The following is a 57,671-nucleotide window of genomic DNA, read 5'->3' as shown; positions in this document are numbered from 1 at the left end:
ACCGGAAACCGAGACCGGCGATCATCGCGATGCCGAGCACGATCATCACCACGCCGCCCACGGTGGTCACCGTCGTCCGGTAGCGCGTGAGCAGTGAGCCGATCGCGCCCACGCCCGCGCCGAGCGGCACGAGCACCACCAGCATGCCGAGGTAGAAGACGGCGGTCCGCCGCACCAGCAGGCCGGAACGGTCGAAGGAGTAGGCGAAGAACGAGGGCAGCAGCATCGCCGAGCAGGGGCTCACCAGGGCGAGCACGCCGCCGAGCAGGGCGCCGAGCAATCCGACGTCGATCATCCGAGCTCCGCGTCGATGATCGAGGTGAAGACCGAGGCCGGTTGCGCCCCGACGACCGGCTTGTCGTTGATCATGAACAGCGGCGTGGAGGTCGCACCGCTCGCCGCCGCCATCTGGAAGTCGGTCTGCACGGCAGGGAGAAGGCCGTCGCCGGTGAAGTCCGCGCGGAACTTCGCCAGGTCGGGAACGCCGGCCTCCTTGGCGTGGCCGACGAGCACATCGGTGGTCAGATCGGGGTGGCCCCGCTCCGGGGCGGCCCCGAAGACGGCGTGCGTGAACTCCCAGAACCGGCCCTGCTCCGCGGCGGCGCGGCCGGCCTTGGCCGCGTTGATCGACTGCTCGCCGAAGATCGGCAGGTCGCGCCACTCGATCCGCATCCTGCCCGGGCGGACGTACCGCTCGATGAGCTGCGGCTCGGTGTCGCGACTGAACTTCGCGCAGAACGGGCAGCGGAAGTCCGAGAAGATCACCATCACCACAGGGGCGTCGAGCGGGCCCATGGCCAGGGGATCGTTCTCCTGCAGCCGGGCGAACTGGTTCGTCGCCGTGCGCGCCGTCGTGGGGGCGGCGCTGTCCGCGGCCTGCGCCCGGCCCCCGTCGCCCGACCGTCCGAAGGCCAGGTAGCCGGCGAGGACCGCGATCACCACCACCAGGATCGCTGCCAGTCCGATGTCCCTCCGGCGCTTCGCGCTCACCGCCATGATGCCCCTTCCCGTGAACTACTAAGTTGCATAGTAGCTTAATTACTAAGGCGATTAGTAGATGGGCTGCCGCCGGACCGCGTACCGCGAAAGGGGACTCCTTGCAATCCGACAGACTTCGTACGGTCCTCGACTGGGCCGTGCCCACCGGCGCCCGCCTGGTCTTCGGCGTCGTCTTCCTGCTGCAGGGCACGCAGAAGCTGTTCGGCTGGTGGAGCGGATCACCCACGGGCTCAGGACATCCCGAGCCCTTCTTGAATTGGCCCTACTGGTGGGCCGGGGTGATCGAGGTGGTTCTCGGTGTCACCCTGACGGTCGGCCTGTGGACCCGGATCTCCGCCGTGCTCGGCGCGGGGACCATGGCCTACGCCTACTTCTTCACCCACCTGCCGGTGCACTGGGAGCCGCTGCAGAACGGCGGCGACTACGCCGCGGTGTTCTGCTGGGCCTTCCTGCTCCTGGCGATCACGGCGTCCCGGGCCCGGTGGTCGGTCGACCGGCTCCTGGCTCGACGGCGCGCGTTTGCGCAGCCCGACGGTGCGCTGTCGGCTGCGGCCGAGTCGGCTTGACCGGGCCTGGAAACGGAGCGAGCCCCGATCCCTGGTGGGATCGGGGCTCGCCCGTGCGTGGTGTCAGTCCTCGTGCGGGGGCCGCTGCTGGTGGGGGCGCGCGCCCTCACCGGTCGGGCCCTGGCCCGGGCGCGGCCCCTGGGGGCCACCCGGCCCCTGCGGGCGCGGCGGGTACGGCTGACGTGGACCCTGCGGGCCGCCCGGCCGCTGCTGTCGCGGCATCGGGCCGCTGGGGCCGCTGGGGCCGCCGGGGCCGATCGGCCCGCTCGGGCGCGGCGCGCCCGGGCCCTGCGGGCGGCCGGGACCCTGCGGCCCGGGCGGCGGGCCCGGACGGCGCTGCTGCCCCGGGCCGGGCGCCTGGCCCTGCTGCGGGCCGCGTCCCGGCACCTGCTGCTGGTAGCTGCGCGGATCCTGCGGCGGGCGCTGTCCGGGGCCCGTCGGGCGGGGCGGCAGCTCCAGCCGGCCGGAGAAGCCGGGCGGCGGGCCGGGGCGACGCGGGCCGGGGCCGACCGGGGTGGGCCGGGCCGGGCGCACGTCGGGCAGGTTCGACGGCGGGTGCAGCCGGCCGTCCTCGGGCGTGGCGGCCTGCCGGGCGGGAACGGGAGCACCGGCACCGACCAGCTGCGGCGCGGCCTTGCCCGGGCCCGCCGTGGCGGCCTTGACCGACGACAGCGGGCGGCCGTCGCGGGTCTCGGCCGGCAGCGAGGTCTCGCCGAGGCCGATGGCCTCCTGGATCTTGCGCATCCAGACCGGGGCCCACCAGGAGTCGTCGCCGAGCAGCTTCATCACCGCGGGCACGAGCACCATGCGGACGACGGTCGCGTCGATGAGCAACGCGAACATCAGGCCGAAGGAGACGTACTTCAACATGACCAGGTCGGAGGTGGCGAAGGCCGCCGCGACGCAGGCCAGCAGGATCGCGGCCGCGGTGATGATGCGGCCGGTGTTCGCCGTGCCGGCGCGGATCGCCTGGTTCGTGGTGGCACCGCCCGCGCGTTCCTCGATCATGCGGGAGATCACGAAGACCTCGTAGTCCGTACTGAGACCGAAGACCACCGCGATCACCAGCACCAGCACGGGCGCCATCATCGGGCCACCCGTGAAGTTGAAGATGTCACCGCCGTGGCCGTCCACGAACATCCAGGTCAGGAAGCCCAGCGTCGAGCCCAGCGAGAGCAGCGACATCAGCACCGCCTTGATCGGCAGCGTGAGCGAGCCGAACGCCAGGAACATCATCAGCGTGGTGACCACGACGAGCAGCAGGAGCAGCAGCGGCAGCAGGCTGAGCATCGAGTCGATCGAGTCGTACTGCAGCACCGGCATGCCGCCGACCAGGAAGCCGACGCCCTTGCTGGGGTCCGCACCGTCCATCTTGATGGCGCGCAGGGCCTTGACGGCCTCGCCGACCGCTTCCGTGTCGTTGGGGTCCTGCATGCTGCCGTTCGACGTGCGGACCGCGACCTGCTGGCCGCGCACCTCGAGTTTGTCCGACGTGCCCTTGGCCGTGTCGACGGCCGCGGTCGCCGCGCTGAACTTCGGCGAATCCGGGTCCGACGGGTTCGCGCGGGTGAAGCCGGGAAGCTTGTTCGCCTCGTCCAGTACCTGCTTGATCTGCTCGTCGTTGGCGTTGGTGAAGACGATCTTGACCGGCTGGCCGGTGTTGTCCGGGAAGAGCTCCTGGAACTTGTCCTGGGTCTGCCGGGTCTCGTTGGTCGGCGGCAGGTAGGTCTGCGAGATACCGCCGAACTGCAGGCCGACGATCGGGATGCAGATGGCGAGCAGCAGCGTCACCACGCTGACGATGGCGGTCTTCGGCCGCTTCATCACCGCATCGGTGACCTTGCCCCACATGCCGGCCTCGATGTTGGCCTTGGTCTTCGCGCCGCCCGTCTTGACGGCGGCCCAGTGGATGACGCCGCCGATGAGCGGCAGCTTCCAGCGGTCGAAGACGGTGAGGAACCAGTGGAAGCTGAGCGAGAAGACCCGGGGGCCGAGCGCGCCGAGCATCGCGGGCAGCAGGGTCAGCGACAGGATCGCCGAGATGAACACGCCCAGCAGCGCGCCCGTGGCCATCGAGGTCAGCAGGCCCAGCGGCGAGATGTACAGACACGCCAGCGCGCCCACGATGAGCAGCGAGGACATGATGATCGTTCTGCCGGCCGTCATCACCGTGCGTCTGACGGCCGTGGGTGTGTCGTACCCCTCGTCCAATTCCTCGCGGAACCGGGACACCATGAACAGGCCGTAGTCGTGGGCGATGCCCAGGCCGATCAGCGAGATGATCGGGCCGACGAAGAGGTTGACGTCGGTGAAGTCGGCCATCACGGATGCGACCGCCATCGCCGCGCCGATGGTGAGCACACCGATGATCATCGGCAGCACCGCTGCCACGATGCCGCCGTAGACGAAGAACAGCACGATCGCGACCAGCGGCAGCGCGATGATCTCGGCCTTCTTCTGGTCCTTCTGGACGCCCTCGGTGACCTCGGAGGTCACCGGGATCAGGCCGCCGACCTTGGCCTCGAAGACCGGCTTGTTCGCCTCCGACTGCAGGATCTCGTTGAGCGGCTTCTGGATCTCCACCCAGTCCTTACCGCGCTGGGTGTCGTCCGCGGACTTCATCGGCAGGGTGAAAAAGCCCCAGGTGCCGCCGTCGGCGTCCGTGCGGGTGAACTTCTCGTAGAGCTGCTCGTTCGCCTGGGGCGCGCCCGGCGCGAACATCGTGTAGCTGAGCGAGCTCTCCTGCGGTTCCTTCTCGTTGACCGGGCTGAGCTTCGGGTCGTCGCCGGTCGCGAACTTCGCGAGGACGTCCTCGCGGGTCTGGGCGACCGCCTTCATGACGTCCGGATCGGAGACCTTCTTTCCGTCCGCGGGCTTGATCAGCACCAGGATGTCGGGCTGCATCTCGCGACCGTTGGCCTTATCGGTGACCTCGGCGGCGGCCACCGAGTCACTGGCCTCGTCGTAGAGGCCGTTGAGGCTGGTCTTGGCGCCGAGTCCGAGGAAGCCCCAGACGCCGGTCAAGGCGATCGACACGAAGAGGACCGCGATGATCGTGTATCGGAACGCGTACGTGAAGCGTCCTATCGCTGCGAACAAGCGAAAATTCCTTTCCGGTGGCCGGTTCTAGGGCTAGGCCCGGCTCGAAAGTAGCGAGGACAGGGGACGGAACGGCTGCAGCCACGCACCCTCGTCGGGCAGCGAATCGAGGCTCACCCGTGGCAGCGGCTCGCGGAACACCCCGGCGATGTCCTCGAGATCGACGAACTCCAGAGTAGGGGAAGCCAACGCCCAGGCGGCGTGCTCACGGAACCCGAGTACGGATACCGGAACCCCGCTCTCGGCGATCTCCTCCAGCGGCTCGCGGAAGGCCTGGCCGTCCGCGGACGCGACGAGCAGCCCACCGAGGCCCGGCGAGTACCGCCGCACGTCGATGTGATCGAGCATGTCGTCGTCGACGTCGCTGTCGTCGTCCACCTTGGGCTTGGCGAAGACCGCGTAGCCCACGTTGCGCAGGGCCTCGACCCAGGGCCGGACCACGTCGGCGGTGCCGGGCGCGATGTTGGTGAAGACGGTGGCCTCGGGCTCGAGCCGGGTGTCCGTGTCCGACTCCAGGGTGGCCGTGTACTCGAGCAGCCAGCGGCCCAGGGCGTCGAAACGCGGCCGGTGGGCGGCCGTCGGGCGGCCGCCCAGGATGGAGCCGAGCCCCATGTCGAGGTTCGGCGCGTCCCAGACGAGCAGGACGCGTCTGGCGGCCTCGGGCTGCGGGTCGGCGGGTGCGTCGATCGGCGTCACCGCACCTCTCCTTCCTCCACGCGTTCCCATACGAACTCGTGGATCTCGCGGCCCACCTGCGCGGCCTTGTCCTGGAACTTGGTCACGGGGCGGTCGACGGAGATCGGCAGCCCTGCGTCGGCGAGCCGCGGCGGCAGCACCACGGGCCGCAGCAACGGCTCCGAGGGTGCGGTCTCCGCAATCGCCTCTGCATAGTCTGCATGATCGGTGGCCACGTGCAGAATCCCTCCGACGCGCAGACGGTCCGCGATCAGCGAGAACATGCGCGGCTGGAGCAGCCGGCGCTTGTGGTGGCGGGCCTTGGGCCACGGGTCCGGGAAGTAGACGCGCACGCCCGTCAGCGTGCCCGGCGCGATCATGTCCTCGAGTACGGCGACCCCGTCGCCCCGCACGACCCGCACGTTCGTCAGCTCCGCGCGCTGCACCGCGCCCACCAGCTGGGCGATCCCGGGCAGGTACACCTCGACGGCGACGACGTCGTTCTCCGGCTCGGCCTGCGCCATCGCCCAGGTCGACGTGCCGGTGCCCGATCCGATCTCCACGATGAGCGGGGCCTTCCGGCCGAACCAGGCCTCCGCGTCCAGCGGGTGCGACGGTGCGGGGAAGGCGCCCTCCGGCGCACCGTCGGGAAGCGGGGAGGCGGGCGGGATGTCCCGGCCGAGGGTCTCCCAGCCGGTGTCCATCGCCAGTTGCTGGGCGGGGGTGAGGGAGGCGCGGCGGGAGCGGAAACTGGTCACGCGGGGGTACAGCCGACGGTGCTCGGCGCGGGGATCCTGGGACTGGGGCACGCTCTCCATCGTCCCAGCTTCCCGGTTGTGACTTAGCATTGGCCGCATGATCGTGCGTAACTCTCGCCACACGGTGCTCCGCCTCGCCTCCACGGTGGTGGCCCTGCTCGCCGTCGTCGGCCTCCTGGCCGCCTGCTCGAAGAGCGACGGGGAGAAGGTCAACGACGCGCCGCTGCCCGAGGCCAAGCCCCTGATCGACTCGTCGGCGAAGGCCGCCCGGGACCTGCACGACGTGCAGCTCGACCTCTCCGTCGAGGGCACCGTCCCCAACCTGCCCGTCAAGAGCGTCTCCGCGTACCTGACCAACGACCCCAAGGTCTCGGGGCAGGGCGACGCCGACGTCATCTTCAACGGCACCGCGGTCAAGGCCAAGTTCGTGGTGGTCGACGCGCACCTGTGGGCGCAGTTCGGCGCCGGGCAGTCCTACCAGGACATGGGTCTCGCCGCGGACATCTACGACGCCTCCGCGATCCTCGACCCGAACAAGGGCATCGCGAACCTCCTCGCGTCGGTGCGCGACCCCAAGGTCGAGGGGCGCGAGCAGATCGGCGGCACCGAGGCGATCCGCGTCTCCGGGATCATCCCGGGCGCCGCGCTCGCCGGCATCGTGCCCAAGGCCGAGCTCGGCGACCGCCCGCTGACCTTCTGGGTGCAGGAGGCCGCGCCGAACAACCTGGTGCGCGCGAACGTCGGTTTCGACACGGGCACGCTGACCGTCACCCTCTCCGACTGGGGCAAGAAGGTCACGCTGCTGGACCCGAAGACCGCCAAGTGACGCTCACCGCGCCCGCGGCGGCACCGAGCCCCGTGCGGGGGCGTGGTGTCGCCATCGGGGCCGCGGGGCTCGCGGTGCTCCTCGGCGCGCTCGACACCTACGTGGTGGTCTCGGTCCTCGAGGACATCATGCGCAGCGTCGACATCCCCATCAACCGGATCCAGCTCGCCACCCCGATCATCACCTGGTACCTGCTCGGCTACATCGCGGCCATGCCGCTGCTCGGGCGCCTGTCGGACCGGTTCGGCCGCCGCCTCGTGCTGCAGGCCAGCCTGGCGCTGTTCATCGTCGGCTCGGTGCTCACGGCACTCGCGCACACGGTGCCCGAGGTCCTGGTCGGCCGCGTCGTGCAGGGCGTCGCGAGCGGCGCCCTGCTGCCCGTGACGCTCGCGCTGGCCGCCGACCTCTGGTCCGCGCGCCGACGGGCCGCGGTGCTCGGCTGGGTGGGCGCGGCGCAGGAGCTGGGCAGCGTACTCGGCCCCGTCGTGGGCGTGGGCGTGGTGACGCTCGTGCACAACCACTTCTCCTCGGTGCCCCGCGACGACGCGTGGCGCGTCGTGTTCTGGATCAACGTGCCGCTCGCCCTCATCGCGATGCTGCTGCTGCAGTTCACCGTCCCCAAGCGCGCGGTGACCAAGCAGAAGGTCGACGTGGTCGGCGGGCTCCTGCTGGCCGTCGCCCTCGGGCTGTCGGTGATCGGCCTCTACAACCCCGAGCCCGACGGGACCGACGTCCTGCCGCCGAACGGGGCGTGGCTGCTGCTCGGCGCCGCCGTCGCCTTCGTGCTGTTCGCGGTGTGGGAGCGCTTCGCCCGCACCAAGCTGATCGACACCGAGGGCATGCGCGTGCGGCCCTTCCTCGCCGCCTGCGCCGCCTCGGTGTGCGCGGGCGCGGCGCTCATGGTCACCCTGGTCGACGTCGAGATCTACGCGCGCGCCGTGCTCGAACGCGACGGTGTCGCCGCGGTCCTGACCCTGGTGCGGTTCCTGCTGGCGCTGCCCGTCGGCGCGATCCTCGGCGGCTTCCTCGCCACCCGCATCGGCGACCGCGTGGTCTCCGTGGCCGGACTGCTCGTGGCCGCCGGGGGCTACGTCCTGATCTCGATGTGGCCGACCGACGTGCTCTCGGCCCACTACCTGGGCTTCCTGCCCGCGCTCGACACCTCGCTCGCCATCGCCGGCCTCGGCCTGGGTCTCGTGATCGGGCCGCTGTCCTCGGCGGCGCTGCGCGCGGTGCGGCTCTCGCAGGCGGGCATCGCCTCCGCCCTGCTCGTGGTCGCGCGCATGAGCGGCATGCTGATCGGCGTCGCGGCGCTGACCACCTTCGGCTTCTACCGTCTCACCACCATCCTGGACACGATGCCGGCGATCGCCCCGCAGGGCGACATCACGAAGACCATCGTCGCGATGGCCCGGCGCACCCAGGAGGCGTACGCGCTGATGTTCGGCGAGGTCTTCCTGGTGACGGCGGGCATCTGCCTGGTCGGCGCGGTGTTCGCCCTCTTCGTCGCGGGCCGCCGCGACGAATCGGAGCAATCGCCCACCGATGCCGAGGAGACGCTCGTACCCTCCCGGTAGGAGACCGGCGCGGGGGCGCCGGTCACGGAGCGGGGGGCTCTCATGGGGGATCTGTCCGTGCGCGACGGTGCGCCGCGGGTGCGGCTGCTCGGGCGCGGCGGGGTCGGCAGGACGACGCTCGCCGCATCACTGCGCGCCCGCTCGGTCGTGATCGCCGACGACGGCGACGACGCCGACGCGACGCTGTACTGCTTCGCCGGCGGCCTGCGCGGCACCGACCGGGCCGCGATCGAGACGCTCGCCGCCGCGGGCCCGACGGTCCTCGCGTGGACCAGGGCCGATGCCGCCGGCTCGTGGCGCGCCGCGGACGGCTACGCCGCGCGGCTGTCCGAGACGCTCGGCCGGCCCGTGACCGCGGTGATGGCGCTGCTCGATCACGTCGACCCGGGGGATCTGGCCGCGGTGCGCCGGATCGCGGAGTCCGGGCTCGCGCTGCCGGAATCGGCCCTCGACGCCGCGGCGGCGCTCGATGCGGACGCCCCGCTGCTGCGCCGGTTCGGCGGCTACGGCCTGGCGTGCGCGCTCGGGGCGCTGCGCGAGACCCCGTCGATGCCCGACGACGTACTGCTGGCCAGCCTGCGCGAGCTCAGCGGCGTCGATGCGCTGCTGCCCCCGCTCGCGGCGGCGCTGGAGGGCTACGAGGGCCGCCGCGAGGAGGAGTTCGACGGCGCGCTGCGGATCGTCGCGGCCACGGACTGCGCGCGCCGCGACGAGGCCGAGCAGCTCCTGCTGGACCGGCTGGGGCGGGCCTCGTGACCGCGCTGGTGGCCGGGCAGGACCCGGCGGGCGCCGCGGCCGTCGCGGCACGGCTGGGCGCCGCGGCCGCGGTGGTCGGCCCCGACGGCGCCCTGACCCCGCTGGGCGCGCACCCCGGCGAGCACGACGTGCTGGTCTACGTGCTCGACGCCTGCGTGCCCGCGGACACCGTCGACGAGGTCGCCCTCGGCCGCCTGCGCACGCGCCTGCCGACGGTGCTCGCCGCGACCGGCGCGGACGTCTACCCGGACGCCGAGGCCGTCCTCGCGGAGTCCGCCCGCCGCCTCGACGCCGAGGTGGTGAGCGTGCAGCCCGACTCGGGTGGCGGTATCGAGGCCCTGCGCGCGGCGCTGGAGCACCCGGCGTCGCCGAGCCCCGCGCGCCCCGCCCCGGCTCCGTCCCCGCCGCCCGGCCCCGCGCTGGAGCGCGCCGATCGCTCGGCCTATCTGCGCTCGACCGTCGCGCGGATGCGCGCCGCGCTGCTCGCCGCCTCGGCCGACGGCTTCCGGCGGCAGGAGGACGAGCCCGCCCCCGACGTGCGCGCCCGGCTGACCGAGGTGGTCGTCGGCCTCGAGCGCTCGCTGCACGAGCACCTTCGCGGCGCCTACCGCGGCACCTTCGCGGGCTGGCCCGACCCGCCGGAGCCGGCGGTGCCCGTACTGCCCCGCCCCGCCCCGCCGGAGGCGCCCGCGCACCGTCGGCGGCCCGAGGACCTGGCCGTGCTCATCCTGGGGGCGTCCGCCGGGCTCGGCATCGGCCGCGCCGTGGCCGCGCCGCTGGAGGCGCTCGGCGCGCTGCGCTGGCTGGCGCTGCCGATCAGCCTCGCCGTGGGCCTGGCCGCCGCGGTCTGGCTGCTGCGGGTGCGCCGCCGCTCCACCGCCCGCGCCGACCGCAGGAACTGGGCCGATGCGGCCGCCGCGAGCTTCCGGCAGCGGGTGGAGTTCGAACTGGCCGCCGCCCTCGTGGCCGCGGAGGCGGACGCGGCCCTGCGACTCGCGCGCGGACCGGGAACCGATCGGGAGGCTGGTGCGTCCAATGAGTATGGACCCTGAATTCGGGCTGTTCGGGGCGCCCGACGCGGAGGTGTTCGGGAGCGAGCTGTTCGACGGTGCCGTTCCCTCCGCCGCGCCCTCGCCCGGCGGGCTGTGGGTGCACGCCGAGGCGGGGTGGTTCGACGTGCACGCCCTCGACACCGACGGTGACGGGCTCGCGGACACGGGCACGCTCAGCGACGAGCACGGCACGGCGGTGTTCACCGACCTGGACGCCGACGGGGTGGCCGATGTCTACCACCGCGTGCGCAGCGACAACACCTTCGAGACGTGGCGTTTCGTCGACGGACGGTGGCGACTGCTGGATAGGGGCGACATTGCTTGACTCCTTTCGATAGGGTTGCGATCGCAAACCTGATTGAGGGGGGACCATGGCGAATCGGTTCACGAGGAAGCGTGCCGGTGTCGCGCTGACCCGCGCGCAGGCGCACGTCGTCGCCGCGCGCCGCGCCGAGGGCCCCGGCCCGCGGTGGACGATCAGCGAGTTCGTCGTGCTCGACGGGGACGTCGACGACGCCCTCCTGCGCCGCGCTGCCGAGCACGTCCTGGCCGCCGCCGAGCCCCTGCTGGTGCGCATCGATGAGCGCGCGCTGCGGCAGCGCGCCGATGCCGGTGCGGCCGTGACCGTCGAGCGGATCGACCTGCGGCACGCGAGCGACCCCGACGAGGCGGCGCGCACGCTCGCCGCGGACCGTCTGGCCGCGCCCCCGCGCGATCCCCGCGTGCGCCTGACCCTCGTGCGCACCTCCGACCGCCGCGTCCGGCTCCTGCTCGAGTGCGACCTGGTGGTCGCGGACGGGTACACCGCCGCGCGCGTGCGCTCCGCGATCGCGCGCGCGTACACGGCACTGGTCCAGGGCGACCCGCTGCCGGTCGCGCCGATCCGCCCGCTACGCGCCCTGCTGGAGGCCGAGGAGGCGTACCTCGCTTCGCCCGATCACGCCGTGGACGCCGCGTTCTGGAAGTCCACCGCCCTCCCCGGGCCGATGACGCTGCCGGGCGGCGCACCGTCGGGCCGCGCGGACGGCCAGGTGCGCGCGCCCCTGATCACCGTCCCCGCGGAGCGGTTCCGCGGCCTCGACGCGGAGGCCCGCACCGTGGGCGTGCGCAATTCGACCGTCGCCGTGGTCGCCGCGGCGCTGGTCACCGCGCGCCGGACCGGCGCCGAGCGGGTGCGGGTGGACCTGCCCGTCTCCGGGCGCATCGACGAGACCGGTCTCGACACCGACGGTGCCGCCGGGGTCGTGATCCCGGTGACCGTGGACCTGCGGCCGGGCGGGACCGTGCGGGAGTGCTTGCGCGGCACCGACTCCGCGATCCGCACGGCCTTCCTGCGCCAGCGCGGCCGCCCGCTCGACGGCGAGCACGGCGCGACCGGCGTCGTCGTCAACTACCTCGAGCCCGTCCCCGAGGACTTCGCCGGGATCCCCGGCGGCACCGAGGTCGTGGGCGCCGGCCCCGTGCGGCACCTGGGCTTCGTCGCGCTCGCCGCCGACGGCGCGCTGACCCTCGACGTCCGTGGCCGCGCGGGCGTGTTCGATGCCGACGCGATCGGCGCCCTCGCCGCGGACTGGGCGGACGCCCTCGCCGACGTCGTCGCCGATCCCGACGCCCCGCTCGAGCGCCTGCTCGGAACCGCGGCCGCGCCGGGCGCCGAGGCACCCGCGCCCCGGGTCTCGCGCGTCCTGCCCCCGCCGGCCGGGGAGACGCCGGCCGCTCCGGCCGGTTCCGAGCCGGTGGAGGCCGATGCCCCGCCGCCGGTCGCGGAGGTCGACGACGTGGCGCTGGTCGCGGAGCTGCTCGCCACGATCCTGGGGGTCGCGGAGGTCGATCCCGACGACTCGCTCTTCGACCTCGGCGGCACCTCCCTGGTCGCGGTCCGGGTCACCGATCGCCTCGCCGAGCTGCGCGGCGTCCAGGTGCCCGTGGTGGAGGTCTTCGACGACCCCACGCCCCGCGGCATCGCGGCGCTGCTGGCGGACGCCCCCGCCGTCGCCGCGCCACCCGCGCCGACGGCGGGGCCCGCCTCCGCTGCGCGGGCCGCCGGTCCCACCATGCCCGACGGTGCCGTGCTTCCCGCCCCGGACGGCGAGGAGGCCGACGTGGCGCAGGCACCGTCGATCCCCGCGCTGGGCGACGTCGCCGAGGCGCCCGCCTCCCACGCCCAGGCCGGACTCTTCCGCGACTTCCAGCTGGGCGGGCCGTCGCCCGTCTACAACATGCCGCTCGTGCTCGACTTCGACGAGGCCATCGACGCCGGCGCGATGGAGCGGGCCCTGCTCGACCTCGTCGAGCGGCACCGCGTGCTGCGCACCGTGCTGCGTTCGCGCGGCGACGACGTGGTGCAGGATCTCACCGTCCCGATGGACCCGGCCCGCCTGCTGGAGCGGGTCACCGTCACCGCGGCCGAGCGCGGCGAGGTCACCCGCACGTGCGCCCGGTACGCGTTCGACCTGGAGAACGAGCAACCCATCCGGGGTTGGCTGTTGGTGGAACGGCGCGCCCTGTCCCGGCCGCAGCGGCTGGTGCTGGTGATCCACCACACCGCCGGCGACGGCGGCTCGGTGGGGCCCCTGTTGCGCGATCTGGTCGCCGCGTACGCCGCGCGCCGCTCGGGCGCGGCACCCGAACTGCCCGCCCTCGCAGTGCAGTACGCCGATTACGCTGCCTGGCAGCGCGCCCGCCTGCGCGAGGTCGACGGGCCGGTCGCGGCGCACCGCGAGTACTGGCGCCGGACCCTGGACGGGGCCCCGGTCGAGACGGTGCTGCCGATCGACCGGCCGTACCCGCAGGAGAACGACTCCGCCGGCGACACCGTCGAATTCGCCTGGCCGGACGAGCTGACCGAACCGCTGCGCGGCCTCGCGCGCGAGTACGGCGCGAGCCTGTTCATGGTGCACTACGCCGCCCTCGCGGCCCTGCTGTCCAAGCTCGGCGCCGGCGACGACGTGGTGATCGGCACCGCCGCGTCCGGCCGCCCGCCGGCGTGCGACGACGTGGTCGGCATGTTCGTCAACCTGCTGCCCCTGCGCACGACGGTCGACTGGTCCGCCGAGTTCGGCCGCTACCTGCGCAGTACCCGTGCGACGGTGCTCGACGCGTACGCCCACCAGGACGTTCCGTTCGGCGAGATGGTGGCCGCCGCGCCCCGCGGCTCGGCGGCACGACACCCGATCTTCCAGGTGATCCTCGGCTGGAACGCCGACCCCGGCTGGGGTGAGCTGCGCGACGTGCTGGGCGCCCGCGTGGTGCCCACCGAGGCGGGCGCCTCCCGCGCCGATCTGCTCTTCAGCGTCACCGAGTCCGCGAGCGGGTTGCGCGGCGCGGTCGAGTTCCGCACCGACGTCTTCGACCGCGCGGGCATCGAGACCCTCGTCGCCCGCTGGCGCGCCGTGCTGACCCAGGTCGCGGCCGACCCGCGGACCGCCGTCGGCGCCGTCGACGTGCTGCTGGGCGACGAGCCCGCGCGGCTCGCGCAGTGGGGCGCACCGTCGGGTCCGGAGGGCCGCTCCACGGTGCCCGCGCTCGTCGACGAGTGGGTGCGGCGCAGCCCCGACGCGCTCGCCGTGATCGACGACGACGAATCGCTGACCTACCGCGACCTGGACGCCGCGGCGAACCGCTGGGCGCGGTTCCTGCGCGAGAAGGGCGTGCGGCACGGGGACGTCGTCGCGGTGACGGTGCCCCGCTCCGCGCGGCTGATCGCGGTGGAGCTGGCCGTGATGCGCGCCGGCGCGGCGTACCTGCCGATCGACGCGGCGTACCCGCCGGAGCGGATCGACTTCATCCTGCGCGACGCGGCGCCCCGCCTGGTGGTGGACGCCGCGACCCGGCCCGATCTGCGCGGCTACGACGACGCCCCGCTCACCGACGCCGAGCGCGGCGCGCCGCTGCGGGCCGAGGACGCGGCGTACGTCATCTACACCTCCGGCACCACGGGCACGCCGAAGGGCGTGGTGGTGCAGCACGCGGGCGCGATGGATCTGGCTGCGGCGATCGTCGCCCGCACCGGCGTCGGTGCGGGCGCGCAGGTGCTCTCGAACTTCTCCGTCGGCTTCGACATCTCCTTCTGGGACCTGCTCAGCGCGCTGGCGACCGGCGCGACGATGCGGGTCTCCGCGCAGACCCGGGTCGGCGACGAGCTCGCCGACTTCGTCGAGGCGTACGGCATCACGCACGCGCTGATCACGCCCTCGGTGCTGGCCTCGATCACCCCGGGGCGGATGCGCTGCTTGCAGGCGCTGACGGTGGGCGCCGAGCCGGTGACCACGCCGCTGATCGAGCAGTGGGCGCCGGGCAGGACGATGATCAACGCCTACGGGCCCACGGAGCTCACCGTCGCCGCGACGCTCGGCGAGCTGGAGGCGGGTCAGGACGCGGTCTCCATCGGCCGCCCCTTCGGGGGCGTGCGCGCGTACGTGCTCGACCCCGGGCTGCGCCGCGTCCCGCCGGGCGTGGTGGGGGAGCTGTACGTCGGCGGGCCGGGCGTGGCCCGCGGCTACGCCGGCCGGCCCGGCCTGACCGCCTCGCGGTTCGTCGCCGACCCGCTCACCGGCGACGGCGCGCGGATCTACCGCACGGGCGACCTGGTGCGCTGGCTGCCCGACGGGGCGCTCGAGTACGTCGGCCGCTCCGACGACCAGATCACGTTGCGCGGCTTCCGGATCGAACCGGGCGAGATCGAGGCCGCGCTCGCCGCCGTCGAGGGCGTGAGCGCCGCCGCCGTCGTGGTGCACGGCGACGGGGCCGTCCGGCGCCTCGTCGGGTACGTGACCGGCGCCGCCGACGAGGCCGCCGTCCGCGCGGCCGTCGCGCGCAGCCTGCCGGCGCACATGGTGCCCGCCCGGGTGGTGGTGCTCGACGCGCTGCCGCTCACCGCCAACGGCAAGGTCGACAAGGCGGCGCTGCCCGCGCCCGACCTGGGCGACGAGGCCCGCTACCGCGCGCCCGGGACCTCCGCGGAGGAGGCCCTCGCGGGGGTCTTCGCGGAGGTGCTCGGGGTGCCCGAGGTCGGCGTCGACGATTCCTTCTTCGAGCTCGGCGGCGACTCGATCAGCGCGATCCAGCTGGTCGGACGCGCCCGCGCGGCGGGCCTGAGCCTCACCGCGCACGACGTCTTCGCGCACCGCACCGTCGCGGGCCTCGCGGCGGTGGCCGGCGAGGTCGACCCCGCGGACGCCGTTCCCGACGACGGGCTCGGCCCGATCGCGCCGGTGCCGGTGGCCCGCTGGTTCGCCGAGCGTGGCGGTAGCGCCGACGGCTTCCACCAGTCGGTGCTGGTGCGCACCCCGTCGACCGTCACGACCACCACGCTGCACGCCCTGACCCAGGCCGTGCTGGACCGGCACGACGCGCTGCGCGCGGAGATCGCTACCGCGGACGACGGCACGGGGACGCTGACCGCCCGCCCTGCGGGCGCGATCGCGGCTGCCGATGTGGTGGAGCGCTTCGACGCCACCGTCCTCCCGCTCGACGCGGTGGCGGGCGCCGTCGCCGCCGAGCACCGCCGGATCACGGCCCTGCTGCGGCCCGGCGCACCGTCGCCGCTGCGGGTGGTGTGGTTCGACCTCGGCCCGGACCGGGACGGCGCGCTGCTCGTCGCGGCCCACCACTACGTGGTCGACGGCGTCTCATGGCGCATCCTCCTCACCGACCTCGCGACCGGCTGGCTCGCCGCCTCCACCGGGCGTCCCGTCGTCCTGGCCCCGGTGGGCAGCTCCTACCGCCGCTGGTCGACGGTGCTCGCGGACCGCGCGCGGCAGCTGGGCGCCGAGGACGTCGCGCACTGGCGGACGGTGCTCGAGGGCGCTCCGTCGCTGCTCGACGGTGCGCTCGATCCCGCCCGCGACACCCACGGGAGCGCGGGCGGCATCACGGCGACGCTGCCGGCCGAGGTGACCGGGCCGCTGCTCGGTTCCGTCCCGGAGGCCTTCCACGCGGGCGTGCAGGACGTGCTGCTCGCCGCGTTCGCCACCGCGGTCACCACGTGGGCGGCCGAGCGCGGCCGCGCCGACGACTCCGTCCTGGTCGAGGTGGAGGCCCACGGCCGCGACGAGGCTCTGGCACCCGGGCTCGACCTCGCGCGCACCGTCGGCTGGTTCACCGACGTGCATCCGGTGCGGCTGCGGCCGGGCACGGGCGATCCGTCCGCGGTGGTCAAACGGATCAAGGAGCAGCTGCGCGCCGTGCCCGACGGGGGCATCGGCTACGGGCTCGCCCGCTACGCGAACCCGGAGACCGCGGCCGGGCTCGCGGGGCTGCCCGCACCCGAGATCGGCTTCAACTACCTCGGCCGCACGGCGGGGACCGGCGAGCAGGACTGGGCGCCCGACCGGCGCTTCGGCGATCTGTCCCCGGCGCCCGACGCGCTCGCCCTGATGCACCCGCTGGAGGTGAACGCCGTCGCCCGCGACGGGGCCGACGGCCCGGAGCTGGTCGCGTCGTGGACCTGGGCGCGCGCACTGCTCGACGAGGAGTCGGTGCGCCGGCTCGGCGCGCTGTGGTTCGCGGCCCTGCAGGACGTGGTGCGGGCCGCGAGCAGCGGCGACGGCGGGCACACCCCGTCGGACTTCCCGCTGGTCGCGCTCACCGCGGCGCAGGTCGAGGGGCTCGACGGGCGCTATCCCGGCCTGCAGGACGTGCTGCCGCTGACCCTGCTGCAGCAGGGTTTCCGGTACCACGCCGAGGCCGCCGCGGACGACCCCTACGTGGTGCAGACGGTGATCGACTTCGAGGGCGCGCTCGACGAGGACCGCTTCGCCGGCGCCGTCGCCGCGCTCATGTCCCGCCGCGAGGCGTTGCGGGCGCGGTTCGTCGCCGACGGGCTCGACGCCCCGGTGCAGGTGATCGCGGCCCCCGGCCCGGTGCCGTTCCGCCGCGTCGACGTGCGCGCCGCCGACGACCCCGAGGCGGCCTTCGACGAGACCGCCGCCGCCGAACGCCGCCGGGGCTTCCGCCTCGACCGCGAACCGGGCGTGCGCTTCGTGCTCGTGCGGGTGGCCGAGCGTGAGTACCGGCTGGTGGTGACGAACCACCACATCCTGTGGGACGGCTGGTCGGCGCCGGTCATCTTCCGCGACCTGCTGGCCGGCTACGCCGGCATCGATCCGGGGGCGCCCAAGGCGGCCCTGCACGACTACTTCACCTGGCTGCGGGACCGGGACCGCGACGCCGCGCGCACCGCGTGGGCGGCCGAGCTCGACGGGCTGGACGAGCCGACGCTGCTCGCCCGGGCGCTGCCGCGCACCGCGGCCGGGGCGCCCGCGCGCACCGGGGCGGGCGACGACGGCGGACCGTCGGGGACGGGGCGCGACGAGGTGCGCGCGACGCTCCCCGAGAACCTCACCGCCGCCGTGACGCGGCTCGCGGGCACGCTCGGCACCACGCCGGGCGCGGTCCTGCAGGCCACCTGGGCGATCGCCCTCGGCGGCGCGACGGGCAGCGCGGACGTGGTCTTCGGCGGGGTGCAGTCGGGTCGACCCGCGCAGCTCGACGGCGTCGAGGACCTGGTGGGCCTGCTCATCACGACCTCGCCGGTGCGGGTGCGGCTGGACCCGCGCAGCACCGTCCGCGCGGTGGTGCAGGGCGTGCAGGAGCAGTACGTGCGCCTGCTCGATCACCAGCACCTCGGGCTGCCCGAGATCGCCCGCGCCGCCGGCCGGTCCGAGCTGTTCGACTCGCTGTTCGTGGTGGAGAACTATCCCTCGACGGCGGGCGCGAGCATCCCCGGCACGGACGTGCGGGTGGTCGACGTGCGGGGCGACGACGCCACCCACTACCCGCTGCACGTCGCCGCGGTCCCCGGCGAGAATCTGCACGTGCGCGCCGGTTTCCGCACCGAGGTGCTCGATCGGGCCACCGTCGAGGACCTGATCGACCGCTGGCGGCGCGTGCTGACGGCCGCGGTGACCCGGCCCGACGCGCGGCTCGCCGACGTGGACGGCACGGGCGAGACGGAGCGTCTGCTGGTGCGCCGCTGGGGCGGTGCCGTGGGCGGTGTTCCCGCCCGCACCCTCCCGGAGCTGTTCGGGCGCCGCGCCGCGGCCCGGCCGCGCTCGCGCGCCGTCGCCGGCGACGGCACCCCGCTCAGCTACGCCGAGCTGGATGCGCTGTCGAACCGGTGGGCACGCCGTTTCCTCGCCGCGGGCGTGGGCCCGGGCGACGTGGTGGCGGTGACGGCACCGCGATCGATCGGCTTCATCGCCGTCGTGCTCGGCGTCGCCAAGGCCGGCGCCGCGTTCCTGCCGATCGACGAGCGGACCCCGCGCGAGCGGATCGAGGTGATGTTCGCCGATGTGCGGCCCGCCCTGGAGGTGGACGCCGCGATGCTGCAGGCCGGCCCCGGCGAGGTCGGCGACGAGCCCGTCACCGACGCCGACCGTCGCCGCCCGCTGACCGCGGAGGACGCCGCCTACGTCATCTTCACCTCGGGCTCGACGGGCACGCCCAAGGGCGTCGCCGTCACTCACGCCGGGCTCGCCAACCTGGTGCGCACCTTCGACGAGCTCGACCTCGGCCCGGGCACCCGGATGCTGCACAACTCCTCCGTCGGCTTCGACGCCGCGGTGTGGGAGCTGCTGTGCGCCCTCGGCACCGGCGGCACCCTGGTGGTCTCCGCGCGCGTGCGCGTCGGTGCCGAGCTCGCCGATTTCGTCGAGAAGCACCGCGTCACCAACGCCGTCCTCACCCCGTCGGTCCTGGCCTCGGTACCGGCCGGGCGGATGCGGGGCCTGACCTCGCTGGTGATCGCCGCCGAGGCCGTGCCCCGCGCACTGATCGACCGGTGGGGGCCCGGCCGCCGACTGGTCAACGCCTACGGGCCCACCGAGGCGACCATCGCGGTCTCCACCGCGCGGATCCGGCCCGGCGAGAGCGGCCCGGTGCCCATCGGCCGGCCCCTGCGCGGCATGGCGGTCCGCGTGCTCGACGGTGCCCTGCGGCGCGTGGCCCCCGGCACCGTCGGCGAACTGTACGTCGCCGGCCCGGCGATCGCGCGCGGCTACGTCGGTCGCCCGGGCCTGACCGCCGCGCGGTTCGTCGCCGACCCCCACGGAGCGGCCGGCGCGCGCATGTACCGCACGGGCGACCTCGTGCGCTGGCTGCCCGACGGGCAGCTGGAGTACGTCGGCCGCACCGACGACCAGGTCAAGATCCGCGGCGTGCGGGTGGAGCTCGGCGAGGTGGAGGCGGCCCTGGCCGCGGTGCCCGGCGTACGCGCGGCCGTCGCGGCGGTGCACGACGCCCCGGGCGGTGCCCGCCTCGTCGGCTACGTCGCGGCTCCGGGCGCGTCGCCGGACGCGGTGACGGCGGCCGTCGCCCGGCGGCTGCCGTCCGCGATGCTCCCGTTCGTCGTCGTGCTCGACGCGCTGCCGCTGACCCCCAGCGGCAAGCTCGACCGCGCGGCCCTCCCGGAGCCGGTGTTCGCCGCCGCGGCCGGGTACCGCGCGCCGGAGACCGGCGAGGAGCGCGCCATGGTCGCGCTGTTCGAGTCGGTCCTCGAGGTCGAGAACGTGGGCCTGGACGACTCGTTCTTCGAGCTCGGCGGCGATTCGCTGTCGCTGATGCGGCTGGTCGACCGGGTGGACGTCGACTTCGGGGTGCGGGTGCCCATCGTCGGGCTGTTCGAGAGCGCCACCCCGGCGTCGGTGCTGGCCTCGCTGTCCGAGGCCGGCCGGCCCCGCCCCGTGGAGGTCCCCGTCGACGACGTGCGGTTCGCGCCGTCGGTGCCCGACGTCGTGCCGGCCGGCCACGAGGTGCTCATCACCGGCGCCACCGGTCTCCTCGGCGGGCACCTGATCCGGGCGGTGCTCGAGGCCGACCCGGCCGCGCGGGTGCGGGGCCTGGTGCGCGCCCGCGACGAGGCCGCGGGCCTCGCACGGATCCGCACGGCGATGCGCGGCTACGGCTCCTGGTCCGACGACTACGAGGGCCGGATCACCGCCCTCCCGGGCGACCTCGCCGAGCCCGCCCTGGGGATCGAGCCCGCCGTCTGGGACCGGGTGATCGAGCAGGTGGACGCCATCATCCACTGCGGCGCGCGGGTCAACCACGTCGAGCCCTACGCCCGGCTGCGCGCCGCCAACGTCGATTCCACGCGGTTCCTGCTGGAGCTGGCCTCGCGGCGGCCCGGGACGGTGTTCCAGTTCGTGTCCACCATCTCGGCCGCGGGTGCCTTCGAGGAGATCCCCGACGCCGGGTACACGCACTCGAAGTGGGTGGCCGAGCGGGTGGTGGAGCTCGCGACGGCGAGCGGCGTCCCGTCGACGATCCTGCGGCCCGGCCTGCTGACCGGTGCGCTGGACTCCGGCGCGACCAACACCGACGACGCCTTCTGGAACCTGGTCCGCTCGATCGCGACGGTCGGTGCGGCACCGTCGGAGCTGATGGAGCAGACGATCGAGATGACGCCCGTCGACCGCGCCGCCGAGGCGATGGTCGAGGTCCTGCGCAGCGGTGACGAGCCCCTGCGCACGCTGGAGGTGGGCAGCGGCTCGCGGGTGAGCTGGCGGGAGATCGTCGGGGCGCTGCGCCGCGCGGGCCACCCGGTCGAGGCCGTGCCGGGACACGTCTTCCTCGAGCGGCAGACGGAGGCCTTCCGCGACCGGCCGGAGGTGGCGGAGACGCTCGCCCGTGCCATCCTGCTCATCCGGGCCGGGCTCGAGCGCGAGACCGCCGGCGGCGAGGGCGGCGGGTGGACCCCGACGAGCGCCGCCGACGGCCGCATCGGGCAGGACGGTGACCGCGCCCCCGTCGGGGAGGCGGGGCTGGACGTCTACGTCGCCTACTTGGAGCGGATCGGCTTCCTGCCCCGTGCGGGGAGGTCGGCCGAGGTGTGATGTGAGATGTTGCACGTCACCCTCGGTTCTGTGACCTTGCTCGATGTGTGACACTGGTTCAAAGGTTCTTACGGCGACTTTCGGAGATGACACATGACGTCAGCCACCATTCCCGGTCTCGAGGGGGATTCGATCCCCACGAAGCACGCGCAGCTCATCGAGTGGGTGCGTGAGGTCGCCGAGCTCACGCAGCCCGATCGCGTGGTGTGGGCGGACGGGTCCGACGCGGAGTGGGACCGGCTGACCTCGGAGATGGTCGCCGCCGGCACGTTCACCAAGCTCAACGACGCGAAGAAGCCGAACTCCTTCCTCGCCCTCTCGGACCCGGCGGACGTGGCGCGCGTCGAGTCGCGCACCTACATCTGTTCGGAGACCAAGGAGGGCGCGGGCCCCACGAACAACTGGGTCCGTCCCGCCGAGATGCGCGCGACGATGACCGACCTCTACCGCGGCTCGATGCAGGGCCGCACCATGTACGTGGTGCCCTTCTGCATGGGCCCGCTGGGCGCCGACGATCCGAAGCTGGGCGTCGAGCTCACCGACAGCCCGTACGTCGTGGTCTCGATGAAGATCATGACCCGCATGGGCACCGCGGTGCTGGACAAGCTGGGCGACGAGGGCTTCTTCGTCAAGGCCATCCACTCCGTGGGCAAGCCGCTCGCGCCCGGCGAGGCCGACGTGCCGTGGCCCTGCAGCGAGACCAAGTACATCACCCACTTCCCCGAGACCCGCGAGATCTGGTCGTACGGCTCGGGTTACGGCGGCAACGCCCTGCTCGGCAAGAAGTGCTACGCGCTGCGCATCGCCTCGGCCATGGCGCACGACGAGGGCTGGCTCGCCGAGCACATGCTGATCCTCAAGCTGATCTCGCCGGAGGACAAGGTCTACTACATCGCGGCGGCGTTCCCGTCGGCCTGCGGTAAGACCAACCTCGCGATGATCCAGCCGACCCTGCCGGGCTGGCGCGCCGAGACCGTCGGCGACGACATCGCCTGGATGCGCTTCGGCAAGGACGGCCGCCTGTACGCGGTGAACCCCGAGTTCGGCTTCTTCGGCGTCGCCCCCGGCACGTCGATGGACTCGAACCCGAACGCGATGAAGACCATCGACGCCGGCAACACCATCTTCACCAACGTCGCCAAGACCGACGACGGCGACGTGTGGTGGGAGGGCATGTCCGCCGCCCCGCAGCACCTCACCGACTGGCGCGGCGACGACTGGGAGAGCTCCTCCGCCGAGAACGAGGACGGCGTCGTCACCGTCGCCGCGCACCCGAACTCGCGGTACACCACCCCGATGTCGCAGTGCCCGTCGATCGCCCCCGAGTGGGACGACCCGCAGGGCGTGCCGATCTCGGCCATCCTCTTCGGCGGTCGCCGCAAGACGACGGTGCCGCTGGTCACGCAGGCGCGCGACTGGAAGCACGGCGTCTTCATGGGCGCGACCGTCGGCTCGGAGCAGACCGCCGCCGCCGAGGGCAAGGTGGGCACCGTCCGCCGCGACCCGATGGCGATGCTGCCCTTCCTGGGCTACAACGTGGGCGACTACTTCGATCACTGGCTCAACATCGGCAAGCAGGCCGACGAGTCCAAGCTGCCCGAGGTGTTCTACGTCAACTGGTTCCGCCGCGGCGAGGACAAGCGCTTCCTGTGGCCCGGATTCGGCGAGAACAGCCGCGTGCTCAAGTGGATCGTCGATCGCATCGAGGGCAACGCGGTCGGCAAGGAGACCCCGGTCGGCATCGTCGCCACGCCGGAGGAGCTCGACCTCACCGGCCTGGACACCCCGATCGAGGACGTCGCCGAGGCGCTGGCCGTGAACGTCGACGAGTGGCGCAACGAGCTGCCGTCGATCGACGAGTGGTTCGAGTTCGTCGGCGACAAGCTGCCCACCGGCCTCAAGGACGAGCTGGACGCGCTCAAGCAGCGCCTGGGCTGATCATCTGACGCGACACGGCGGCCGCTCCCGGATTCCGGGGGCGGCCGCCGTCGTCGTCCCGGTCCGCGGCCGCGGGCCGGGGCGCGTCAGTCGGGCGGCGACCAGCGCTGGGCGCGCCGGAAGATCCGGTCGGTCGCCAGGTTCGGCGCCGCGCGCATGGCGAGATCGCGGCCGCTGACGACGGCGGGCGTCGGCCACTGCAGCGCCGCGCCCAGCAGGTACGCCTGCCGCGCGAGGGACTGGGTCCGCGGCCGGCGGGCCTTGTCGTAGGCGGCGAGTTTCGTCGGGATGTCGCGCGGATCGGGGTCGCGCGCCAGCGGGCGCAGCAGCGAGACCAGCACGGCAGCGTCCTCGAGGGCGAGGTTCGCGCCCTGCCCCAGGGTGGGCGGCATGGCGTGCGCGGCATCGCCCACCAGCGCCGCGCGGCCCCGGGCGTAGGTGCGCAGCGGGTGCGCGAGGCGCTCGATCGGCTGGTAGCCGATGCGCCGGGGATCGGTCGCGGCGAGGATCTCCGGGATCGGCCCGCGCCAGTCGCCGTAGCGCTCCACCAGCTCCTCGGGCTCGGGCGGGGTGTCGTCGGGGGAGGGGCGCACCGCGAACCAGTACACCCGCCCGTCGCGCAGGGCGCTGTACCCGAAGCGCTCGCCCCGGCCCAGGGTCTCGCCCGCGTCGGGCAGCTCGACGGGGGTGTCGGTGATCCCGCGCCAGGCGCCGTATCCGCAGTACGCGGCGCCCGGATCGCCGGCGTGGCTGCCGCGCACGCGGCTGCGGATGCCGTCGGCGCCGATCAGCACGTGCCAGTCCTCGAGGATCCCGCTCGGCCCCAGGTCCAGCGTCTCGCGGCTGAGCCCCTCGACCCGGATCCCGGGCCGGACGGTGTCGGGCGCGAGGCCCCGCAGCAGCGCCCGGTGCAGTTCGGTGCGGTCGACGACCCGCAGCGCGGCGACGGTGGCCGGGGAGACGGTCGCCAGCCGGGTGCCGTCGGGCCGCCAGGTGCCGTACGGCACGGACGGCGGACCGTCGGCGACGATCTCGCGCACCCGCTCCTCGAGACCGAGCGAACGGAGGGCGGCGAAACCGTTCGCGAACAGCGACAGGCCCGAGCCGCGGGGGAGGAAGCGGGCGGCCTGTTCGAGGACGATCACCTCGGCGCCGGCGCGCTGCAGTCCGGAGGCCGCGGCCAGGCCTCCGATCCCGGCGCCGACGACGGCGACGCGCAGCGAGTTCGACCTCCACATGCCTCCGACGCTAGTAGCCCGAGCGCGTCCTGTCATCGACTGTGGGCCGCGTGACATGCGGTGTTGTCACAGGGATGGGTTGAGTTTGGGATCGCACGCGAGCACCGGCTATCCTGAAACGTCCCTCAATCGTCGAACGAGGGCAAGAGCCCTCGAGGAGTGACCGTGGCCGTCGCCGACGACTGGGAATTGTGGTTCCCCAACGCTTACGAGATCGGCGCCGAATCGGTCCGGTCCTTCGCCCGCGCTACTCGCAACTGGCACGTGCCCTACGCGACCAGCCGCCAGATCCCCGCCGACGTGGCGGTCCCCGCCACGATGCTCGGCGCCCCCATGCTGCAGGCCGCGTCGGCCGTCGTGGGCAAGGCGATCCCCGGGTGCAACCTGGCCGCGATCATGCACGCCGGGCAGTCCTTCAGCTACCTGCACCCGCTGCACGTGGGCGACGTGCTCAGCCTCGGCGTGCGGCTCGCCTCGCACATCGTCAAGGCGGAGACCGACCTCATCGTCGTCGAGTGCATGGTCTACGCGAACGAGCGGCCCTGCCTGGGCGGGGAGATCTTCCTGGTGCACAGCCAGCGCGAGACGGGCATCGACTTCGAGGCCGCCGACCGGCTGGCCGACGAGGTGATGATGACCGGTACGGGCCCGTCGAACAGCGACGCCTACGCCGCGAACGTGGCCGCCTCGATCTAGGGCTACACCGCCGCCCCGAGCACCCCGTCGAGCGCCCGCGCCATGTCGGCCGCCTCGATCCGCATGAGCACGGATTCGTCGACGTCGGCCAGGTCGAGGCCGGAATCGGCGAGCCGCAGCTCGCGCTCCTCCTCCGCCGCCTCGATGACGTTGCGCACGAAGCGGCCGTTGCCGAGCCGGTCCAGCCGGTCGACGATGCCGGCGCAGGAGGCCTCCAGCACCTCCGCCGCCGCGCCCGTGAGCAGCGCGTCGCGGGAGCGGGCCATCGCGGCGCCGATCTCGGCGAGCTCGCCCGGGCTGTAGCCGGGGAACCGGATGCGGCGCGCGAACCGCGAGGCCAGGCCCTCGTTGGAACCGAGGAAGCGGTCGATCTCGGCGTCGTAGCCGGCGACGATCACCACGAGCCGGTCCCGGTCGTTCTCCATCCGGGCGAGCAGCGTGTCGATCGCCTCCTGCCCGAACGCGTCGCCGCCCGTCAGGCCCTCCTGCACCAGCGTGTAGGCCTCGTCGATGAACAGCACCCCGTCGAGCGCGGAATCGATCACCGCGCTGGTCTTCTGGGCGGTGGCGCCCAGGTACTGGCCCACCAGATCGCGCCGGGAGCACTCGACGACGGTGTCGGTCGCCAGCAGTCCCAGGCCGCGGTACATCCGCGCGACGATGCGCGCCACCGTCGTCTTGCCGGTGCCGGGCGGGCCGGTGAAGGCGAGGTGCAGGGAGCGGCTGCCGCTGCTGAGCCCGCGGTCGGCGCGCACCTTGGCCAGCTGCATCGTGGTCCGCAGGCGCGTGACCTGCTCCTTGACCTCCCGCAACCCCACCTGCCGCTCCAGTTCCTCGGCGGCCGCGGCGAGCAGGTCCTCGGCGGCGTCGGTCGTCTCCGCGGTGGAGTCGGGCGCGTCCGGCGCGTCGAGCACGAGGCGGTGGCTCGGGTCGCGCAGCGCCGCCTCGGCCGGCGGGTAGGACGGTGCCGCCCGTTCCAGCAGCTCGCGGGCGCGCTCCTCGTCGCCCTGTTCGCGCAGCACCAGCGCGTGGCAGTAGCGGGCGGCGGCGGCAGCGCCGGGCACCGGGCCCTCGGCCGCGCCGGTCAGCAGGCGCGTGGCCTCGGCGAAGCGGCCCAGCTGCGCGGCGGCCGATCCGGCGATGGTGGCGGCCGCGGCGGCGAGCACGGCGTCGTCCCAGCTCGCGTGCCCGTCGAGCGCGGTCAGGGCGTCCTGCCACCGTCGGGTGCGGGCGGCGGTGACGGCGCGCTGGTACCGCTCGACGGGGCACTGCGGCGCGGCGTCGAGGACGCGCTCGGCCTCCTCCGGCGCACCGTCGGCCAGCAGGCGGGCGGCGTAGGCGGCGTGCGCGGTGACGGGGTCGCGCAGCGGATGGTCGACGTACAGGCCGGTGGCGAAGACGGAGCTCAGCGCGCCCGGCGCGAGGCCGACGCGGCGCGCGACGGCGCCGATCGCGTCGGCGTGACGGTGCAGCGCGGCGAGCACCTCGGCGGTGTTCTCCCCGGCGGCGGCGCGGCCCATCCAGGCGTCGGCCATGGCCGGATCGGCGGCGGTGGCGGCCTCGAAGGCGCGCCGGGCCAGCGCGGTGTCGCGCGGCATCGCCTCGAACTCGCCGATCCCGATGCCGAGCGCGGCGACGCCGGCGCGGAAGGCCTGCAGGGCCTGCAACGCGGAAGTGGTCATTTCATCCCCCCGGACGACGAGGATCCCCCGATCCTCAGCGACCACCGTAGCGGCGCTCAGCGCGCGAGGAGGGCGATCTCGCGGATCTCGGCCAGATCGGGGCCGTACTCGGGCGACGACCAGAACCGCAGCCGCCACACGTCCTCGCCCTCGCCGGCGTGCCGGGCGGCGGCCTCCACCTCGTAGAAGCCGCGGGCCATGGGGAATTCGAGCACCGGGCCGGGGCCGTCGGGTCCGGGCGAGAACCATTCGACCGAGCCGGACGTGTCCACGCACAGCTGGGTGTGCAGCACCGTGTCCCACTCGCCGTCGTCGTCGGGACGGGCGTCCCAGTGCTCGAGCTCCACCGGCATCGCGGTCTGCGCGCGCGACGGTGACGCGAAGCCCGCCGTCGCACGGTTGGTCGCGGCGCCGTGCACCGTGACGGCGGCCAGCAGGTCGTCGGGGACGCGGTGCCCGAAGCAGCTGCCGAAGAACTTGCCGTCGCGCAGGTCGAGCACGCCCGCCAGTTGCGTGAGGATCCGAGGTTCGAGGCGCATCGGTCCATTCTGACCGATCCCGCCCGAACCCATCCGGGGTGTCCGTTTCGGCGACGGGGATCGCCCCGATGCCGCAGGTGGCGAGATTCTGGCATTCTCGACTGCATGACACAGACTCCGGCCGCTCCGGCAATCCCCGCGACGGTCGCCGCGCGCGCCGTCGAGGTCACGAAGGTCTACGGCGAGGGCGAGAGCGTGGTGCACGCGCTCGCCGGCGTCACCGTCGACTTCCGGGCGGGGGAGTTCACCGCGATCATGGGCCCGTCGGGCTCGGGCAAGTCCACGCTGATGCACTGCCTCGCGGGGCTCGACGCGGCCTCGGGCGGGTCGGTCCAGGTGGGCGGCACGGAGCTGACCTCGCTGAGCGACAAGGAGATCACGCAGCTGCGGCGCGACCGCATCGGCTTCGTCTTCCAGAGCTTCAACCTCGTGCCCACCCTCACGGCCATCGAGAACATCACGCTGCCGCTCGACATCGCCGGGCGCAAGCCCGATCAGCAGTGGCTCGACACCGTGGTCGACCGGCTGGGGCTGCGACCGCGGCTGGGCCACCGCCCCACGGAGCTCTCCGGCGGGCAGCAGCAGCGCGTGGCCTGCGCCCGCGCCCTGGTCGGGCGACCCGAGATCATCTTCGGCGACGAGCCCACGGGCAACCTCGATTCGCGCTCCGGTGCCGAGGTGCTCTCCATCCTGCGCGCCGCGGTGGACGACTACCACCAGACCGTCGTGATCGTCACGCACGATCCGCGCGCCGCCTCCTACGCCGACCGGGTGGTCTTCCTCGCCGACGGCCGCATCGTCGACGAGATGCGCCGCCCGACGGCGGAGCGGGTGCTGGAGAAGATGATCCACCTCGACGAGCTCGTCGCCCGCTGATGGCGAACCCGATGCGCCGGGTGGCGCTGCGGAACCTCTTGGCGCACAAGGGGCGCCTCGTCCTGACGGTGCTCTCCGTGCTGCTCGGCACCTCCTTCATCGCCGGCTCGATGGTCTTCACCGGCACGCTGTCGAAGGCCTTCGACGGGATCTCCGACAAGATCGCCGTCGGCGTGGACGCGCGGATCTCGCCCGAGAACGCCCAGGGGCAGGGCGGATTCGGTCCGTCGGGGCCGGGCGTGCCGCTCTCGGTGGCCGACCAGGTGCGGTCGGTGCCGGGCGTGCGCGTGGTGGTCCCCGCGATCACGGGCACCATCGCCCTGCGCGACGGCGACGGCGAGGTCGTCTCGCCCACCGGCGCGCCCCAGGTGGGCGGCGCGTACCTGCCGCCGGGCGAGAACCTCGACCCCGAGGGCCTGAAGATCACCGCCGGGCGGGCACCGTCGGGCCCGAACGAGATGGTGCTCAACGAATCCGCCTCTGAGCGGCTGAAGCTGCCGGTGGGCGCGAAGACCACCATCGTCGCGCCGCATTCGCCCGGGCCGGTGGACGTCACGGTGGTCGGCGTCTACACGGTCTCCACCGACTCCGGCGGCTACCTGGGTGCGCTGTTCGCGAAGGACGAGGCCCAGAAGCTCTTCGGCGACGGTGCCACCGCCCCGTACCTCGAGGTGGGCGCCGCGTCCGGTACGTCGCCGGAGCAACTGCGCACCGCCCTCGCCGAGCGGCTCCCGGACCTGAACGTGCAGACCGGCGACGAGGTCCGGCAGGAGTTCGAGGACACGATCAACCAGGGCCTGAGCTTCCTGAACTACTTCCTCGTCGCCTTCGGCCTGATCGGGCTGCTGGTGGGCGTCTTCATCATCTACAACACCTTCTCGATGCTCGTCGCGCAGCGGCTCTCCGAGCTCGCGCTGCTGCGCGCGATCGGCGCCGGCCGCGGCCAGGTGCGCAACTCGGTGGTGCTGGAGGCGCTCGTCGTGGGTGTGGTCGGCAGCGCGCTCGGCCTCGCCGTCGGCATCGGCCTCGCGGTGCTGCTGCGGGCCGGTGTCACGGCCGCGGGCGCGGGCTTCCCCGACGGGGGCCTCGCCGTCAGCCCGTCCGTGGTGATCACCGTGATGGTGGTGGGCACCGTGGTCACGGTGATCTCGGCGCTGATTCCCGCGGTGCGGGCCTCGCGCGTGCCGCCCGTCGCGGCCATGCGCGCGCAGGACGGCGGCTCGGCGCAGTCGGTGATGGTGCGCGGCGCGATCGGCGCGGGCCTGCTGTTGTGCTCCCTGGCGCTGCTCTTCGTGGCCACCACCGAGGTCGGCTCCACCGCGGCGATCGAGGTCGGCGTCGCCGGCTTCGGCCTCATCCTCGCGATCGTGATCGGCGGCCCGGCGCTGGTGGCGCCGCTGCTCGGCGGCATCGGCAAGGTCATCGCCGCGCCCTTCGGCCCGGCCGGCCGGCTGGGCCGCACCAACGTGATGCGCAACCCGCAGCGCACCACCGCCACGGCGTTCGCGCTGGTGATCGGTGTCGCGCTGGTCGGCGTCATCGGCACGCTCGGCGCGTCCATGCAGAAGTCGATCGACGCCCAGGTCGACAAGGGCATCCGCTCGGACCTGCTGCTGCAGGCGCCGTCGCTGGGCATGCCGCCCGCGGCGCTCACGGCGATCGAGGACGTGCCGGGCATCGGCGCCAAGACCATCCTCTACGGCGTCCCGGTGCGGGTGGGCGGCGATCGGCTCTCGGCGCTCGGCGTCGACGGCGACGTCACCGCGGCGTTCAACCTCACCCGCACCTCCGGCGAGCTGACGCTGCGGCCCGGCGGGATGCTGGTCGACGACCGCACCGCGCGCGAACGCGGCTGGGAGGTGGGCTCGCCCGTCGAACCGGTGTCCGCGGTCGGCTCCGCGAAGACCCCGCTCACGGTGACCGGCATCTACTCGACGGACGGCGGCTCGCTGTCCGGGCCGGTGATCACGGCGGCCGACATGAACGCGCTCTACCCGCCCGCGAGCGGCGCCACCGCCCCGCTGGTCACCCCGCAGTCGGTGTTCATCAACGCCGCCGACGGGACCGCGGTCGCCGATCTCAAGGAGCGGCTGCGGGAGGCGGTCAAGCCGCTGCTGGTGGTCAACGTCGACGACCAGGACGATCTCAAGGACCAAGCGGGACAGGCGATCACGGCCCTGATGGGCGTGCTCTACGGGCTGCTCGGCCTCGCGGTGGTGATCGCGATCCTCGGCATCGTCAACACGCTCGCACTCTCGGTGGTGGAGCGGCGGCGCGAGATCGGCATGCTCCGCGCCATCGGCCTGATCCGCTCGCAGGTGCGCCGCTCGATCTACCTCGAGTCCATGCTCATCGCGGTCTTCGGCGCGGCGCTGGGACTGGTGCTCGGCGTGCTGCTGGGTGTCTCGCTCGTGCACGCCCTGCGCGACGAGGGCCTCGGCTCCGTGGTGGTGCCCTGGTCCACGGTGGTGGTGATGCTGGTGGCGTCCGCGTTCGTCGGCGTCGGCGCGGCCATCCTGCCGGCGATCCGCGCCGCCCGCACGCCCCCGCTGGCGGCGATCGCCGAGGGCTGAGCGCCTCCCGAAATTCGGGCTCTGCGGGGCTCCGCGACAGGATCCGACCGCGGAGCCCCGCAGAACCCGAATTTCGGAAGGCGTGTCACAGATCGGTGGCGGCCGGTGTCCTGTGTGCGGAAGAGTTGGTCAACGCAGGAGGACACAATCATGAAGGTCGTCGTGATCGGCGCGGGCTACGCGGGCACCATCGCCGCGAACCGGCTGGTGAAGAAGGCGGACGCGGAGGTGACCGTCGTGAACCCGAGGGCGGAGTTCGTCGAGCGGGTGCGGCTGCACGAGCACATCGCCGGTAGTGGCACCGCCGTCACCCCGCTGACCGAGATGCTCGACCCGCGGATCCGGCTCGTCGTCGGCGCGGTGGACACGATCGGTGACGGCACGGTGCTGCTCGCCGACGGCACCTCGCTCCCGTTCGACCGCGCGATCTACGCCGCGGGCGGGGCGCCGACGGCACCGTCGGGCACCCACGTGGTGGGCACGATCGAGACCGCGGAGCGCGCGCGGCAGGCGCTCGCCGGCCTGCCCGACGGGGCGGCCGTCACCGTCGTGGGCGGCGGCCTGACGGGCATCGAGACCGCGGCCGAAGTCGCGGAATCCCGTCCGGGCCTGCGGGTCCGGCTGCTCAGCGACGGTGAGGTCGGGGCGTCGCTCGGGGCCGGCGCGCGGGCGCGGGTGCGGCGCGACCTCGACCGCCTCGGGGTCGTCGTCGAGCGCGGGCGCTACGCCGGGGACGACGGTGCCGACCTCGTCCTGTGGGCGGTCGCGACGCAGGTCAGCGATCTGGCGGCGCGCAGCGGGCTCGCAGTCGACGCCGTCAGCCGCGTCGTCGTGGACGAGTTCCTGCGCAGCGTCTCGGATCCGCGGATCACGGCGGTCGGCGACGGCGCCGCCGTGCCCGGCGCGCGGTTGAGCTGCCAGACCGCGCTGCCGCAGGGCGCGCACGGCGCCGACAACGTCGCGCGCGAACTGGCGGGCGCGCCGATGAAGGCCTACTCCATGGGCTACATCGGGCAGAACGTCTCGATCGGCCGGCGCAGCGCCGTGATCCAGGCGGCGCGCCGCGACGACACCCCCACCCGCATCCGGTTCGGCGGCCGGCCGGCGGCGCTGTTCAAGGAGCTCGTGTGTCGCGGGGCCAAGGGCGGCGCCAGGACCGCCCGCTACGCCTGGCTGCCGGCGCCGCGATGACCGCCGAGGAGCTCTTCGCCGAGCATCGCCCGCTGCTGTTCTCCGTGGCCTACGAGATCCTCGGCAGCGTGGCCGACACGGAGGACGTGCTGCAGGAGAGCTACCTGCGCTGGCGCGCGGTGGACCCGGGCACCGTCGACCATCCGCGGGCGTACCTGGCGCGCATCGTCACCCGGCAGGCGCTCAACGCGCTGCGGGCGGCGTCGCGGCGGCGCGAGGAGTACGTCGGGCCGTGGCTGCCGGAGCCGCTGGAGGCACCGTCGGGCGACGGGCCGGCCGAGCACGTCCTCACCGGCGAGGCGGTGACCACCGCGATGCTGCTGGTACTGGAGTCGCTCACGCCCACCGAGCGGGCGGTGTTCGTGCTCCGCGAGGTCTTCGACTTCGGCTATCCCGAGATCGCCGCGGCCGTCGGCAAGAGCGAGGCGACGGTGCGCCAGACCGCGCACCGGGCGCGGGGGCACGTGCGCGCCCGCCGACCGCGGGAGGTGGTCGATCCCGCCGTGGCGCAGGGCGTCGCCGAGAGGTTCCTCGCCGCCGCGTCGACCGGGGATGTGCAGTCGCTGATGGATCTCCTGGCGCCCGACGTGGTGTACGTCGGCGACGGCGGCGGCGTGAAGTCCGCCGCCCGGCGGCCCGTCCTCGGCGCCGACCGGGTCGCGCGGATGATGATCGGAACCCTCCGCAAGTCGGCCGACTTCGGCGAGATGACCGTGCGCTTCGCCGTCTACAACGGCATGCCGGCGGTGGTCGTGGCCTTCGACGGTGCCGTCGACCTGGTGCTGTGCGTGGAGGTCGACGGTGCCGCGGTGACGGGCGTGTACGTGGTCCGCAATCCTGAGAAACTCGCCGGAGTTCGGCCTCCCGCTGCACTTTCGTGAACTGTGGAAACTAACTGTGCAGTGGTACAGGTCAGTCCGTTCACTTAGTGGTGTGCGTTCGGTCTGCACACCGCGGTGGTCAGGGCTTTCCTGCGAGGCTGACGAATCGGGTTAATCGGACTGACGCGCCGTTACCGAAATGTGGTCTGGCCTGCGCTTTTAGCGTCGCAGCGATGTAGATCACGAATAGGTCTCGGTTGTGTTTCGGATCACTCGAAGTACTACAGAGTAGGCGCAGGCGGTGGTTACCTTCGCGGTGGTTGAAGGCAACCGAAGTTCGTTTGACTATTGGGTGCTTTTCCAGCCCGTCCGCGCGCTCTCACCCCACAGCTCGCGCGCGCCGTTACGACACACCTCCCAGGAGAAGACCGATGCGTGAAGCAGTCCTGCGCGACAGCGCCGTCATGCGCGAGAGCGCCCCGTTCAGCTGGAACCGGACGGGGGTGGTCACCAAGGCGATGGCCGCGACCGTCCTCGCGGGTTCGCTGACCCTCGCCACCGTGCCGGCCATGGACTTCTCCGTCCCCAAGCCCGCGCAGATCCTCGCCGTCCCGGCCGCCGCCGCGCCGCTGCGCATGGACGTCGAGCTGACCAGCATCATCGACTGGATGTCCCCGCAGACGATCGCCAGCATGTTGGAGGACACCGATTCGAAGAAGCTCGCCGACGCCATGGCGTTGACGAACCCGGCGAAGGTCGCCGACATCATGTCGCGCATGGACCCGGCGAAGACCGCCAAGATCCTCGAGGCGATGCCCGCCGACAAGGTCGTCGCGATCATGAACGCGATGGACGAGAAGAAGCTCACCGCCATCGTCAACGGCCTGCCGCAGAACAAGCTCAACACCATCGTCGCCGGGCTGTCGCAGGACAAGCTCAACGCCGTGGTCAAGGCGATCCCCGAGGCGAAGCTCATCGAGGTCGTCAAGAGCCTCGACGACGCCCAGCTCGGCAAGATCGTCGGTGCCCTGGACACGCAGCGCCTCGCCACCATCGTCGCCGGCCTGCCGCAGGACAAGCTCAAGGACCTCGTCGGCAGCATCCCGACCGAGGTCCTCGGCCCGGTCGTGGGCGGCCTGCCCTCCGACAAGCTCGGTGGCCTGGTCGGCGCGATCCCGGTGAGCGTGCTGGGCGCCGTCGTCGCGGCGCTGCCGGCGTCGACCATCGCCGAGCTCGTCGGCAGCATCCCGCAGGACAAGCTGACCGAGGTCATCGGCACCGTCGACCCGGCCAAGATCGGCCCGGCCGTCGCCGCACTGCCCGCCGAGAAGCTCGCCGCCCTGGTCGGCTACATCCCCACCGACAAGCTCGCCGCGGTGGTCGCCACCTTCGACGAGCAGAAGCTCGGCGAACTCGTCAATGCGATCCCGGTGGAGAAGCTCGCCCCCGTGGTCGGCGCGCTGCCGGCGGACAAGCTCACCGAGCTGGTCAAGGGCATCCCCACCGAGAAGCTCATCACCGTGGTCTCGAACCTCGACGATGCGACCCTCACCGAGCTGGTCAACGGCATCCCGGTCGAGAAGCTCGGCCCGATCGTCGCGAGCCTGCCCTCGGAGAAGCTGATCAAGCTGGTCGGCGCCATCCCGACCGAGAAGCTCAAGGAGATCGTCGGCGGCCTGCCGGACGACAAGCTCCTCGGCATCATGGACGGCCAGCTCATCGGCCGCGTGGTCTCGCTCATCGTCGCGAACCTGGGCACCCCCGAGGGGATCGCCAAGATCCCGGACCTGCTCACCGGTGTGGTCGGCGGCGCGGTCGCCGGCGGCGCGCAGCTCATCCCGAACCTGATCGCGAACATCCCGCTGGTCGGCCCGATCGTCGCCGGCCCGGTCTCGTTCGTCGCGAACACCGTGGTCGTGCCGGCCGTGAACTTCGGTCTGAGCCTGCTCGAGCCGGTGCTCTCGCTGGTCACCACCGTGATCTCGCTGCCGCTCACGCTGGCCAACTCGGTCATCAGCGGTGGCGGGCTGACCTCGATGTTCGGCGAGCTGACCAAGGGCTTCGAGGGCCTGATCGGCACCGACGCCGCGAAGTCCCTGGACGAGACCGCCAAGGCGCTGAGCGGCGACGTCGAGACGAAGACCGCCGCCCTCTCCTCTGTGGGCGAGGACGCGGACGGCGAGAACGGCGTCGTGGGGGCGGAGAGTGCGGACGATACCGCCGCATACGTCGGCAAGCACCGGACCGCCGAGCCGACCGACGCCCCGGCGGAGGGTGAGGCCGGTGCCGAGGGCACCGTCGGCGGCGGCACGTCCGGCGCTGAGGACGGCGCTCCCACCGGCGAGACCGCGCCCACCGGCGAGGAGAAGACGGTTCCTACCGAGGGCACCGTCGAGGAGCAGGCTCCGGCCGCCGGCGCGGAGACCACCGCCGAGGCGCCCGCCGCCGATGCCCCCGCCGCCGACGCTCCTGCCGACGCGCCCGCTGCCGACGCTCCTGCTGCCGACGCTCCGGCGAACGAGGCGCCCGCCGGCGAGGACGCCTCTGCCGACGACGCCGGCTCGGAGGCCGACGCCGCCTGACCCGCTGCACCACCGTTCCCGGCCCCCGTCGCCTCCGCGGCGGGGGCCGGCGGCGTTCGGGCCGGGTCAGCGCTTGCGGAACACGAGCACCAGGTTCGAGACGAGCAACTCCCGCAGGCCGGGCACGCGGACCATCCACCACGCCCACGACGGGTGGTAGCGCGGGAACGCCGCGACGAGTTCCGCGTCCGCGACGGTGGCGGCCCAGCCCAGCCCGTCCGCGGCACCCACCTTGAACAGCGACGTTCCGTAGAGGTTCTTCGGCGGATGCCCGTGCTTGCGGGTGTACATCCGGGCGGCGCGCTCGCCGCCGAGGTAGTGCGTCAGGCCCATCTCGTGGCCGCCGAACGGGCCGTACCAGAGCGTGTAGCTCAGGATCACCATCCCGCCGGGCCGGGTGACGCGCAGCATCTCGTCGCCCATCGTCTCCCAGTCGCGCACGTGCTCGGCGACGTTGGACGAGAGGCAGACGTCGACGGCACCGTCGGCGATGGGAAGCGCGAGGCCCGAGCCCCGCAGGCCCCGCGACGACGTGATGCCGGCGGCGTGCGCCTCGGACGGATCGGGCTCGACGGGCACGTAGACCGCGCCGTGCTCGGCGAAGGCATCCTCGAAGTAGCCGGGCCCGCCGCCCACGTCGAGGACGAGGGCACCGTCGAGATCCCCGTACAGGTCGCCGGTCAGCTCGACGGTGTCGCGCGCGAGCGCACCGTAGAACCGGGCCGGCTCGGACTGCTCGAACCGGAAGTCGGAGAGCAGCCCCACGGAGCGCCGCAGGGTGGCGCGGCGGCGGAGCCGTTCCGTCGCGTTCTTCCAGCTAGCGGGGTACACGAGACCGGACGGTACCCTAGAACGCGTGCGTGAGGTCCTCCTGCTGTGTTGGCGTGACACCCGCCACCCCCAGGGTGGCGGCAGTGAGTTGTACCTCGAGCGCGTCGGCGAGGAGCTGGCCGCCCGCGGCGTCCGCGTCACGTTGCGCACCGCGATGTACCCCGGCGCCGCGCGATCGGAGACGGTGCGCGGCGTGCACGTCTCCCGTGGCGGTGGCCGGTTCACCGTCTACCCGCTGGCGCTGCTGGCGATCGTGCTGGCGCGGTGCGGGCGCGGCCCGCTGCGCGGCATCCGCCCCGACGCGGTGATCGACACGCAGAACGGCATCCCCTTCTTCGCGCGACTCGTCGCGGGCGTCCCCGTGACGGTGCTCGTGCACCACTGCCATCGCGAGCAGTGGCCCGTCGCGGGCCGGCTCGTCGCGCGCATCGGCTGGTTCATCGAATCGCGGCTCTCGCCGTGGGTGCACCGGGCGTCGCAGTACCTCACCGTCTCGCTGCCGTCCGCCGAGGAACTGGCGCTGCTCGGCGTCGGCCCGGAGCGGGTGGCCGTGGTGCGCAACGGGATCGACGCCGTCGAATCCGGCGTCGCGGATGTGCGATCGTCGTCGCCGCGCATCGTCGTGCTCTCGCGCCTCGTACCGCACAAGCAGATCGAGGACGCCCTCGACGTGCTCGCCCGCCTGGGCCGCCGCGTCCCCGACCTGCACCTCGACGTCATCGGCAGCGGCTGGTGGGACACCGAGCTCTACGCCCACGCGGACAAGCTCGGCGTCCTCGACCGGGTCACCTTCCACGGCCATGTCACCGAGCAGCGCAAGCACCGCCTGCTCTCCCGCGCGTGGGTACACGTCATGCCCTCGCGCAAGGAGGGCTGGGGCATCACGGTGATCGAGGCGGCGCAGCACGGGGTGCCCACCGTGGGGTACGTATCGTCGCGCGGGCTCACCGATTCCGTGGTCGACGGTGCCACCGGCCTCCTCGTCCGCGACCTCGCGGGGCTGACGGAGGCGGTGCACACCCTGCTGCGCGACCCGCTGTTGCGCGAGGAGCTCGGCGCGAAGGCGCAGGAGCGGGCGGGGGAGTTCTCCTGGCCCGCCACCGCCGACGGTGTCTCCCGCGTGCTCTCCGCCTCCGTCGCGGGGGAGCGCGTGGGCGGCCTGGTCTGAGACCGCAGTCCGACGGTCCGCCGGCGCTGCCCGTCTGCCGGCGGGGAGCGCGGAGCATGGTCCGAACCTGCCGGTGATCGCACCGTCGGCCTCCCCCCCTGATTCGTTCGGCCCCCACCGGAACACCGTGTGTTGCGGTGGGGACGGAACGGATCGAGGGGGAGTGATGGCGTTGCGGTGGGGAGCGAGCGGATCGAGGGGGAGGAGCGGCGCTACTGCGCCTGCATCCGCTACCGTGAAGACGTGGTGAGGCAGGCTGCGAATCCGACCTGGGTGGGGTGGCTCCTCATCCTCTCGGGAGCGCTCGTCATGGCCTCCGCGCTCGTTCGCGACTGGTCGACGTGGCCGGACTCCCGCAGTGTGCTTCCTGCCGGGGTGGCGCTCGTGAGCGTCTGTCAGATCATCGTCGGCGTCGTCACGGTGCGCCGGGACCGGAGGAGGCGCGATGGCGCGGCGTGCTGATACTGCGACGCGGGTGGTCCCGGTCGGGGTGCTCAAGGCCCTCGCCGGGCTGCTCCTGCTGATCTGGTTGGCGCTCTTCGCGGTGACCGTGCTGATCGACTGGCCCGTCGACGGCCCGCGGAGTCAGGGTGTCGCCCACGGCCTGATGTTCGCAGTGAGCCTCGTCGTCGCGATCACCGCGACCCAGCTGTGGCGGATCGCCGTCGCGATGGAGCCGGAGACGAGCGCGCGGGACGCCCGAGGGCTCGTCGGAGGCTTCGTCCTGGCCGTTCCGGCGATAACGCTGATGTGGATGGACTACGACGACTGGGCGCCTTGGCGCATGGCAGCGGTCGTGGCGCTGTTCCTGGTGATGCTCGTGCTGGCGGTACTCGACTTCCGAGACCGGCGCAAGCACAAGGGGGAGATCGTGGCGCCGGTCGCGACGATGACGGTGCCCACGCCGCGCGGAGACCGGGAGGTCCGCATCGCGCAGCCGGAGGGGCTGCACGACCGGTGGATGACCCGCTGGTCGATCGGCACGCCAGAGGGCACCGTCCAGCGCGTCTCCTACGGCCCGGACCCGATGCGTTCGCTCACAGCTGCACTCGCCGACGCGGAGGCCGCGACCGTCGTAATCTGAAACGGTGGCAGACACCGAGAAGCGGCGCCCCGCGATCCTGACCGTCGACGACGATCCGAGCGTCTCCCGCGCCGTCGCCCGGGACCTGCGGCGCAAGTACGGCGGCGAGTACCGGATCGTGCGCGCGGAGAGCGGCGAGCAGGCGCTCGAGGCGCTCAAGGAGCTCAAGCTCCGCGGTGATCTGGTGGCCGTGATCCTCGCCGACTACCGCATGCCGCAGATGACGGGGCTGGAGTTCCTCGAGGCCGCGATGGACGTCTACCCGGGCGCGCGCCGGCTGCTGCTCACCGCGTACGCGGACACCGGCGCCGCGATCGAGGCGATCAACGTCGTCGATCTGGACCACTACCTGCTCAAGCCGTGGGACCCGCCGGAGGAGAAGCTCTACCCCGTTCTCGACGCCCAGCTCGAGGCGTGGCTGTGCAGCGACCACCGACCCGTCCCCGAGACGAAGGTGGTCGGGCACCGCTGGTCGGCCCGCTCGTCGGAGGTGCGGGAGTTCTTGGCCCGCAACCAGGTCCCGTACCGCTGGTACACCGCCGAGTCGCCCGAGGGGCAGCGTCTCCTCGCCGCCGCGGGGGTCGACGGGCAGCAGCTCCCGCTCGTCGCCGCGGCGGACGGGACCGCGCTCTGCGCACCGTCGGACAGCGAACTGGCCGAACACGTGGGCCTGAACACCACCCCGTCGGAGGAGTTCTACGACCTGGTGGTCGTCGGAGCCGGACCCGCGGGGCTGGGCGCCGCCGTCTACGGCGCCTCGGAGGGGTTGCGGACGGTGCTGGTCGAGCGGTCCGCCACGGGCGGGCAGGCCGGGCAGAGCTCGCGGATCGAGAACTACCTCGGCTTCCCCGACGGGGTCTCCGGCGGTCAGCTCACCGACCGGGCGAGGCGGCAGGCGAACAAGTTCGGCGCCGAGATGATCACCGCCGCCGACGTCGTCGCGCTGGAGGTGACCGGCGCGGGACGGCGGGTGCGATTCTCCGACGGCACCGTCGTGGGGGCGCACACCGTCATCCTGGCGACCGGGGTCGCCTACCGGCAGCTCGACGCGCCGGGTATCGAAAGACTCACGGGCGCAGGCGTCTTCTACGGCTCGGCGATGACCGAGGCGCCGGCGTGCCGCGGGCAGGACGTCTACATCGTGGGCGGCGCGAACTCGGCCGGGCAGGCCGCGGCGTTCCTGTCCAAGGGCGCCCGCTCGGTCACCCTGCTGGTGCGCGGGGACTCGCTCGAGGCATCGATGTCGTACTACCTGATCCAGCAACTGAATTCGATCGAGAACGTGCACGTGCGCCCGCACACCCGGGTGATCGAGGCGCACGGCGACGATCACCTGACGCGGCTCACGCTCCGCGATACCCGCTCGGACGAGACCGAGGAGGTCCCGGCGGACTTCCTGTTCGTCTTCATCGGCGCCGAACCGCGCACGGACTGGCTCGACGGCGTCGTCGCGCGGGACGGGCGGGGCTTCCTGCTGACCGGCCCGGATCTCACGCCCGACGGTGCCGCCCCGCGGACCTGGGAGCTGGATCGTCCTCCGTTCCACCTGGAGTCGAGCGTGCCGGGCGTCTTCGTCGCCGGCGACGTGCGCTCCGAATCGGCGAAGCGCGTCGCCTCCGCGGTGGGCGAGGGCGCGATGGCCGTGATGTTCGTGCACCGCCACCTGGAGGGGATCGACTCATGAGTACTCACGATCCGTGCTTCGTCGACGAGCTGCGCACCCTGTTCCTGTTCGAGAAGCTCGACGACGATCAGCTCGAATGGCTCTGCGAGCGCGGGCATGTGGAGACCTTCCCCGCCGGTCCCGTGTACTCGACGGGAGAATCCGCCGACTGGCTCTACGTGCTGCTCGACGGGACCATCGCGCTGTCGCAGAAGGTGGGTGACGCCGAGATCGAGACCACCCGCTCCGATCAGCGCGGCGCCTACGCCGGCGCGTGGTCGGCCTTCCTCGGCAAGGGCGGCCCGGCGCAGAAGCAGTACAACTCGTCGATGCGCGCGGTGACGCCGGCGCAGTTCTTCATGCTGCCCGCCGAGGACTTCAACGAGGCCATGCACCAGTGGTTCCCGATGGCGGTGCACCTGCTGGAGGGCGTGTTCTACGGCGGGCAGCGCACCCGGCAGATCGTCGAACAGCGGGAGCGACTGCTGGCGCTGGGCTCGCTCTCCGCCGGGCTCACCCACGAGCTGAACAACCCCGCGGGCGCCGCAACTCGCGCGGTCGCGGACCTGCGCACCCGCGTCGGCGGCATGCGGCACAAGCTCGCCGGCATCGCCAGCGGCAAACTGGACCGCACCCGGCTGGTGGATCTGGTGAAGTTCCAGGAGGAGGCGGTGGAGGCCGTGGCGCAGGCGCCCGACCTCGGCCCGCTCGAGGCCTCCGACCGCGAGGACGAGCTGATGGACTGGCTCGACGACCACGACATCACCGACGGGCACGTCCTGGCGCCGGTGTTCGTGGCGGCCGGCCTGCAGACCGACTTCCTCGACCGCGTCGCGGGCTCGCTCGACGACGGCCCCGTGCTCTCGGGTGCGCTGCGCTGGCTGTACTACACCGTCGAGACCGAGTTGCTGATGAACGAGATCACCGACTCGACCAACCGGGTCTCCACCCTGGTCCAGGCTGCCAAGCAGTACTCGCAGATGGATCGCGCGCCGTTCCAGGTGCTCGACGTGCGCGAGCTGCTCGACAGCACCGTCGTGATGCTCAGCCGCAAGCTGGGCGAGGTCACCGTGGTGCGGGACTACGACCCCGACCTGCCGGAGATCAAGGGCTTCGGCGCCGAGCTGAATCAGGTGTGGACCAACCTGATCGACAACGCCGTGCAGGCGATGGACGGCCGAGGCACGCTGACCCTGCGCGCCCACCGTAAGGACGATGCGGTGATCGTCGAGGTCGCCGACACCGGCTCCGGCATCCCCGCCGACGTCCTGCCGCGCATCTTCGAGCCGTTCTTCACCACGAAGGGCGTCGGCGAGGGAACCGGTCTGGGCCTGGACATCTCGTGGCGCATCGTGGTCAACAAGCACCAGGGCGACCTGGCGGTGCGCTCCGAGCCGGGGAACACCGTGTTCACCGTGGAACTGCCCGTCGACGGGCCGCAGCGCGAGGAGATCGCGATCCCGGACGAGCCGGGCGCCGAGGGAGAGGAACCCCACGCATGACCGCACCGAACGACCCCATCGACCCCGCCGTGCCGCCCAGCGGCCCCGGCTGCGTGGAGTGCGACGCCGACGGCGGCTGGTGGGTGCACCTGCGCCGCTGCGCCCGGTGCGGCCACGTCGGCTGCTGCGACTCCTCGCCCGGGCAGCACGCGAGCGCCCACGCCCGCGAGAGCGGCCACCCGATCGTGCAGACCTACGAGCTCGGCGAATCGTGGTTCTGGGACTACGTCTCGGAGGACTACTACGACGGTCCGCGGCTCGCGGACCCGCAGAACCACCCGGTCGAGCAGCCGGTGCCGGGGCCCGCGGGGCGCGTGCCCGCCGACTGGCGGAACCACGTGCACTGAGCCCGAGTCCTCGCCGGCGCGATCAATGCGAGGATGGCAATAGCCGTATCCGGACCTGGAGGAGAACCATGCCGCAGACCGTCAGAGGAATCGTCGCCCGCGCGAAGGGTGAGCCCGTCGAGGTGCTCCCGATCGTGATCCCCGATCCCGGTCCGGGTGAGGTGGTGGTCGCGGTGCAGGCGTGCGGCGTCTGCCACACCGATCTGCACTACCGGGAGGGCGGCATCAACGACGAGTTCCCGTTCCTGCTCGGCCACGAGGCCGCCGGCGTCGTCGAAACCGTCGGTGAGGGCGTCGATCACGTCGCCCCCGGTGACTACGTGATCCTCAACTGGCGCGCCGTGTGCGGCCAGTGCCGCGCCTGCAAGCGCGGCAAGCCGCAGTACTGCTTCGACACCTTCAACGCCACGCAGAAGATGACGCTCGAGGACGGCACCGAGCTCTCGCCCGCCCTCGGCATCGGCGCCTTCGCCGAGAAGACGCTCGTGCACCAGGGGCAGTGCACCAAGGTCGATCCCGAGGCCGATCCGGCCGTCGTGGGCCTGCTCGGCTGCGGCGTGATGGCGGGCCTCGGTGCCGCCGTGAACACCGGCGGCGTCTCGCGCGGTGACACCGTGGCCGTGATCGGCTGCGGCGGTGTCGGAGACGCGGCGATCGCGGGCGCGCGACTGGTCGGCGCGCGCACCATCATCGCCGTCGATCGCGATCCGAAGAAGCTGGAGTGGGCGCGCGACCTGGGCGCCACGCACACCGTCAACGCCGCGGAAGTCGATGCGGTGGAGGCGATCCAGGAACTCACGGACGGCTTCGGTGCCGACGTGGTGATCGACGCCGTGGGGCGCCCCGAGACGTGGAAGCAGGCCTTCTACGCGCGCGACCTGGCCGGCACCGTCGTCCTGGTGGGCGTGCCGACGCCGGACATGACCCTCGACATGCCGCTCATCGACTTCTTCTCGCGCGGTGGGGCTCTCAAGTCCTCGTGGTACGGCGACTGCCTGCCCGAGCGGGACTTCCCGCAGCTCGTCGACCTCTACCGGCAGGGCCGCCTGCCGCTGGAGAAGTTCGTCACCGAGCGGATCGGCCTCGACGAGGTGGAGCAGGCCTTCGAGACCATGCACCGGGGCGAGGTGCTGCGCTCGGTGGTGGTCCTGTGAGCCTGCGCGTCGAGAACGTCGTCACCAGTGGGCAGTTCAGCCTCGACGGCGGCACCTGGGACGTCGACAACAACGTCTGGCTGGTCGGCGACGACTCCGAGGTCGTGGTCATCGATGCGGCGCACTCCGCCGCCCCGATCATCGCGGCGGTCGGCGGGCGCACGGTCCGCGCAATCGTCTGCACCCATGGGCACAACGATCACGTGACGGTCGCGCCGGAGCTCTCCGAGCGGCTCGACGCGCCGATCCTGCTGCACCCCGGCGACGACGTGCTGTGGGAGATGACGCACCCCGGTGTGGGGCACGAGGATCTGGCCGACGACAGCCGGATCGCCATCGGCGGCACGGAGATCCGCGTGATCCACGCGCCCGGCCATTCGCCGGGGTCGGTGTGCCTGTACCTGCCGGAGGCGGGGCAGCTGTTCAGTGGCGACACGCTGTTCGCGGGCGGGCCGGGCGCCACCGGCCGCTCGTACAGCGATTTCTCGGTGATCATCGAGTCCATCCGGGACCGGCTGTTCGCGTTGCCGCCCGAGACCGTGGTGAACACGGGGCACGGTGATGGGACCACCCTCGGGACGGAGTCGCCGCACCTGGAGGAGTGGATCCGCCGCGGTCACTGACCCGCGACGCAAAACGCACCCGGGTTGTATCTTCATTTGCATGACCAGAGTGCTGATGGGTCCGCCGGCGAGCAGGTGGTGGATCGCCTACCTGCTCGTCTTCGGCGCCTGTCTCGTCGAAGCGCTCGCGGCGCGCCGCTGGGGCATCGCCGCGCTCGTCCTCGCGGTCCTCGCCGCGGGCCTGGTGACCACGGCCTGGTCCCTGCTCGCCCAGATCGTCGTCCACCTGGTGGCCTGCGCTCTCGCGGCGGCATCCGCGCTGATCGCGGCCCTGGAGGGCCGGACCTTCTGGGCCGTCTTCGGCGTCCTCGCGACGCTCGCCCTGGCCGCGGTGATCCCGCTTGCGCGCCGCGAGGGCTCGGGCGGCCGCATCCGCACGGAGGAGCTCGTCGGCCTGACGGTGCCGCAGGCCGAGCGCCTGCTCGGCTACCCGCTCACGCGCGCGCCGGGCGGCCTGGGTGCACCCGTGCTCGTGCCGGTCCCGTTCGGGCCCCGTCCCGACGGCGCCGACCCGGGCCGCCGGGCCGCGCTGGTGGTGACCTCGGTCGCGGTCGACCCCGCAGGCCCGTGGATCGCCTTCGGCGTCGCCCCGATTGAGCGGGTGCCGGCACTCGATCGCGACACCCGCGGGTTGTTGCAGGAGGAACTGCGCTCCCGGATCGGCGGCTTCGCGGCCGCCCTCCGGCCCGAACGCCCCGGCAGCGCGCGCCGGGGCGCGCCTCCGCAGCGGAGTGCGCCCGTGCGCCGCGCGCCGGTGGCGCGGACCGCCGCTACACCGAGATGAGGGCGGGGCTGCGGTCGGCGACCTCGATGATGCGCTCGCGCAACAGCTGGAAGACGATGTCGACCGAGCTGGTGGCCTGCCCGGTGTCGGGGTGCATCGCGTTGAAGTCCAGGCCCGACTCGTCGCGGTTGATCCACATGAACACCTCGCGCGAGGGAGTCGCGTTGGCGAAGACCGAGAAGTCGTGCTGCTTGGCCAGTTCCGCGCCCGGCACCCGCGTCACGTCGATGTAGGAGAGCATCGGCGCGGCGAAGCCGTGCTGCACCGGGAACTCCGGATCGTCGGCGAGCAGGTCGATGATCGGGAACACCGGCGTGCGGTCGAGCTGCTTGGCCGTCGCGACCGCCTCGTGCGCGTTGCGGGCCACCTCGTCGAAGCTCCCGGCGGCGACGAACTGCACGGGCACCAGCGTGACGTACCAGCCGACGGCCATGGCGTCGCCCGTCCCGGAGCGATCCGCGCGGGGGATGAGCATGGTGAACAGCTCGTCGCCGGTGAGGTGGTGGTGCACCTGCCCCAGCACGGCGAGGAGCGCGCTGCTCATGTTGGCGCCGGCCCGCTTGGCCGCCGCGCCGAACCGGGCCGTGCGGCCGGCGTCGATGAACGAGGCGTGCACCGCGATGCGACCGGGGGCGGCCTCCCCGTCGGCGAGGCCGAGCGGCAGGGGGAAGCGTGGCATGCCGCCCGCGCGACGCAGGGTCTCGCGCCACTGCACGACATCCGGGTGCGTCGGCGTGAGCGTGTCCGCGAGGGTGCGCTGTTCGCGGGTGAACTCGCTGTGCGGGCGGACCGGCATCGGGGTGAACTCGATGCCGCTGCGCGCTGCGGTGTAGCGCGAGAGGATCTCGAAGAAGCTCACCGCTTGCGAGACGCCGTCGGTGTAGAGGTGATCCGAGCACACGACCACCTGGAAGTGCGGGGCCTCCGCATCCGGGCGGGCGTTCTCGGTGCCCGTGACGGCGAAGGCGAAGGCGGCCCACTCGTGCAGCTCCGGCACCGAGCCCATCAGGTGGTCCTTGACGGTGACGCCCGGGTGCGTCGCCGAGGTGGCCTCGACGGCGAGCGTGATCTGCTCGGGAGAAAGCGTGCGGCCGCGCGGATTCAGGTTCGTCGTCACGGGGAATGCGGTGTGGAAAACGCCGTGCGCACGCACGAAGTCGTGGAAGACCGATTCGACGATTGTTGCATCGAATACATCGTGAATCGTGAATGTGGTGAAGACGAGGCGGCGGGTGCACGCCTCGCCGTCGATGCCGCTGCGCAGATGGTCGGCTTGCACGAACGAGGTGCACACGCCGAGGTCAGGGGCGGTGCGCATCGCCGCCTTGGTGGTCGCGTCCGGAGCCCAGACGGTCCACTCTCCCGCCGGGCACTGCCACTGTTCCGAGAAACCCGAGATCATGGAGAACATGATCCCGACTTCTATAGCGCGGCAAAAGATGCGGGAGCGGTGAGAAATCCAACAATGGTCATCTCTTCCCATTGGACGCCGCATAGCGCATTATGTGCAGTGCTAATGACGTAGCTGCATAACAGGGGTGTCTTTGGGATTCCCTCTGCAAATTACGGGTGTGTTTCACGAACGCCGTACAGAAAGCGGGCGCTCAGCGGCGGGTCGGTTCGGTGGCGCCGCCGGCGCCGTCGCCGGGGGCGGACGCACCCCGCCGGCGGGTGGCCGCCACCGTCGCACCGCCGAGCAGGAGGACGGCCCACAGCAGGTGCGCCGCCCAGGCGCCCGCCCGCTCGCCGCGCGTCGCCGAGGCGGTCGCGATCTCGCCGGGCACGCGGTAGAGACGCAGCTCAGGAGTGTCGACGGCGAGGCTCAGGCTCGGAAGCGGCACCGTCGGGAAGACGGTCTCGCCGCCGTCTGAGACCGCTTCGACGAGGACCCACCCGACGCCCAACTCGGCCAGCCGCGGCGCGAGGGTGTCGCCGCCCGCGGCGAGTGCGGCCTCCGCATCGGACGCGACGCCCGGCACCCGGTCGATCGACCGCGACCCGACGCGGAGTTCACCCGTCTGCAGCACCGGCGCCCGGAGCATCCGCGGAGCCGGGTCCAGGACGGGCGCGTCCGGCCCGTACGCGTACGTCCGGAACATGCCCGGCGGCAGCACCGCCACCGATCCGCGGTCCGCCGGCACCGCGTCGGCGACGGTGCGCCAGGCGTCGGGATAGGTCACCGGGGCGAGCGCGCCGCCCACGCCCCACGCCAGCCCCGGGAGGACGGCGACCGGCAGTGCGACGGCGACGATCGCCCCCGCCGGCCGCGCCGCGCTGGGGACCGCCGCGACGAGGGCCGCCGCGCACGTCGCGAACAGCGGCACCGCCAGCGCCACCCACTTCTGCCCGTCGCGCAGCAGGCCGCTGCCCGGGACGGCCTGCACCACGACCTCGAGCAGCGCCGTCCCCGGCCCCGTCGCCGCCAGCGCGGGCAGCACCACGGCGCACGCGCCGAGCAGCGCGAGCCGGCCGAGCGGCGGGCTCAGCACTCGCGCACGCAGGGCCAGCAGCCCGCCCCCGAGCAGGACGAGCGCGAACGCGGTCCAGAGCCACGGTGCACCGTCGGGCACGGCCTGCCGGTTCCAGATCCCCCCGAGCCCCAGCAGCGAGCCCAGCGTGCCCAGCCCGGGCTCCGCGCGGGCGGCGAAGACGGCCACGCTCGCGGGGTCCGCGCGCACGCCGCTGCCCGACACCAGCGACGGGTACAGCCACGGCGCCGCCGCGCACACGAACAGGCCCAGCTGCCACGCCCAGCGGCGCGGCGCCGCGACCAGGCCCGCGATCAGCGCGAAGACGGCCCCCGTCGGCGTCAGGCCGCCCGCCGCCAGGCACAGTGCGAACCCGCCGAGCTGCCGCCGGCCTCGCAGCCGGAGCCCGACGACGACCGCCCAGCCGATCGCCGCGTACCCGGCCAGCAGGCTCCAGTGGCCCTGCAGGAGCCGCTCCGCGACGAACGGGTTCCACAGCCCCACCGTCGCGGCGGCGAGGCCCGCGCCGAGGCCCGCCGGGCGGCCCACGGCGTCGAGCACTGCGAGCGCGCACCGCCCGAAGCCCCAGCCCGCCGCGACCAGCGCGACGAAGAGCAGGCCCGTGACCAGGAGGCCACCGTCGACGACCTGCGAGCCGAGTGCCAGGACCCAGTCCTGCGGGGTGGCGCGCGCGGCGTTGTCGCCGAGCCCCAGCGCCGTGTCGGTGAGGTGGGAACGGGGCGTGGAGACGGCGTCGCGCAGCAGCAGGTAGCGGCCGCCGACGGCCAGCGGTCCGAGGATCACGAAGGCGAGCACGGCGGACCAGGCGGCGAGGGCCGGGTCGCGCGATCTCATCACCGTCACCCTACTGACACAATGGCCGGGTGAGTGGTTTGGCGTGGGTCACCCTCGGCTCGATGCTCGCCAACCTGTGCTCCTACCTGGTGCACCTGCCGGCGAGCCGCTGGCTGGGGCCCGCGGGCTACGGCGAGTTCGCCTCCCTGCTGCAGTTGACCCTGGTCCTCGCGGTGCCCGCGCTGGCGCTGCAGACCGTCGTCGCACGACAGGTGGTGCGCGGCGCCGGGGCCGCGCAGATGCGGGTGCTCGGCTACCGGATCGCACTCGGCGCGGGCGTGCTCGCCGCCGTCGCGGTGCCGCTCGCCGCCGCCGGCCTGCACACGCGCCCGCTCACGGCCGCCGCCGCGCTGGCCGCCGCCCCCGCGCTGGTGCTGCTCGCCGTCGAACAGGGGCTGCTGCAGGGCGAGCGCCGCTTCGGCCGGCTCGCCGCGCTGCTCGGCATCGCCGGCCTCGGCAAACTCGTCTTCTCCGTGCCGGGCCTCCTGCTGGGGCCCGGGCCCGCGCTGCTCGGCACGACACTGGGCGCCCTGGTCGCGGCCGGCATCGGCCGGGCGCTCGCCGGGAGCCCCGACGGTGCCGCCGCCGGCCCGGACGCGGGCGTACGCGCGGTGCTCGGGGCCAGCTCGGTGCAACTCGTGCTCGCGGTGTTCGCCTCGCTCGACCTGCTGCTCTCGCGCCCCGTCCTCGGCCCCGCCGCGGCGGGCACCTACGCGCTCGGGGCGGTCGCGGCCAAGGTCGCCTTCTGGCTGCCGCAGGCCGTCGGCGTCGTCTTCTACCCCCAGCTCGCGACGCCGGAACGGGCCCGCGGTGCGCTGCGCACCGTCGTGCTGCTGCTGACCGGCCTCGGGCTCGCCTGCGTGGCGGGAGCGGCGCTCTGCGCGCCCCTGGCGACCCTGCTGGCCGGCGAGGAGTACCGGCCCGTGCAGGGGCTGCTGTGGCTGTTCGCGGCGCAGGGCGGCCTGCTGGCGCTGCTGCAGGGGCTGCTGCTCTACGCCATCGCCGTCGAGCGCACGGGGATGGCGCTGTACGCCTGGGTGATCGTCGCCGCCGAGGCCGCGATCCTGCTGACGGTGCCGCACACCCCCGCAGAAATGATCACCGCCGCGGCGCTGTGTGCGCTCGCGGCGGTGATGGTGATCGGTGCGGTCGTGACCGTCAGCGCTCGTCGCGCTTGCGGAAGTCGATCGCCTCGGTCTGCGAATCGTCGGGCCGCGGCTGGGCGTTGAACGCCTCCGTAGCCGGCTCATCGTCGCCGTTCGGGGCGGTGATCGGATCCTCGTCGAGCGGGGCCGTGGGCGCCGCGTCGTCGCGGCCCCCGGTGGCCACCGCGCGGCCCGAGCCCGGGCCGCCCGCCGTCGCCGCGTTGCGGCCCAGGAGCAGGGCGAAGACGCCGAGGCCCAGGGCGATCAGGCCCAGGACGCCGCCCGCGACGGGCGCCACGTACTTGGCGACCGCGATCTTGTTCTGTGCCGACTTCGCGGCCTCCGCCTGGGAGCGGACCGTCTCATCGACCCAGCGCTGCTTGGCGTCGAAGACGTCGAGCTTGAAGTCGCGGACCGGCTTCGGGGTGTTCGGCGCGACCTGGCCCGGCAGGCGGAACTGCTGGGTGTAGTGCAGCGACTGATCGACGATGATGCCGGAGGTCGGGTCGACCCACAGGTCCACCGCGGTCTTGGCCCAGCGGTTGAGCGTGATGTCGTCCTTGGGATCGACGCCGCCGATGCCCCACCAGCCGGCGGGCATGGTGAGCACGGTGCCGAGCGTCGGGTCGTTGCCCTCGCGGACGGTGGACAGGTCGACCCAGTCCTGCTGGCCCTGGAAGTGCAGCGTCTTGGTACCGCTGACCTCCTTCTCCTCGACGAACTTCAGGCCCACGTTCTTGCGGGTGATGAGGTCGAAGAAGGAGTACTCGCCGTCCTGCTCGGTGCCCGCGGGGAAGCGGTACTGCAGGCCCTTGCGGTCGTCGATCTTCACGGCCGGGGTGCTCTCACCGGGCGAGTAGGTGGCCTCGGAGGTCTTGCCGGTCGGCTCGGCCGTCTCGCGGTCGAGTGTGACGCGGTCGAGCCAGGCCTGCACCAGGCCGTCGTCGCAGGGGCGCTCGTTCTTCACGGCGCCGGTGAGCTCGGGGTGCCGCGGCTCGCCCTTGGTCTTGATCGACGGGACGACCATCGACATGCCGGACTGCACCGTCATGGACGACTTGTCCGACGGGGTGGTCACCAGGGTGCGGGTCTGCGTCTGCACGGAGACGTCGTTGACCACGGCCTTGCCCTTGTTGATCGAGCACAGATCCAGCGACCGCGCGGGGAACTCCGCGTCGGCCTGGGAGTCCGCGGGCTTCTCGGACCTCGCCACCGTGGTGGTGTCGATGTCGAGCGGAATCGTCGTCAGCTTGCCCGCGACGTACGCCGGTCCGGCGATCGCGGCCGTGATCAGCAGCGCGCCCAAGAAGATCAGGATCGGACCGATAACGCGTGCCAGCCGGCTACGGCCTACCGCCATCGAAGTGTCTCCTCACATCTCTTGTGGAGCGCGTGCGTCGTTCGCACACGCCGCAGGGGCACGCGGTCACGCGCTCCCTTCCAAGTACCCGAGCCTACAGGTGGTGGCGGGGTGGCACGGCCCTCGCGCGCGGGCGGGGGCCGATTCGCGGGTAGATTCGGTGAGCGATGAGCACCGTCGGGACCAGCCAGTTCGCATCTGCAAAGCCTGCGGGTGCGACCGGCTTCGTGCCCGCACTCGAGGGGATGCGGGCCTGCGCGGCCATCGCCGTGCTGGTGACCCACACCGCTTTTCAGACCGGTCAGGTGGGGTATTCGGTGCCGGGACGGGTCTGGGGCCGGTTCGACATGGCCGTCGCGCTGTTCTTCGGATTGTCCGGTTTCCTGCTGTGGCGGGCGCACGCGCGGGCCGCGTGGTCGTCCGCCGACGCCCCCGCGACCGGGAAGTACTACCGCTCGCGGATCGTGCGGATCATGCCGGCGTACCTTCTGGTGGCGGTGGTCGCGCTCGCGCTGTTGCCGCGCTCGAACCCGCCGTCGGGCTCCACCTGGCTCGCGAACCTGTCGCTGACCCAGGTCTTCGTGCCCTATTCCCTCACCGACGGGCTCACCCAGATGTGGTCGCTGTCCGTCGAGATGCTGTTCTACCTGCTGCTTCCCCTCGCCGCGGTGGCGGTGGGGCGGCTGCGCGGCCCCGCGGCGCGGTGGCGGGTTCCGGTGCTGCTCGCCGTGGCGGCGGTGTCCCTGACCTGGGCCTGGGTGGGTGCCGCGGTGCCGCTGCCGGCGGGCGTGAACTTCCACAACTGGCTGCCCTCCTACGTGCCGTGGTTCGTGGCGGGCATCGTCCTCGCCGAGATCGTGAGCGCGCCCCCGTCGCGGTACGGCGCGGTGCGGCGGCTCGCCCGGCGTCGCGCGTGCTGGCCCGCGGCGCTCGTCGTGTTCGCGGTGATCTGCACCCCGCTCGGCGGGCCGGTGACCCTGGATACCCCTGAGCCCTGGCAGTTCGCCCTGCGGATGGGGCTGGGCGGCGTTCTCGGCTTCCTCCTGCTGGCGCCGCTCGTCCTCGCGCCCGCGGGCGAGCCCGCCCGCTGGCTGGGCTCGGGCCCGATGCTGGCGCTGGGCCGCTGGTCCTACGGCATCTTCATCTGGCACCTCGTGGTGCTGACGGCGATCTTCCCGCTGTTCGCGATCGTTCCGTTCCACGGCGCGTTCGTGAAGGTGACCGTGCTGACGCTCGTGTTCTCGGTGGCCGTCGCGGCGCTGAGTTACGCCTGGGTGGAGGAGCCGGCCCGCCGCCGGCTCGCCCGTCGCGAGGCCCGACGGTCCGCCGCCGCCCCGGTTCCCGCCGCGGCGCCGGTGCAGCCCGAGCCGCCGGCAGCGGAGACCGTCGCGCCGGTGGGGTAGTCCGGCGCGGGAGCCATGCGTGCCGCGCATCGCTTCTCTGCGCGACCACACGCTCCGCGCAGGCCTACTCCGCGCCGAGGTCGGCGCCTCGGGCGTCCTCGCCGCCGCGACGTCGCCGGAATCGAGCGGGCGGCACCGTCGACCAGGCCATCAGCAGCACGCCCGTCAGGGCCAGGCCCTGCGGCCAGGGGCCGTGGCCCACGTAGCCCGCCTCGGCGTGCCAGGGGCCCGTCGCGAGCAGGAGCATGCCCGCCAGGACGAAGCCGGAGGCGCCGACCACCTGCACCACCGCCCGACGGTCCGCCGAGACGTGCAGCCCGGAGACCACCCAGGTCGCGACGCCCGTCGCCGCCCAGAGCGCCAGCCCCGGCCAGCCGCTGAGCACGAAGGCGACCGCGCCCACGCCGAGCGCGGCGAGCAGGCCCGGCTGCCACGCGCGCACCGGCTCACCGGCTCGCGGGCGCGACCCCGGAACCAGCGCCAACGCCGCGAGGATCACCAACAGCGCGAGGCCGCCGAAGAGCCCGATGCGATACGGCGCGTTGAGGCCGAAGCGCAGGGTCACCGCGCCGTCGGTGCCCTGTGGCACGACCCAGCCCTGCTGCCAGCCGTTGACCGTCACCGCGCGCAGCGGCGTCCCGTCGGGGCCGGTGGCCGACCAGCCGGAGTTGCGGCTCTCGGGGACCACGAGCACCTGGTCGGCGGCCGCGCGACTGACCGTGACGACCCGGCGGTCGGGCGTCCAGCTCTGCACCTTCACGGCCTCGTCGCGCACGGCGGCGTCCTCGGCCATCGCGGGCGTGTCCAGCGTCAGCGTGTCGACGCTGAAGGCGAGCCCCGGCGTCGCGACCACCTGCTGCCGGCCCGCGGGCAGCGGCACCGGCGCCGGGTCGCACGCGACGGCGCGGACGGGCGCACCGTCGCGCAGCGCCCGCGCGCCGGCCTCGAGACGGAACCGCAGCGTGCGGTCGCCGACACGCACCGTCGGGCCGCTCTCGCAGGGCACCACCACCGGGCGGTCCGCGGAGGCGGGCTCGGAACCGGGGACGGGCGTCCCGTCGGGGCCGACGGGCCGCACCTCGGCGAGGCCCGGCGCCATCTTCTCGAAGAAGCCGAAGTCGTTGACGTTGATCCGCTCGTCCCAGTCGAGCAGGGAGATCGCGATCGAATCGGTCACCGCGGGATCGAGCCGGACGGTCACCTCGTCCTCCCCTTCGGCGAGCTCGCGGACCTGCCGGCCCGTGCCGAGGTCGACGCCGATCCGGGTGGGGTGCGCGGGCGCCTCCCCGCGCGGCAGGCGCAGCGTCAGGCCGCCGACCAGCTGCGCGGACGGCAGCTGTAGCCGCAGCACGGGCTTGGGCGAGGTGGGCTCGGTGACCGACTGCGGCGCCGACCAGGTGGTGTTCGGATCGCCGTCGACGGCCGCGGCGGAGCTCGCCCGCCCGTCGCCGACCGCCGACTCCGCGAACGCCGACGGCGCGCCCGGCGCCGCGAGCAGCGCCGAGAGCGCCTGGCCGGGGCGCGCCCGCACGGTCAGCGTCGGCGTCACCGCGGGGGCGCCGGGCCCGTCGACGGTGCGCCGCAGCTGCCCGGGCTCCTCCGGGCCGATGGCGATGTCGGCGCACTGCACGGGCCCCGGGCCGCCGTTCTCGGCGGGCGTGACGACGCAGCCGGAGCGGCCCATCGTGTCCTGCCCGAAGACCCAGCGCTGGGCGGGGCCGGACGGCGGGAGCGCGACGTCGTGCCGCGCCGGGATCGTCGTCCCGGTGCGCGCGTCGGTGAGCTGCGCCTCGGTGATCGAGAACTGGTTGCCCCAGGAGCGGTCCGCGGTCTCGGCGGCGGTGATCCGCACCCAGCTCGTGGGCTCCGACGGCGCCACCAGCGTGATCGGGGTGTTCGCGGTGACCGGGTCGGAGTAGACGGTGCCCGCCTCGGTGGTGATGAGCAGTCGCGTCACCGCCGGGCCCAGCGCGCGCCCGACGGTCACCGTCACCGCCAGGTCCTCGCGCGGCTCGGGCAGGCGGAACTCGAGCCACTGCCCCAGCGCGTGGTCGAGGCCCGACGAGACCCACGAGGTGTTCTTGTCCCCGTCCACCGCAGCGGCGGTCCCGGCACCCGGCAGCACGGTGCCCAGCTGCGTGGCGTCGGCCGCCGAGCTGGACGCGGCGACGGTCGCGCCCGCCCACGTCCCGTCGACGAGGCCCTCCGCCGGATAGTCGGGCAGCCGGTTGAGGGTGCGACGGGGCTCGTCGGCGGTGCGGATCGCGGAACTGTGGTCGTCGACGCGGCCGTAGTCGCTCTCGCGCCGCTTGGGGGTGTCGGTGACGGTGAGCGGACCGCCGGGCAGGCCCGCGGCCTCGGCGTCCGCGGCGAGCAGCGCCGCGCCCAGCTCGCGCCGGCCCGACGCGGCGGCGTCGGCCTGCAGCCCGAGCAGTGCCTCCGGCCCGCCCGCGACGCGCGGCATCGAGGCCAGGTCCGCGACGTACGGACCGGTGGGGACGGCACCGTCGACCCGGTAGATGGTGATGGCCGGCAGCGGCGGCCGCAGCCCGGAATCGACGACCACCTTCTCGACGGTCGGCGGCGCGGTGTCGGGCCCGAACCGCGCGACCTGGCTGATCCCCGGCGAACCCTCGATCGCGGCGCGGGCCAGCGCGGGGCGGGCCGAGCGCGACGTGCCGGGGTCGAGGTCGGAGCGCAGCACCAGGTAGGAGATGCCCTGCCGGCGCAGCGTCGCGGCCAGGCCCGCCGACGGGGTGCCGGCGCTGAGCAGCCGCTGCACCGAGTCGAGCGCGCGGATCGCGCCGGGCGGGTTGAGGGGGATCGCATCGCGCACGGCCCAGGGTGTCTGCGCCAGCGGCTGGAGCGGCTCGTCGCGGGTCAGACCCCACAGCTGCGCGCCGAACGGGGCGCCGGGCACCACGAGGGCGCGCTCGGCGCGGGCCTGACCGGGGGCGGTTCCGGCGGCGTGGGCGGAGAGCCAGTCCGCCGCCTGCGACCAGTAGTCGGGGATCCTGTCGTAGGGGCCGCGCGGCGAGAGTTTGCCGGTCCAGGCCATGCCGCCCGCCAGTGCGAGCACCACGACCACGGCGAGCGCGCCCGCCGCGAGCCGGTCGTTCTCGGGGTGCGCCAGCGCCCGGCGTACCGTCGCCAGGCCGACGGTGCCCGGCAGCGGCGCCCGGGCCAGCAGGTGCGCCACGCCCACCACCAGCGGCAGGCGCAGCAGCGGCTCGAGCTTGTAGACGTTGCGCAGCGGCGCGCCGACGCTGTCGAGGAAGACCCGCACCGGCTCGGCGAACGGCGAGCCGAGCCCGCTGGCGTAGCCCGCGCCGATCGCCGCCAGCCCGACGAGCAGCACCGTCGCCCAGACCCCGCGCTTGGGCATCCGGCGCATGGTGAGCCCGGCGATGCCCGCGCACGCGACCAGGCCGGTGACGACGACGGCCGCCGGGGTGGTGGTGAGCATGGCGCCCGCGAGGCGCTCGTCGGAGATGAACGGGCTCCACGAGGTGGTGCCGCGCAGCACCTCCGGCAGCGACGCCCACTGCGTGGTCGCGCGCGAGGACTCGATGAACTCGAGGAACGGCGGGCTGACCCGGCCCATGATGAGCAGCGGCACGATCCACCACGTCGTCGCCAAGGCGACGCACACCGCCCACCACGCGCTGAACGTCCAGAAATTTCGAGTCCCGGCACTGTGCCGGTTCACGCGCACGTGCAGCAGCCACCACAGCGCGGCCACCGCGCACGCGAAGCCCGTGGCCACGGCGTTGACCGCACCCATCAGCGCGACCGCGACGGCCGAACGGGCGGCCAGGTTCCGCAGCGGCGCGTCGTGGCCCTGGAGCATCTGCACCAGCGGCAGCAGCACCCACGGGGCGAGCATCACCGGCGCGGTCTCGGAGCTGATCGCGCCCAGCGTCGTGAGCACCTGCGGGGCCAGCACGAACGCGGCGGCGGCCACCACGCGGCTGCCGCGCGAGCCGGTGCGCAGCGCCTCGGTGAGCCGGATGATGCCCCAGAAGCCCGCGAACAGCAGCAGCGCCCACCACAGGCGCTGCGTGATCCACGGCGGGACGTGCAGGAACTGGCCCAGTGCGAAGAAGGCGCCGTGCGGGAAGAAGTAGCCGTAGGCCTGGTTCTGCACCTGGCCGAGCGGGGACTGGCTGGACCAGACGTTGGCGGCGCGCGCCAGGAAATCGATGGGGTTCGCCGTGAGATCGAGCTTGGTATCGGCGACGACCTTGCCGGGTGCGCTGAGGAAGCTCAGCGCGAGCAGGGCGACGAACGCCCACGCGCCTGCGCGGCGGGTCAGGGGTTCGTCGTGCGGCTCCGGGCTACTTGCCTGCACCCGAGTCGTCGCGCTCGCCGTAGTTCGACGAGCCCTGCAGGAATCCCTTATCGGGGTTCACGGCGCTGACATCGGTGGTCGGCGACGTCTGTGCGACGGCCGCGCCGCTCACCAGTGCGAGGGCCACGGCGACGACGATGCCGGCGAGCGCGGCGGTGGCGCTGGCGATGATCGAGGTGCGGTCCATGCCGGAAAGTCTACAGGTCCAGCTCGGCGCAGCCCGACGGCACGATCATGACCGGCCGCTTGCAGCCGCGCAGGACGTGCTCCGACACGGACGAATGCCACAGCGCCTTGATGCCCGAGATCCCGCGGCTGCCGGAGACGATCACGTCCACGTCGAAGCTGTCGGAGGCGGCGATCAGCGCCGACCACACCGTGGTCGAGACCTCGATCAGCTCGCCGTGCGCGGTGAAGCCCGCGGCGGCGGCCAGGTCGACGCCCTGCTGGTTGGTCTTCTGCGCCTCGGCGTGCACCACGTCGCTCTCGCGGGTCAGGGCGGTCTCGGCGGCGCCCGCCCCCGCGACGCCGGACATGGCGGACAGCCGGGCGGCCTGGTGGATCGTGGACTCCCACGCGGTGACGACGATCGCCTCGGCGTCGCGTCCCTGCGCGAGGACCTTGCTGGCGTACTTGACGGCGCGCTGGGAGGACTCGGAGCCGTCGTACGCGATCAGAACCTTGACGGGGACACTCATGCGGATCACCTCGATCTTCGCGGTTGTCTGATGCCTCCAGATTACGCCGATCCCGTTGGGTTGCAAGATGCAAGTGATGGCGTGTCCGGTCGTGGGGAGGCCGGTCACGGGCTGGTTTTCGCGCGACTGCCAGACTGCGCGCATGCGAAGAAGCCGCTCCGTCCCGCTCCGCGTCGCCGCCCTCGTCGCGGCGACCGCCGCCCTCGCCGGCGCCGCACCGTCCCTCGCCGCGGCGGCACCGTCGGGCGCGGCGTGCGCGGGCTGGCGCACGACGGTCCTGCGTTCCGGCATGGGGACGCTCGAGAACCTCGCCTTCGACGGTGCCGGCACCGTCTACCTCTCCCGGCAGAACCCCGTGACCGGTCGGGGAGCGCTCCTCGCGGGCACGCAGCCCGGCGCGCTGCGCACCGTCGTCGACCTGCCGAACCCCGGCGGGATCGTCGTGCGCGACGGGGCCGTGCACGTCACGACGGCCAACAGCGCACCGTCGGGGCTGCTGGGGAAGACGGACGGCACCGTGAGCGTCGTCGATCCCGCGACGGGGGCGACGCGGACCGTCGCGGCGGGCCTGACGATGCCCAACGGCCTCGCCCTTCTGCCCGACGGCCGCGCCGTCACGAGCACGGTCCTGGGGCCGCGGCAGGGGATCGTCGCGACCGCGCCCGGTGGCGCGCCGGTGCCCTTCGCCCTGCGCGGCGAGAGCGTCAACGGCCTCTGGTTCGACGGTGCCTCCGGCCGCCTGTGGGCCACGACCGCCACCACCGCGACCACCCGGATCTACGCCATCGACCCCGCCCGGCCGGGGAGCCCGCGCCGCTACGAGGTCCCCGGGTTCGGGCCGGGCCATTTCGCCGACGACCTCACCGTCGGGCCCGACGGTGCCGTCTACGCCGCCCTCGACCTGCCGGGGACCGTGGTGCGGCTGGACCCGGCGAGCGGCGCGCAGTGCACGATTG

The 57,671-nt window shown here is 73.3% G+C and carries 41 protein-coding genes (2 of these 41 cut by a window edge); 26 read left to right on the top strand and 15 right to left on the bottom strand.

Annotation, left to right across the window (positions count from 1 at the left end; genetic code table 11):
• Together BLQ62_RS21875 and BLQ62_RS21870 are read right to left on the bottom strand one after the other, a co-directional pair.
• Positions 1–295: the 5' end (the start) of a cytochrome c biogenesis CcdA family protein gene (locus BLQ62_RS21875; RefSeq protein ID WP_068564003.1), read on the bottom strand. 614 nt of this gene lie to the left of the window's left edge; only the first 295 of its 909 coding nucleotides appear in the window; the start codon lies at positions 293–295; its stop codon lies beyond the left edge, outside the window.
• A complete protein-coding gene (locus BLQ62_RS21870) occupies positions 292–996 on the bottom strand; it encodes a DsbA family protein (protein WP_068530886.1) in 705 nt (234 codons plus the stop codon). The genes BLQ62_RS21875 and BLQ62_RS21870 overlap by 4 nt, the downstream gene beginning before the upstream one ends.
• A gap of 140 nt (positions 997–1,136) precedes the next feature.
• On the opposite strand from BLQ62_RS21870, the gene BLQ62_RS21865 reads away from it, so the two are divergent.
• Positions 1,137–1,565: a DoxX family protein gene (locus BLQ62_RS21865; protein ID WP_068564005.1), complete on the top strand. Its 429-nt coding sequence runs from the start codon at positions 1,137–1,139 to the stop codon at positions 1,563–1,565.
• 63 nt (positions 1,566–1,628) lie between these two features.
• Here BLQ62_RS21865 and BLQ62_RS21860 read toward each other — a convergent pair whose 3' ends face one another.
• Genes BLQ62_RS21860 through trmB form a run of 3 tightly spaced genes read right to left on the bottom strand, consistent with a single transcriptional unit; the run spans position 1,629 to position 6,157 of the window.
• Positions 1,629–4,664 (bottom strand): MMPL family transporter, encoded by a 3,036-nt coding sequence (locus BLQ62_RS21860; protein ID WP_068564008.1) that lies wholly within the window; start codon positions 4,662–4,664, stop codon positions 1,629–1,631.
• A 33-nt stretch (positions 4,665–4,697) separates the two neighbouring features.
• Positions 4,698–5,390: an NYN domain-containing protein gene (locus tag BLQ62_RS21855; RefSeq protein WP_068530893.1), complete on the bottom strand. Its 693-nt coding sequence runs from the start codon at positions 5,388–5,390 to the stop codon at positions 4,698–4,700.
• Positions 5,357–6,157, bottom strand: coding sequence for a tRNA (guanosine(46)-N7)-methyltransferase TrmB (trmB, locus tag BLQ62_RS21850; protein ID WP_231857522.1), 801 nt, complete (start codon positions 6,155–6,157; stop codon positions 5,357–5,359). The genes BLQ62_RS21855 and trmB overlap by 34 nt, the downstream gene beginning before the upstream one ends.
• Positions 6,158–6,194: 37 nt before the next feature.
• On the opposite strand from trmB, the gene BLQ62_RS21845 reads away from it, so the two are divergent.
• The 7 genes from BLQ62_RS21845 to BLQ62_RS21815 all read left to right on the top strand — a co-directional run bounded on the left by BLQ62_RS21845 (position 6,195) and on the right by BLQ62_RS21815 (position 23,081).
• The gene (locus BLQ62_RS21845; RefSeq protein WP_068564010.1) at positions 6,195–6,923 is read left to right on the top strand and encodes an LppX_LprAFG lipoprotein; all 729 of its coding nucleotides are present in this window, start codon (positions 6,195–6,197) and stop codon (positions 6,921–6,923) included.
• The gene (locus BLQ62_RS21840; protein WP_068530900.1) at positions 6,920–8,500 is read left to right on the top strand and encodes an MFS transporter; all 1,581 of its coding nucleotides are present in this window, start codon (positions 6,920–6,922) and stop codon (positions 8,498–8,500) included. Before BLQ62_RS21845 ends, BLQ62_RS21840 begins: the two co-directional genes overlap by 4 nt.
• Positions 8,501–8,542: 42 nt before the next feature.
• On the top strand, positions 8,543–9,256 hold the full coding sequence (locus BLQ62_RS21835) for a hypothetical protein (protein ID WP_068530902.1): 714 nt from the start codon (positions 8,543–8,545) through the stop codon (positions 9,254–9,256).
• Entirely contained in the window at positions 9,253–10,308 is a 1,056-nt protein-coding gene (locus BLQ62_RS21830; RefSeq protein WP_068564012.1) for a hypothetical protein, read from the top strand. The genes BLQ62_RS21835 and BLQ62_RS21830 overlap by 4 nt, the downstream gene beginning before the upstream one ends.
• Positions 10,298–10,633: a DUF6802 family protein gene (locus BLQ62_RS21825; RefSeq protein WP_068530910.1), complete on the top strand. Its 336-nt coding sequence runs from the start codon at positions 10,298–10,300 to the stop codon at positions 10,631–10,633. Before BLQ62_RS21830 ends, BLQ62_RS21825 begins: the two co-directional genes overlap by 11 nt.
• A gap of 46 nt (positions 10,634–10,679) precedes the next feature.
• Positions 10,680–21,143, top strand: a complete 10,464-nt coding sequence (locus tag BLQ62_RS21820) for a non-ribosomal peptide synthetase (RefSeq protein WP_068564014.1) — start codon at positions 10,680–10,682, stop codon at positions 21,141–21,143.
• Positions 21,144–21,236: 93 nt separating this feature from the next.
• The gene (locus BLQ62_RS21815; RefSeq protein WP_068564016.1) at positions 21,237–23,081 is read left to right on the top strand and encodes a phosphoenolpyruvate carboxykinase (GTP); all 1,845 of its coding nucleotides are present in this window, start codon (positions 21,237–21,239) and stop codon (positions 23,079–23,081) included.
• Between the two features lie 86 nt (positions 23,082–23,167).
• On the opposite strand, the gene BLQ62_RS21810 is transcribed toward BLQ62_RS21815, so the two are convergent.
• Positions 23,168–24,319, bottom strand: a complete 1,152-nt coding sequence (locus BLQ62_RS21810) for an FAD-dependent monooxygenase (RefSeq protein ID WP_068564018.1) — start codon at positions 24,317–24,319, stop codon at positions 23,168–23,170.
• Positions 24,320–24,484: 165 nt separating this feature from the next.
• Between BLQ62_RS21810 and BLQ62_RS21805 the strand changes: the two genes are divergently transcribed.
• Complete coding sequence (locus BLQ62_RS21805; RefSeq protein WP_082756262.1) at positions 24,485–25,015, top strand: FAS1-like dehydratase domain-containing protein; 531 nt, start codon at positions 24,485–24,487, stop codon at positions 25,013–25,015.
• A gap of 2 nt (positions 25,016–25,017) precedes the next feature.
• On the opposite strand, the gene eccA is transcribed toward BLQ62_RS21805, so the two are convergent.
• Together eccA and BLQ62_RS21795 are read right to left on the bottom strand one after the other, a co-directional pair.
• Positions 25,018–26,697, bottom strand: coding sequence for a type VII secretion AAA-ATPase EccA (eccA, locus tag BLQ62_RS21800; RefSeq protein ID WP_068564022.1), 1,680 nt, complete (start codon positions 26,695–26,697; stop codon positions 25,018–25,020).
• A 56-nt stretch (positions 26,698–26,753) separates the two neighbouring features.
• The gene (locus BLQ62_RS21795) at positions 26,754–27,236 is read right to left on the bottom strand and encodes a hypothetical protein (RefSeq protein ID WP_068530924.1); all 483 of its coding nucleotides are present in this window, start codon (positions 27,234–27,236) and stop codon (positions 26,754–26,756) included.
• 105 nt (positions 27,237–27,341) lie between these two features.
• Between BLQ62_RS21795 and BLQ62_RS21790 the strand changes: the two genes are divergently transcribed.
• The 5 genes from BLQ62_RS21790 (at position 27,342) to BLQ62_RS21770 (ending at position 35,279) form a co-directional block, all read left to right on the top strand.
• Positions 27,342–28,112, top strand: a complete 771-nt coding sequence (locus BLQ62_RS21790) for an ABC transporter ATP-binding protein (RefSeq protein ID WP_068530927.1) — start codon at positions 27,342–27,344, stop codon at positions 28,110–28,112.
• On the top strand, positions 28,109–30,685 hold the full coding sequence (locus BLQ62_RS21785; RefSeq protein WP_082756264.1) for an FtsX-like permease family protein: 2,577 nt from the start codon (positions 28,109–28,111) through the stop codon (positions 30,683–30,685). The genes BLQ62_RS21790 and BLQ62_RS21785 overlap by 4 nt, the downstream gene beginning before the upstream one ends.
• A 150-nt stretch (positions 30,686–30,835) precedes the next feature.
• Positions 30,836–31,876: an NAD(P)/FAD-dependent oxidoreductase gene (locus BLQ62_RS21780; RefSeq protein WP_068564028.1), complete on the top strand. Its 1,041-nt coding sequence runs from the start codon at positions 30,836–30,838 to the stop codon at positions 31,874–31,876.
• Positions 31,873–32,757, top strand: coding sequence for an RNA polymerase sigma-70 factor (locus tag BLQ62_RS21775; RefSeq protein WP_068564651.1), 885 nt, complete (start codon positions 31,873–31,875; stop codon positions 32,755–32,757). The genes BLQ62_RS21780 and BLQ62_RS21775 overlap by 4 nt, the downstream gene beginning before the upstream one ends.
• A 371-nt stretch (positions 32,758–33,128) precedes the next feature.
• On the top strand, positions 33,129–35,279 hold the full coding sequence (locus BLQ62_RS21770; RefSeq protein WP_068564030.1) for a magnesium transporter MgtE N-terminal domain-containing protein: 2,151 nt from the start codon (positions 33,129–33,131) through the stop codon (positions 35,277–35,279).
• Between the two features lie 66 nt (positions 35,280–35,345).
• On the opposite strand, the gene BLQ62_RS21765 is transcribed toward BLQ62_RS21770, so the two are convergent.
• The gene (locus tag BLQ62_RS21765) at positions 35,346–36,110 is read right to left on the bottom strand and encodes a class I SAM-dependent methyltransferase (RefSeq protein WP_068564032.1); all 765 of its coding nucleotides are present in this window, start codon (positions 36,108–36,110) and stop codon (positions 35,346–35,348) included.
• Between the two features lie 25 nt (positions 36,111–36,135).
• Between BLQ62_RS21765 and BLQ62_RS21760 the strand changes: the two genes are divergently transcribed.
• The 9 genes from BLQ62_RS21760 (at position 36,136) to BLQ62_RS21720 (ending at position 44,435) form a co-directional block, all read left to right on the top strand.
• A complete protein-coding gene (locus BLQ62_RS21760; RefSeq protein WP_068564033.1) occupies positions 36,136–37,278 on the top strand; it encodes a glycosyltransferase family 4 protein in 1,143 nt (380 codons plus the stop codon).
• A 243-nt stretch (positions 37,279–37,521) separates the two neighbouring features.
• The gene (locus tag BLQ62_RS21755; RefSeq protein WP_139184284.1) at positions 37,522–37,740 is read left to right on the top strand and encodes a hypothetical protein; all 219 of its coding nucleotides are present in this window, start codon (positions 37,522–37,524) and stop codon (positions 37,738–37,740) included.
• Positions 37,724–38,362, top strand: a complete 639-nt coding sequence (locus BLQ62_RS21750) for a DUF6968 family protein (protein ID WP_139184283.1) — start codon at positions 37,724–37,726, stop codon at positions 38,360–38,362. The genes BLQ62_RS21755 and BLQ62_RS21750 overlap by 17 nt, the downstream gene beginning before the upstream one ends.
• A 4-nt stretch (positions 38,363–38,366) precedes the next feature.
• Complete coding sequence (locus BLQ62_RS21745) at positions 38,367–40,046, top strand: NAD(P)/FAD-dependent oxidoreductase (protein ID WP_068564038.1); 1,680 nt, start codon at positions 38,367–38,369, stop codon at positions 40,044–40,046.
• Positions 40,043–41,527 (top strand): ATP-binding protein, encoded by a 1,485-nt coding sequence (locus BLQ62_RS21740; protein ID WP_068564040.1) that lies wholly within the window; start codon positions 40,043–40,045, stop codon positions 41,525–41,527. The genes BLQ62_RS21745 and BLQ62_RS21740 overlap by 4 nt, the downstream gene beginning before the upstream one ends.
• Positions 41,524–41,874 (top strand): UBP-type zinc finger domain-containing protein, encoded by a 351-nt coding sequence (locus BLQ62_RS21735; protein WP_068564042.1) that lies wholly within the window; start codon positions 41,524–41,526, stop codon positions 41,872–41,874. Before BLQ62_RS21740 ends, BLQ62_RS21735 begins: the two co-directional genes overlap by 4 nt.
• 68 nt (positions 41,875–41,942) lie before the next feature.
• The gene (locus BLQ62_RS21730; RefSeq protein WP_068530963.1) at positions 41,943–43,028 is read left to right on the top strand and encodes an S-(hydroxymethyl)mycothiol dehydrogenase; all 1,086 of its coding nucleotides are present in this window, start codon (positions 41,943–41,945) and stop codon (positions 43,026–43,028) included.
• Complete coding sequence (locus tag BLQ62_RS21725) at positions 43,025–43,651, top strand: MBL fold metallo-hydrolase (protein WP_068564044.1); 627 nt, start codon at positions 43,025–43,027, stop codon at positions 43,649–43,651. The genes BLQ62_RS21730 and BLQ62_RS21725 overlap by 4 nt, the downstream gene beginning before the upstream one ends.
• 40 nt (positions 43,652–43,691) lie before the next feature.
• Positions 43,692–44,435 carry a hypothetical protein gene (locus tag BLQ62_RS21720; protein ID WP_156483172.1) on the top strand — a complete coding sequence of 248 codons (744 nt, stop codon included), beginning with the start codon at positions 43,692–43,694 and terminating at the stop codon, positions 44,433–44,435.
• Here the strand turns inward: BLQ62_RS21720 and BLQ62_RS21715 are convergent.
• Together BLQ62_RS21715 and BLQ62_RS21710 are read right to left on the bottom strand one after the other, a co-directional pair.
• On the bottom strand, positions 44,422–45,846 hold the full coding sequence (locus tag BLQ62_RS21715) for a condensation domain-containing protein (protein ID WP_068564048.1): 1,425 nt from the start codon (positions 45,844–45,846) through the stop codon (positions 44,422–44,424). The two genes, BLQ62_RS21720 and BLQ62_RS21715, sit on opposite strands and share 14 nt — an antisense overlap.
• A gap of 193 nt (positions 45,847–46,039) precedes the next feature.
• A complete protein-coding gene (locus tag BLQ62_RS21710; RefSeq protein ID WP_068564050.1) occupies positions 46,040–47,758 on the bottom strand; it encodes an MmpA family trehalose lipid delivery protein in 1,719 nt (572 codons plus the stop codon).
• A gap of 29 nt (positions 47,759–47,787) precedes the next feature.
• On the opposite strand from BLQ62_RS21710, the gene BLQ62_RS21705 reads away from it, so the two are divergent.
• On the top strand, positions 47,788–48,987 hold the full coding sequence (locus BLQ62_RS21705) for a lipopolysaccharide biosynthesis protein (RefSeq protein ID WP_068564052.1): 1,200 nt from the start codon (positions 47,788–47,790) through the stop codon (positions 48,985–48,987).
• Here BLQ62_RS21705 and pgfA read toward each other — a convergent pair.
• Positions 48,917–50,263 (bottom strand): cell envelope lipid trafficking protein PgfA, encoded by a 1,347-nt coding sequence (gene pgfA, locus BLQ62_RS21700; RefSeq protein WP_082756186.1) that lies wholly within the window; start codon positions 50,261–50,263, stop codon positions 48,917–48,919. The two genes, BLQ62_RS21705 and pgfA, sit on opposite strands and share 71 nt — an antisense overlap.
• Before the next feature lie 167 nt (positions 50,264–50,430).
• Here pgfA and BLQ62_RS21695 point away from each other — a divergent pair, with 167 nt between their 5' ends.
• Positions 50,431–51,666 (top strand): acyltransferase family protein, encoded by a 1,236-nt coding sequence (locus BLQ62_RS21695; protein WP_068564056.1) that lies wholly within the window; start codon positions 50,431–50,433, stop codon positions 51,664–51,666.
• 64 nt (positions 51,667–51,730) lie between these two features.
• Here BLQ62_RS21695 and BLQ62_RS21690 read toward each other — a convergent pair whose 3' ends face one another.
• The 3 genes from BLQ62_RS21690 to BLQ62_RS21680 are packed head-to-tail and all read right to left on the bottom strand — an operon-like array spanning position 51,731 to position 56,715.
• A complete protein-coding gene (locus BLQ62_RS21690; RefSeq protein WP_082756187.1) occupies positions 51,731–56,017 on the bottom strand; it encodes an alpha-(1->3)-arabinofuranosyltransferase in 4,287 nt (1,428 codons plus the stop codon).
• A complete protein-coding gene (locus tag BLQ62_RS21685) occupies positions 56,004–56,204 on the bottom strand; it encodes a DUF2613 family protein (RefSeq protein WP_068530989.1) in 201 nt (66 codons plus the stop codon). The genes BLQ62_RS21690 and BLQ62_RS21685 overlap by 14 nt, the downstream gene beginning before the upstream one ends.
• 10 nt (positions 56,205–56,214) lie before the next feature.
• Positions 56,215–56,715, bottom strand: a complete 501-nt coding sequence (locus tag BLQ62_RS21680) for a universal stress protein (RefSeq protein WP_068531408.1) — start codon at positions 56,713–56,715, stop codon at positions 56,215–56,217.
• A gap of 142 nt (positions 56,716–56,857) precedes the next feature.
• Between BLQ62_RS21680 and BLQ62_RS24410 the strand changes: the two genes are divergently transcribed.
• A protein-coding gene (locus BLQ62_RS24410; RefSeq protein ID WP_068530992.1) for an SMP-30/gluconolactonase/LRE family protein crosses the window boundary here: on the top strand, positions 56,858–57,671 show its 5' portion. Its footprint extends 113 nt past the window's final position; only the first 814 of its 927 coding nucleotides appear in the window; the start codon lies at positions 56,858–56,860; the stop codon falls past the right edge of the window.

The sequence above is a fragment of the Tsukamurella pulmonis genome (assembly GCF_900103175.1).
Taxonomy (GTDB): Bacteria; Actinomycetota; Actinomycetes; order Mycobacteriales; family Mycobacteriaceae; genus Tsukamurella; species Tsukamurella pulmonis.
This window is presented reverse-complemented; position numbering and strand designations above follow the sequence as displayed.

Bases quoted from the DNA above. Each gene is read 5' to 3' on its own strand.
- BLQ62_RS21870 (WP_068530886.1), bottom strand. From the start codon at position 996: ATGGCGGTGAGCGCGAAGCGCCGGAGGGACATCGGACTGGCAGCGATC.
- BLQ62_RS21855 (WP_068530893.1), bottom strand. From the start codon at position 5,390: ATGGGAACGCGTGGAGGAAGGAGAGGTGCGGTGACGCCGATCGACGCA.
- trmB (WP_231857522.1), bottom strand. From the start codon at position 6,157: ATGGAGAGCGTGCCCCAGTCCCAGGATCCCCGCGCCGAGCACCGTCGG.
- BLQ62_RS21845 (WP_068564010.1), top strand. From the start codon at position 6,195: ATGATCGTGCGTAACTCTCGCCACACGGTGCTCCGCCTCGCCTCCACG.
- BLQ62_RS21835 (WP_068530902.1), top strand. From the start codon at position 8,543: ATGGGGGATCTGTCCGTGCGCGACGGTGCGCCGCGGGTGCGGCTGCTC.
- BLQ62_RS21825 (WP_068530910.1), top strand. From the start codon at position 10,298: ATGGACCCTGAATTCGGGCTGTTCGGGGCGCCCGACGCGGAGGTGTTC.
- BLQ62_RS21820 (WP_068564014.1), top strand. From the start codon at position 10,680: ATGGCGAATCGGTTCACGAGGAAGCGTGCCGGTGTCGCGCTGACCCGC.
- BLQ62_RS21815 (WP_068564016.1), top strand. From the start codon at position 21,237: ATGACGTCAGCCACCATTCCCGGTCTCGAGGGGGATTCGATCCCCACG.
- BLQ62_RS21810 (WP_068564018.1), bottom strand. From the start codon at position 24,319: ATGTGGAGGTCGAACTCGCTGCGCGTCGCCGTCGTCGGCGCCGGGATC.
- eccA (WP_068564022.1), bottom strand. From the start codon at position 26,697: ATGACCACTTCCGCGTTGCAGGCCCTGCAGGCCTTCCGCGCCGGCGTC.
- BLQ62_RS21795 (WP_068530924.1), bottom strand. From the start codon at position 27,236: ATGCGCCTCGAACCTCGGATCCTCACGCAACTGGCGGGCGTGCTCGAC.
- BLQ62_RS21790 (WP_068530927.1), top strand. From the start codon at position 27,342: ATGACACAGACTCCGGCCGCTCCGGCAATCCCCGCGACGGTCGCCGCG.
- BLQ62_RS21780 (WP_068564028.1), top strand. From the start codon at position 30,836: ATGAAGGTCGTCGTGATCGGCGCGGGCTACGCGGGCACCATCGCCGCG.
- BLQ62_RS21775 (WP_068564651.1), top strand. From the start codon at position 31,873: ATGACCGCCGAGGAGCTCTTCGCCGAGCATCGCCCGCTGCTGTTCTCC.
- BLQ62_RS21770 (WP_068564030.1), top strand. From the start codon at position 33,129: ATGCGTGAAGCAGTCCTGCGCGACAGCGCCGTCATGCGCGAGAGCGCC.
- BLQ62_RS21750 (WP_139184283.1), top strand. From the start codon at position 37,724: ATGGCGCGGCGTGCTGATACTGCGACGCGGGTGGTCCCGGTCGGGGTG.
- BLQ62_RS21740 (WP_068564040.1), top strand. From the start codon at position 40,043: ATGAGTACTCACGATCCGTGCTTCGTCGACGAGCTGCGCACCCTGTTC.
- BLQ62_RS21735 (WP_068564042.1), top strand. From the start codon at position 41,524: ATGACCGCACCGAACGACCCCATCGACCCCGCCGTGCCGCCCAGCGGC.
- BLQ62_RS21730 (WP_068530963.1), top strand. From the start codon at position 41,943: ATGCCGCAGACCGTCAGAGGAATCGTCGCCCGCGCGAAGGGTGAGCCC.
- BLQ62_RS21720 (WP_156483172.1), top strand. From the start codon at position 43,692: ATGACCAGAGTGCTGATGGGTCCGCCGGCGAGCAGGTGGTGGATCGCC.
- BLQ62_RS21715 (WP_068564048.1), bottom strand. From the start codon at position 45,846: ATGTTCTCCATGATCTCGGGTTTCTCGGAACAGTGGCAGTGCCCGGCG.
- BLQ62_RS21710 (WP_068564050.1), bottom strand. From the start codon at position 47,758: ATGAGATCGCGCGACCCGGCCCTCGCCGCCTGGTCCGCCGTGCTCGCC.
- pgfA (WP_082756186.1), bottom strand. From the start codon at position 50,263: ATGGCGGTAGGCCGTAGCCGGCTGGCACGCGTTATCGGTCCGATCCTG.
- BLQ62_RS21695 (WP_068564056.1), top strand. From the start codon at position 50,431: ATGAGCACCGTCGGGACCAGCCAGTTCGCATCTGCAAAGCCTGCGGGT.
- BLQ62_RS21685 (WP_068530989.1), bottom strand. From the start codon at position 56,204: ATGGACCGCACCTCGATCATCGCCAGCGCCACCGCCGCGCTCGCCGGC.
- BLQ62_RS21680 (WP_068531408.1), bottom strand. From the start codon at position 56,715: ATGAGTGTCCCCGTCAAGGTTCTGATCGCGTACGACGGCTCCGAGTCC.